Source organism: Kitasatospora sp. NPDC005856 (assembly GCF_040629945.1).
Taxonomy (GTDB): domain Bacteria; phylum Actinomycetota; class Actinomycetes; order Streptomycetales; family Streptomycetaceae; genus Kitasatospora.
The window spans coordinates 77,229-122,222 of sequence record NZ_JBEXWT010000019.1; the positions used below are offsets into that span (position 1 = coordinate 77,229).

A 44,994-nucleotide genomic window follows, 5' to 3' on the forward strand; every position below is an offset into this window, starting at 1 on the left:
ACCCCCCCCCCCCCCCCCGCGGGGGGCCCCCCCCCCCCCCCCCACGGCCGCACTGCTGTCACTGCCCGCCACGGCCGAGGCCGTCACGCCACCGCCGGCCGTCGCCGCGCACGTGGCGGTCGCGCCCTACCCGGCGGGCGTCGCGCTCACGCCGGACGGCGGCCACGCCTACGTGACCAGCCAGAGCAGCGGCGCCGTCAGCGTGCTGGACACCGCGAGCAACACCGTCTCCGGCGGCTTCACCGCCGGGACGGGCTCGTACGCCGTCGCCGTGTCGCCCGACGGGCACCGGGCCTACCTGACGCACCACCTGGACAACGCGGTCAGCGTCGTGGACACCGCGACCGGCACCGTCACCGCGAGCGTCCCGGTCGGTGCCCAGCCCTGGGGCCTCGCCCTCGCGCCGGACGGCTCCCGCGCCTACGTGAGCAACGCCGCCGCCAACACCGTGAGCGTGCTGGACACCACGACCGACACCGTGACCGCGACCGTGCCGGTCGGCGCCGAACCGCACGGGCTGGCCGTGACCGCGGACGGCACGCGGCTGTACGTCGCCGCCTCCGGGGACAAGGCCGTCACCGTGGTGGACACCGCGACCGGCACGGTGAGCGGCACCGTCGCGGTCGGCCACGGCGCCTTCGGGCTCGCGCTCAGCCCGGACGGCACCCGGCTGTGGGCCGCCGACGGCGACGACGGCACCGCCGCGGTGATCGACACCGCGGCCGGCACCCTCCTCGGCACCGTCGCGGTCGGCTCCGGGCCCTACGCCGTGACCCTCTCCCCGGACGGCGCGGCGGCCTACGTCTCCAACTACGCCGACAGCACCCTGAGCGTGGTGGACACCGCGAGCCGGACGGTCACCGCGACCGTCCCGGTCGGCGCCGCCCCGTACAGCCTGGCCCTGACCGCCGACGGGCGGCGCGGCTACCTCGCCGACTTCACCGGCGACGCCGTCGACGTGGTGAACTTCCCGCTGCCGCTGCCGGACGTCACCGCGATCAGCCCGAACGCGGGCTCCGGGGCGGGCGGCACCACGGTGACCATCACCGGCACCGACCTGGCCGGCGCCACCGCCGTCACCTTCGGCGCGGCCGGCGCCGCCACCTCGTTCAGCTGCACCAGGGCGAGCTGCACCGCGACCGCCCCGGCCACCACCGTGACCGGGCCGGTGGACGTCCGGGTCACCGGGCCCGGCGGCACCAGTGCGGCCGTCGCCGCCGACCACTTCACCTACACCGCCCCCGCCGCCCACCTGGGCGTCGCGCTCACCGCGACCCCGGTGACCGGGCTGTTCTCCAGCCGGGTCGACTACACCGTCACCCTCACCGGCCAGGGCCCCGACCCCGTCGCCACCGCCACCGTCGCCGCCGACCTGCCCGCCGGGCTGACGGCGACCTCCGGCGACTGCACCATCGCCGCCGGGAAGCTCGGCTGCGCGCTGACCGCGCCGCTGGCCAAGGGCGCGAGCACCACCCGGCACTTCTCCGTCCAGGTCGGCCTGTTCTCGCTGCTCCGCAGCTGGGACGTCACCGTGGCCCGCACCGCCGGAGCGCCCGCCGACCCGTCGCCCGCCACCAGCCGGGCCACCCGCAGCTGCTCCGCGGTCCTCGGGCTGCTGATCACCTGCAAGTAGCGCCCGTCCAACGCGCACGGGCAGCCGCGCCGGGCCCCGCCGAGACCCTTCGGCGGGGCCCGGCGCGTGAAACGGCCGCGCGAGGTGTCCGAAGGCGTACCGACTCGGTCCCCGGTCCTCGGTCCCCGGTCCGCCGCGCCATGGCCCTGCCGCCCGGCCCGTGGCCGGTGTCACCGCACGGCGAACGGCCGGGGCGGCGGCCACCGAATCCCCTCGGTGGCCGCCGCCCCGGCCGTCAGGACCGCTGCCCGGGAGCGATCGGCGCCCCGGCGGCGGATGCTCGGAGTCGATCGGCTCCGATCGGATCCGCTCAGAGCTTCTGCCAGGCCGGCTTGGCCGCGTAGGTGTCGCGGAAGTAGTCGGCGAGCTTGAGGCGGGAGGCGGCCGCCTCGTCCACCACCACGGTGGCGTGCGGGTGCAGCTGGAGCGCCGAGGCGGGGACGACCGCGGACAGCGGGCCCTCGACGGCGAGCGCGACGGCCTCGGCCTTGGCCTCGCCGGTGGCGAGCAGGACCAGGTGGCGGGCCTCCAGGATGGTGCCGATGCCCTGGGTGATGACGTGGTGCGGGACCTCGTCGATGCTGTCGAAGAAGCGGGCGTTGTCCACGCGGGTCTGCCGGGTGAGGGTCTTGATCCGGGTCCGGGAGGCGAGCGAGGAGCAGGGCTCGTTGAAGCCGATGTGGCCGTCCGTGCCGATGCCGAGCAGCTGGAGGTCGACGCCGCCGGCCTCGGCCAGGGCGCGGTCGTAGGCGATGGCCGCCGCGGCGATGTCGGAGGCGTTGCCGTCCGGGCCCAGGAAGGAGTCCTCGGTCAGGCCGAGCGGCTCCACGACCTCGCGCAGCACCACCGAACGGTAGGACTCCGGGTGGCCGGCGGGCAGGCCGACGTACTCGTCCAGCTGGCAGATGCGCGCCCTGGTGGCGTCCAGCCGGCCGTCGCGGACCCGCTCGGCCAGGGCCTGGTAGATCGGCAGCGGGGTCGAGCCGGTCGCCACGCCGAGCAGGGCGTCGGGCTTGTCGGTCAGCAGATCGGTGATCGCCGCGGCGATGAGGTCGCCGGCCGCACGGGCGTCAGGGACGATCACGATTTCCATACTGGGTCCACCGTTCTGAGGCGAGTCTGAGGTCTAGACCTCCGAGGTCTAGACCAGTTTGCCGTGAAGGGGCGCCCCAGGTCCACCCGGGTCCGGCCCCGGGCGGTCTTCGGCCCGCCGCCCCTTCCGCCTGGTGGGAACGGCGAGGGCCGGTCGTCGGGGCGGGATGCCCCGACGACCGGCCCGGTGTTCGTGCCGACTACTGCTTCCCGCCCCCGGGTCGTCCGGACGGCTGCCCGGTCGTACGGACGGTGTGGGGGTGGCGGGTGCGGCGCCTCGGCGGCTCCGCGATCAGAACGGGTTGGTACAGGTGGTGGCCTGCTGGGTGACGTCCAGCGCCGGGCCCGCGGTCGCGCAGATCACGCGGGGGCCGGTGGCGGTCACCCGCGGAGTGACCGCCTTGGCGGAGCCGAACTGCACGGTGGTCGCGGTGGCGACCGTCTCCCACGGGCTGCCCCAGGCGGCCTGGGTGCGGATCTCGACCCGAACCATCGTCAACTGGCCCGGGGCGGCGCTGACCTGGGCGACGCCCACGACGCCCCCGCCGTCGGCCTGGTGCGAGACGCAGGGCTGGTTGAGCACCGCGGCGCAGGCCGCGGCGTCGGTGCCGGACGTCGCCGTGGCCGCCATGGCCGGAGCCGCCGTCAGGCCGGCTATCCCTGCCGTCACCAGCGCCACAGCTGCGATCCGAGCGCGCATGATGCGAACCTCCTTGGAAATTAAGGGAATCTCACTCCTTGAGATGAGTCTTGCACACATTGTGGAATCGGCGCGTGTGCGTTGCGTCACACTCATGGTGACGGTTCAACTACATCCTGCAACCATTCGCCGCTCGTTCAGCACACGGACAACTCCCGTCCTGACGGACGATCAGTTCGTGCGGGCGGCTCACCCGTCCGGGTGGCGGGTTGCCTCCGGGGCGAATCGGACGGATACCATCGACCCGATCCCACGGAGGTGCCGCGTGGACACGGTCATCGTGCAACTTCCCTGCCCGGGGCCCGAGACGGCGCCCGGAAAGCCCCCCGGCCTGCTGCGGATGGGCCCGGGCGAGGCCGCGGTGTTCGGACGTGGGGAGCCCGGCCGACCGGTCCCCATCCCACTGCCCGACCAGGGCGTCTCCCGCCGGGCGGGAGAGGTGGTCGCGGCCGAGGACTACTGGCGGCTGTCCAACTTCAGTGCCTCGGCCACCTATGTGGTGGAGAACCTGGAGGGCGCGGGCGAGCACGTCAAGGTCGCGCCCGGCCGGCTCGGTGCGCCCGTCCCGTTCGAACTCTCCCGGGTGCTGCTGCCCGCCCTCGGCGAGCCCGCCGCCTTCAAGGTCTTCGCCCCGCAGCACGCCTACCTCGACGGCCGTCCCGACGGCACCGGCGGCGAACACACCGTCAGCCCGTTCGCCCTGGATCCGACCGCCAAGTACTTCCTGGTCCTGCTCGCGCTCTGCGAGCCCCGGCTGCGCTCGCCCTCCGCCGCGGCCGTCCCCGGGGTGGCCGAGGTGCTCGCCCGGCTGCGGGCCCTGCCGTCCTGCCGCTCACTGAGCCGCTCGGCGGTGAACTACCACATCGACTACCTGGTGGAGACCAAGCTGCGGCTGCGCGAGCCGTACGAGGAGGGCGCTGGCGGCGGCAAGCGCGAGGACCTGGTGGCGCTGGCGCTGAGGTTCGACCTCGTCCGGGAGGAGCACCTGGCCCTGCTCCCGCCCCGGCGTCCGGCCGCCCGGCCGTGACGCCCGGCGCTCCGCCCGGGCCGGAGTCCGAACCGCCCGGCGACGGCACCGGGCCGGACGGCCTGCCGTTCGAGGTCCCGGCGGGCTACCCGATCGCCGGCTACCGCCTCGGCGCCTTCCTCGGCGCGGGCGCCTGGGGCAGCGTGCACGCCGCCGAGGGCCCCGACGGCAGCCCGGCCGCCGTCAAGATCCTCGGCGCGGCCCGGTTCAGCCCCGGCCAGCGCCGGACCGTCGCCCGGATGGCCCGCAGCGAGCAGCGCTTCAGCCGCCGCGCCGACCACCCCCACCTGATCCGCACCCTCGCCGTGGTCACCGTCGAGGACCCGGACCACCCGGCGCTCGACGGCGCCGTCGCCCTGGTGATGGAACGCGCCGCCCGCAGCCTCCAGGACCTGCTGGCCGAGGTGCGCCCCGGTACGGCGGTGCCCGGAGCCGAGCGCATCCTGACCGGGGTCTGCGCCGGACTGACCCACATGCACCGGGCCGGCTGGGTGCACGGGGACCTGAAACCGGCCAATGTGCTGCTGATGCCCGACGGCACCGCGAAGATCGCCGACTTCGGTCTCACCGCCGAGCTGGAGGGCACCCACGCCTACGCCCCGCCGCTCGGCTCGCCCGACCACGTGCCGCCCGAGTGGTGGTCCGAGCGCACCGGCGCCCGCGGCGTCGCGGTGCGCCCCAGCGCCGACGTCTGGGCCTTCGGCGTGATCGCCCACCAGCTGCTCACCGGCGGCCTGCACCCCTTCCTCGGCACGACCGCCCGGGCCCGCTCGCTGGCCGCCCAGGCCTACGCGCGCGGTGCCGCGCCGCTGCGGCTGGACGAGGCGCTGCCGGTGCGCTGGCGGTCCGCGGTCACCGCCTGCCTCGCCGCCGGGCGGGAGGAGCGGACCCGTACCGAGCTGGCCGTGCTGGTCGCCCGGGCCACCGCCCCGCCGGCCCGGCGCCGCCGCGTCGCCGTCCGGGCCGGCGCGCGCCTGCTGGCCTGCGGGCTCGCCGTCCTCGCCCTGGCCGGTGGAGCGGAGCCGGGTGGGCCGGGCTCCGCCCACCGCGCGGTGCCCCCGCTGCCCGGCGCGATCCCGGCCGGCTCGGACGTCCCCCTGGCGTACCGGGGCGTGATCGAGACCGCGGCGCGGCGCTGCCCCGAGCCGGAGGTCACTCCGGTGCTGCTGGCCGCCATGCTGAAGGCCGAGAGCGGCTTCGACCCGAACGCCGCCCGCCCGGAGACCGGCGAGTACGGCATCGCGATGTGGACGCCCTCGGTCTTCGAGGCCTGGGGCAAGGCCGCGACCCACCCCGGCGCCAGGTCGTACTGGGACCCGGGCGACGCGATCGCCGCGATGGGCAACTACGCCTGCTGGCTCGACCAGCAGATGAAGCGCCACGGCTTCACCCGCGACCTGCCCGCCCTGGTCGCGGCGGCGTACCGCACCAGCGACAAGACCGTGGCGGGCGCCGGGGGTGTCCCGGAGCGGGTTCGGCAACATGTCGACAAAGTGCTTCAGTATCTTCGTGGCTACGGTGGGTCATCGGGCGAAACGGGATGAGTTGTGCCACATCCATACGTATCCCGGCGCGGGCACCCGGGTGACGGGCCCCCGGTCTGGGATCCTCGGCCGCATGATCACGAAGCTCCGCGCCGCTGTCGCGCAATGGACCGTCGTCGTCCCGGTGGTGTCGTTCCTCGTCCTCATCCTGACCTGGCACGAGGAACTGCCCGGCTGGGTGGTGGCCGTGGTCGCCTGCTTCCTGGTGGGCGCCGTGCTGTCCGCCGTGCACCACGCCGAGGTCATCGCGCACTGGTCGGGGGAGCCCTTCGGATCACTGGTCCTCGCGGTGGCGGTCACCGTGATCGAGGTCGCGCTGATCGTGACGCTGATGGCCGACGGCGGGGACAAGTCCTCCACGCTGGCCCGCGACACCGTCTTCGCCGCCGTGATGATCACCTGCAACGGCATCCTCGGGCTGTCCATCCTGGTCGCCGCCGTCAAGTACCGGACCGCCGTGTTCAACGCCGAGGGCACCGGCGCCGCGCTCGCCTGCATCGCCACCCTCGCGACCCTCAGCCTCGTGCTGCCGACCTTCACCACCAGCTCGCCCGGCCCGCAGTTCTCCACCACCCAGCTCACCTTCGCGGCCACCGCCTCGCTGGTGGTCTACGGGCTGTTCGTGGCCACCCAGACCGTCCGGCACCGGGACTACTTCCTGCCCGTCACCCCCGAGGGCCGGGTGCTGGACGAGGAGGAGCACGCCTCCCCGCCCACCCTCCGGGCCGCCGGGGTCAGCCTGCTGCTGCTCGCCGTCGCCCTGGTGGCGGTGGTGGGCCTGGCCAAGGGCGTGTCGCCGACCATCGAGAAGGCGGTGGACGACGCCGGACTCCCGCACGCCGTGGTCGGCGTCGTGATCGCCATGATGGTGCTGCTGCCGGAGACCATCGCGGCGCTGCGCGCGGCCGTCCGCAACCGCGTGCAGACCAGCCTCAACCTGGCCCTCGGCTCGGCGCTCGCCAGCATCGGCCTGACCATCCCGGCGGTCGCGATCGCCTCCAGCTGGCTCTCCGGCCCGCTCGTCCTCGGCCTCGGCGCGGCGCACATGGTGCTGCTGGCCCTGACGATCGTGCTGCTCACCCTCACGGTCATCCCGCGCCGGGCGACCCCGTTGCAGGGCGCGGTGCACCTGGCGGTGCTGGCGGGGTACGTGGTGCTGGCGTTGAACCCGTGACGGCCCGCCGTCCGTAGTCGAGGGTGGAAGCCCCTGGCCCGTCCCCCCGTGCGGCCAGGGGCTTCCGGTGTTCCCGGGGCCGGTCGGACGGGCCCGTGGGGCCGGCGGTGTCGAGACTCGTGGGACGGACGGTGAACCCGGGACGGGGTGGTGGCCGTGCTTCCGGGTGAGGGCCCTGGTCCGCCCCCGTGGCCAGGGCCCCTCGTCGAATCCGGTGCGACCGCCGGTGAGCCCCCGAGGTCGGTGAACCCCCGAGGGGGTGCGCGCCGTGGAACGACAGGGAGCCCCTGGTCCCGCAGCTGCTCGCGGGCCAGGGGCTCAGTGGCGCCGCGGCTCGGTCGCGGCGCGCTGCCCGGGACGCACCCGGGCGGGTGCCTCAGGAGCTGGTGCGGCGACGGCGGGCGTAGACCACCGCGCCCGCGCCGCCCAGCAGCAGCACGGTGCCGGCGCCGGCGTAGAGCAGGGTGCCGTCGCTACCGGTGGTGGCCAGCTTCTTGCCGTCCGACGCGGCGCCCGGGATCGGGGTGGGCACGCTGACCTTGTCGGGCATGATCAGCGGCTGCTCCGGGTTGACCGGGGTCTCGGTGGTCGGGACGTGCACCGGGACGGTGGCGGTCGGCGCGTTCGACGGGGCCGGGCTCGGGGCGCCGGTGGGCTGCTCGGTGGCCGGGGTGGTGGCCGAGGTGGTGGCCGGCGTGGTCGCCGGAGGCGTCACCGGGGCGGTCGCCGCCGGGGTGGTCGGGATGGCCGTCGGCGGCACCGGGGGCTTCGGCGTCTCGCTGGGCTTCGTGCTCGGGCTCGCGCTCGGCGAGGCCGGGGTCGTCGCGGGCGGGGTCGTCGCGGGCGGAGTCGCCGGGGTGGTGGCGGGCGTGGTGGCCGGGGCCGACGGGGTGTGCGAGGGCACCGTGGTGGGGCTCGCCGGCGGCGTCTTCACCGGGGTCGGCGGCACGGTCGGAGAGGGCTTGCCGGTCGGGGTCGGGCTCTGCCCGCCGCAGTCGACCTTGAACACCTTGTGCTTGGGGTTGTTGAGGTCCGGCTTCTTCGGCAGCTGGCCGTCCACCAGCTCGACCGACTGCCAGTAGAGCTTGTAGTGGCCGTCCGGCAGGTGGATGTCCTCGGTCCGCACGTGGCCGTGCGGGTCGACCGGGATGTCACCCCACGCGGCGAGCGTCTCGCCCTTGGGGCCGACGGTGGAGATCGCCCAGATCACGTCCTGGTTGGCGTCGAAGCCGAAGGAGTCCAGGTAGAAGGTGCAGACCTTGGGCTCGTTGCGCACGTCCTCCTGGCCGGTGGCGGCGTCGTGGATCTTGACGGTGCCGTTGTTGCCGGGGGCGCCGCCCTTGCCGCCCGAGACGGCGTGCGCGGCGGGGGCGAGCAGCATGAGTGCGGCGGCGGTCGGGACGGCGACCAGGGAGCGCGCGGCGGTGGAGCGCAGGTGCATCGGAGTTCCATCGGGTACGGCAGGCCGGGACGGGCCCGCGCGGTGGGCGGGAGCCTCTGGTCGGCGCTCGGCGGGAGCCGGTTTCGTGCGACGGGAGGGGCACAAAAGTTCCCGCAGTGGGAAACCTGACGCAAGGGAGGTTTGGCCGAATTGCATCGCTCCAGGCGATTGGTCCGACTAGTTCGCTATAACGATCTGATCACCCGCTTGTCATGGTTCCGCGTGCCATCGAGGCGTTCGGGCGGTCAACTCCGGGTCCCGGTCCGGCGGGTGAATCCGGACGTCCGCGGTGGCCGGTATTGACCGGTCCGCGGCGACGGCCTGCGTGTCGGGGCGGCGGGCGGGTGCCGGGGTTCTCTATCGTCCGTCCGGAACCGCCCAGTCCGAGGAATCCGTCGCGTGAACAGCCGATCCGACCCGTGGGAGAGTGCGATGCCCGGCCCAGAGCAGACCGTCCGGCCCGAGGAGACCGACAGGGGCGAGGAGGACGTCCAGGCCGCGGAGAGCGCCGACGTCATCGTGGTCGGCGCCGGACCGGCGGGCTCCACCGCCGCCGCCCACCTCGCCCGGACCGGCCTGGACGTCCTGCTGCTGGAGAAGTCCGCCTTCCCGCGCGAGAAGGTCTGCGGCGACGGCCTCACCCCGCGCGCCGTCAAGCAGCTGACCGACCTCGGCATCGACGTCTCCGAGGAGGCCGGCTGGCTGCACAACCGGGGCCTGCGACTGATCGCCGGGCACCGCTCGCTGGAGTTCGACTGGCCCGAGCTCTCCGCCTACCCCGGGTACGGACTGGTCCGGCGCCGCGCCGACTTCGACGAACTGCTCGCCCGCAAGGCCGCGTCGGCCGGCGCCCGGCTGGTCGAACGCGCCAATGTGACGGGCCCGCTGCTGGACGAGCGGACCGGCCGGATCACCGGTGTCACCGCCAAGTCGGGGGAGGAGCGCCGGCCGGTCGTCTACCGGGCCCCGGTCGTGGTCGCCGCCGACGGCAACTCCACCCGACTGTCGGTGGCGATGAAGCGCTACCGCCGTACCGACCGTGCGATGGGCGTCGCGTACCGGACGTACTTCACCACCCCGCGCCACGACGACCGCTACCTGGAGGCCTGGCTCGACCTGCGCGACCCCGACGACCGGGCCCGGCGCCTGCTGCCCGGCTACGCCTGGGTGTTCGGCATGGGCGACGGCACCGCCAACGTCGGCCTCGGGGTCCTGGACACCGCCAAGACCGAGGTGGACTGGCGGGAGCTGCTGCGCCGCTGGTGCGACGGCCTGCCCCCGGAGTACGGCTACACCCCCGAGGGGGTCACCGAGCCGATCCGCGGCGCCGCCCTGCCGATGGGCCTCAACCGCCGGCCCCACTACGCCGACGGCCTGCTGCTGGTCGGCGACGCGGGCGGCACGGTCAGCCCGGGCACCGGCGAGGGCATCGCCTACGCGATGGAGTCCGGCCGCTTCGCCGCCGAGACCATCGTCCAGGCCCTGGCCCGCCGCACCGACCGGGGCCGCGAACTCGCCCTGCGGGCCTACCCGCAGGCGCTGCGCTCCGCGTACGCCGGCTACTTCGCGCTCGGCCGCCTGGCCGCCGACCTGCTGGGCCGCCCGAAGCTGCTCGGCGCGGCCGGGGCCTCCGGGCTCGGCCACCCGGCGCTGCTGAAGGTGGCGTTCCGGCTGATGGTCAACCTGACCGAGCCGAACTCCAAGGACGCCCTCGACCGGCTGCTCCACCTGCTCGGGCGGGTCGCCCCGGGGAAGTGACCCGGCGACGCCGGACCGCCCATCCTCCCGGACGGGCGGTCCCGTCGTCCCGGCTTCGGCCGAATTCGCGACGTCGAACACGCAGTCGCACGGATCGTATTGACGAATGATCAGAAGATCCGATTGCCTGGTGTCGAACCAGCCACGGAGGGTGAGTACAGCGCCCCTCCGTGGCTCCCTCTTCGACTGCTGACCGTTCGACGGAGACACCCGTGCGCCTTCGCCTTCGCCTGCTCGTCGCGCCGCTCGCCGCGGCCGCCGCCCTCACCGCCGTGTGCACCCCCGCCGCCCTCGCGGCCCCGGCGGCCACCCCCTCCGACCAGTGCTCCGCCGCGTTCCGCCACGACGACGCCCGGCTCGGCCCCGCCGACCTTCCCACCACCGGCCCGGTCGGCCGCCAGCTCGCCGGCTACCAGCGCACCGGCGGCACGAGCGACCAGGCCTTCCTGGCCCAGTACTACGACCCGGCCGGCAACGGCGGCAAGGGCGGCTGGATATACCCGCCGGCCGACGGCTACGTCACCCTGCCCGACGGCAGCCCGATCGAGTTCGACCTCACGCTGTACCCGAACCAGAACATCGACCGCTACGGCAGCGAGTACGGCGCCTTCCTCGCCCCCGAGGGCCTGCCCTACGCCAACCGCGCGATCCCGCCGCAGAGCCTGGACGGCAACCCGCCCGCCGCCTGCAACTACCACGACTACAAGGTGGTCAAGGCCTTCACGGTGCACGCCGGCCCGATCGCGCCGTGGTTCAACCAGCCCGGCTGGGGCCTGCAGTACCAGCTCGACGGCACCCTGTTGCCCGGCGGCCCGGCCAGGCTGAACGTGCTCTGGCTGGTCGAGAACGGCTACCTGGCCCGGATCTGACCCCGGTCCGCGCTCCGCGGGTCCGCAGCGTCCGGGCCGTGGACCCGCGGGCGCCGCGGACCCGGCCGGGCACCGGGAAATTCGCTGGCGGGTTCGGCGAAGCGGGGAGTAGGAAGACGGAATGACCATCAGCGCTCCCGGCACCGACCGACGCGTCTTCCACCCCGCCGTCCTCGACCTCGGCGACGTCGTGCTGCGCCCGTGGGGGCGCGCCCTCGACGTGCCCGGCGGCATCGTGCCCGCCCTGGTCGCCGCCGCGGCGGACCCGGCCGTCCTGCGCTGGACCCCGCTCAGCGCCTCCGGCCCGGTCGATGCCGAGGCCTACCTCGACCGCTGCGAGACCCGCTGGGCCGAGGGCAGCGCCGCGCCCTTCGCCGTCATCGACGCCGTCGACGGCAGCCTGTGCGGCAACGTCTACCTGGGGTGGACCAACCGGGACGACGGCGTGGCCATGGTCGGCTACTGGCTGCTCCCTCCCGCCCGCGGCCGGGGCCTGGCCACCAGGGCCACCACCGCCGTCACCCGCTGGGCGGTGGAGCACGCCGACGTCCGCCGCATCGAGCTCTACCACGCCGTCGGCAACGAGGCCTCCTGCCGGGTCGCGGAGCGCGCCGGCTTCCCCTACGAGGGCACCCTGCGCGCCTCCTACACCTACGGCGGGGACCTCTACGTGGACGAGCACCTGCACGCCCGGCTGGCCTCCGACCCGTTCACGGAGTAGGGCCCGTCCGGCGAAGCTCCGCCGGACGGGCCCCGGGGCACGGCGGCGGCCTCAGCCCCAGACGGTCCCGCCGTGGACGCCGTACGCGGGGGCGGCGGACACGGCGAAGCGCTCCTCCTGCATGGCCGTCAGCCTGCGGACCACCAGGACGGCGAGGACCGCTGCCGCCACCGACAGCAGGTCGGAGGCGAGCAGCCAGCCGACGGCCTCCTGGTAGCCGTCCGCATACTTCGCCGAGGCCGAGTCGAGGTACCGGGAGCCGATCCGGCCGGTCACGTTGGAGGCCCAGAACGCGGCCCACCAGAGGGTGAGCAGCGTCTGCGGGAGCTGCGGGCGCACTCCCGAGGCGTCCGGCCGGGCGCTGGCCTGCCAGATGTCGCCCGCGATCTGCCGGGGGAACCAGAGCGCGACCACGGGGGTGAACCAGCTGCCGATCGCCCAGCCGCGCTTGAACCGGTGCCCGCGCGGGTCGAAGACCTCGGCGTTCACCCGGACCCGGTGGAACCAGGCGACGAACGCGATCGCGGACGCGGCGAGGGCCACCACCTGGAGGAGGCCGACGTTGTCGTAGAGCAGCGCCGTGTCCATCAGCGAGGACCCGTCGGACTCGGCGCCGGTGGCGAGCGCGCCGGCCTCCGCGTACAGCGAGGACACCGACGCCGAGCGAGGCGAGGGTCGTGGCGCCGCAGACGGCGAGCAGGACGGTGGCGGCGGTGGCGCCGGCTCTCGGCGAGCGGTACACGGCGGGCGAAGGCATCGGGGAACGGACTCCTGGACTGGACCAACGTGACGGAGCGCCACCCTAGGGCCAGTCGATCACCATGACCAGCCATTTGCCGCGGCGGGGCGGAGCCGGGCGGACCCCGTCCCACGAGCTGTCCCCGCCCCCTCTCCCCGCCCCTTCTCCCCGCCCCCTCTCCCTGCCTCGGACCGGCGGCGCGGGCCGGTGCGTCGCCGGTTCGCCCGGACGGATCCGGGGCGCAGGCTGCGCGCGTGGCGGAGGAGCGACCTAACCTGGATGGGGAGGGTTCGGTGTGTCGCCCGCGAACGGAAGCGGTGGTCATGACGGTGGTCTCGGCGGCTCTCTTCGGTACCGACTGGTGGCAGCCCACGCTCCCCGGCGGTGCCGAGTTGCTGCGCGAGTGCGCAGCCCGGGGCTGGACGGTGGTGCTGACCGGCCCCGGGCCGGCCGGGGCCCCGGCGCTCACCGTGGCCGATCCCGGGGGCGACCCGGTGCGGGCCGCGCTGGACCTGGTGGACGGCAGGCCCGGGCACGCCGTGGCCGTCGCCGGGAGCGTGCGCGAGGTGCGGGCCGCTCGGCGGGCCGGGGTGCCGTGCGTCGCCCTGACGGCCGGCCGCGACACCGGGCCGGAGCTGCGGGCGGCGGGCGCGGCCGAGGTCCACCGCGACGCCGCCGCCCTGTTGAGCGTCCTGGACGACAGCCTGCTCGCCCGCCCCCGGGCCTTCGGACCCGTCGGCGCCGGGACAGGCGGGGCCCGGAACGGTTAGTGCCGGCCCGTACCGGGCAACCGCCGGGTGCGAGCACGTCACCGGAGTGTCGGAGGTGACCGAGATGGACGGACCCGCGTTGAGCGGATGGGAGCGGCGGCTCCTCGAGGAGATCGAGTCCGATCTGCGCCAGGACACACGGCTCGACCGGAAGCTGAGCACGATGGGCGCCAGGGCGCCCGGTCGGGTCCGGCGGGTGTGCCGCGGGGTCTCGCGCAGGATCTCGGCGGGGGTGATGGTGACCGCCCTGATGATGACGGCGATCTGTCTCGGCGTGGGCGTACGGACCCCGGCCACCGCCGTACTGGTCGCGCTCGGTGTGGTCTGGGCGGCCACGGTGGCGGCCGCCGTCGCCGCCTCCGAGCTGCTGCGCCGCCGGCGCGAGGCCCGCGGCGGAGTCGAACCGATGGACCCGGCGGAGTACCGGGAACGCCGTGAGCGCCGCGAGCGGCGCCCCTGGGACCGTCCGGAGGCATGATCACGATGACCACCGACCTGTGGGAGTACCGCCCGGGCTCCCATCCCGCCGCCGACCTCACGCTGGTCGGGTACGAGGTGCACGCCACCGACGGCCCGGTCGGCCGGGTCGAACAGGACGCCGGGGACCACCTGCTGGTCGACGCCGAGCCCTGGGTGCCGGGCACCCGGGTGCTCGTCCCGACCGGACTGGTCGCCCGGCTCGACCACCTCGACCGCGCCGTCCACCTGGACTGCCCGCGCGCCCGGCTCAGCACCGCCCCGCCCGCGGCCGCGGCCGTCGACCTGACCGCACCGCACCCGGGCTGAGCGACCGCACCATGGGCTGGCCGTCCACCACGCTCACCGGCCGGACGATCGCGTTCCTGGTCGCGCCGTACGGAGCCGAGCAGGTCGAGCTGACCGACCCGTGGCAGGCGGTCGCCGAGTCCGGCGGCACCCCGCGGCTGCTGTCCACCGCCGAGGGGCGGGTCCGGACCGTCCGGCATCACGCCGAGGGCGACACCTTCGCCGTGGACGCCTTGGTCGCCGAGGCCGACCCGGCCGACTACGACGGGCTGGTCCTGCCCGGCGGCGTCGCCAACCCCGACCGGCTGCGCCTGGACCGCCCGGCGGTCGCCTTCGTGCGCGCCTGCTGCGCCGCCGGCCGTCCGGTCGCGGCGATCTGCCACGCGGCCTGGACGCTCATCGAGGCCGACGCCGTCCGCGGCCGCACCCTCACCTCCTGGCCCAGCCTGCGCACCGACCTCGTCAACGCCGGCGCGCACTGGGTGGACGAGCCGGTGCACGTCTGCCACGACGGCCCAGGGCCGCTCGTCACCAGCCGCAAGCCCGCCGACCTGCCGGTGTTCGACGACGCCTTCGTGACGGAGTTCGCCCACGCGGCGGCGAGCGGGAGGAGGTGAGCGCGCGGGCGGGAGCGAGCCGGTGGGGGATCACCGGCGGGCACGGGTGACCCGGTGGAGGCGGTGCGCACCTCGGCGGGCCGGGCCGGGCCGGGGCGGGTCGCGGCAGGCCGCCGGGCGGCCCGTCAGTCGCCCCGCAGGCGGACGAAGGTGGCGGTGGGCGGGCGGCCGGTGAGGGTGAGTTCGGCGCGCAGCGGGGAGGTCAGCGGGTGGACCGGGCCGTGGTCGGGGTCGGTGGTGGGCGGGCCGAGCAGGGGGCGGACGATCTCGGCGACCTCGCGGGACTGGACCGGGGTGAGCCGCGGGACGGTCAGGAACACCCGCCCGTCGTCGAGCTGGAGGATCAGCGCGTGCGGGTGGGCGGCCGGTCCGGTGACGGCCCGGACGGTGGCGTCGAGGGTGTCGCCGCGGCGGTACTTGACCCAGACCCGGCCCGCGCCGCGCGGCCGGTACGGGGCGGCGGCGGCCTTGCAGACCAGGCCCTCCACCCCGGTGTCGGCGAGCCGCTCCATCCACTCCAGCGCCTCCGCCCGGTCCGTGGTGGCCATGACCGGCTGGATCGGCGGCGGGACGTCGGCGAGGGCGGCGAGCAGCAGCCGGCGGCGGTCGGTGAGCGGCAGCCGGCGGACGTCGCGGCCGGGCAGCGCCAGCACGTCGAAGGCGATCAGGCCGAGCGCCACCTCGGGGGTGGCGGCGCGGGCCCGGCGGGTGCGCAGCAGCTCGTCGAAGGCGAACCGGCCGCCGCGCCAGGCGACCAGTTCGGCGTCCAGCACCAGCCCCTCCGGCAGCCGGGCGACGGCGGCGGCGATCGGCGGGAACTCGGGTGCGAGGTCCCGGCCGCTGCGGGACTGGAGGCAGGCGGGCCGCTCTCCCCGGGCGAAGGCGACGCAGCGGAAGCCGTCCAGTTTCAGCTCGTACTGGACGCCCCCGCCGCCCAGGCCGTCGGCGGGCGGGACGGCGGTCACGGCGGCCGGGCGCATCACCTCGACGGGCGGGTGCAGCACCTGGCGCGCCGGCGGCCGCGCCGCGGACGCCGAGGGCACCGCGGACGCCGGGGGCTCTCCGGACGCGGAGGGCGCGCCGGGCAGCGGCCGGGCCCGTCGCGGGTCCAGCAGCGGGGCGAGCAGGTCGCCGTGCGCGGCCAGTCGGTCGGGCACCTCGGCGAGGGTGAAGACCAGGTCCTGCTCGTCGCCGGCCCGTTCCAGCTCCTCCCAGGCCAGCGGGGTGGAGACGGTCGGCAGCGGCCGGGCCCGCAGGGTGTACGGCGCGGCGGTGGTCTTCTTGGCGTTGTTCTGCGACCAGTCGACCAGCACCCGGCCCCGGCGGCGGGCCTTGGCCATGGTGTGCACCACCAGCTCCGGGAGCTCGGCCTCCAGGGCGGCGGCCAGCGCCTTCGCGTACCCGGAGACCCGGGTGCTCGGCGTGGGCTCGATCGGGACGAGCAGGTGCAGGCCCTTGGAGCCGGAGGTCTTCACCCAGGCCGTCAGGCCGTCCGCCGCGAGCCGCTCGCGCAGCAGCAGCGCGACCGTGCGGCAGGTGAGCACGTCGGCGCCCTCGCCGGGGTCGAGGTCCAGCACCAGCCGGTCGGCGAGGGCGGGCGCGGCCGCGTGCCACTGCGGGACGTGCAGCTCCAGGCAGCCCAGGTTGGCGACCGCCAGCAGCGCCGCGCCGTCCTCCAGCACCACCTGCCGCAGTTCGCCGGTGTTGCTCGGCACGTCGACGGTGCGCACCCAGTCCGGGGTGCCGGGCGGCGGGTTCTTGGCGACGAACACCTCCGCCGCTACGCCGTCCGGGCAGCGCAGGAAGGACACCGGGCGGTCGCGCAGGTGCGGGAGCAGGGCGGTGTGCACGGCGGCGTAGTAGCGCAGCACCTCGCCCTTGGGCGTGCCGGTGCGCGGGTAGTACACCTTGTCGAGGTGGGAGAGCGCGAGGGTGCGCCCGTCCACGGTCATCTGCGGCACGGTCCGCCTCCGACGCCCGGGAAGCCTCCGATGCCTCCGGTGGGTGCCCCCGAGGCCAGTCTGCCCCGGTTCGGGGGCGACCGCCCCGAGGGCCGCTACCGGGACGGGCCGACCAGCGCGTGGGCGTCCGCGACCAGGCCCGCGATCCGGGCCCAGTCCGGCGCCGGTCCGTCCAGGCGGACGCCCAGCCACCCCCGGTGCCCCACGTACGGCGGGCGGAAGCAGCGCTCGGCGTCCTCCTCGATCAGCCGCTGCTGCGCTCCGCCGGGGGCCGCGCACCAGAAGGCGAGGCGGTCGTCGTGGTGGTGGTCCGCGAGCATCGCGCACATCCGGGCCCGGCGGCCGGAGCCCGCGAACCAGCCCGGCTCCCCGTGGCTGACCCGCTCCTCGACCTCCGGCAGCGCCAGGCACAGGGCGCGCAGCCGCTCCACCGGCGTGCGCACCGCGTCACCCCCGCGGTCGGGCGACCGGCCGGGGCGCGCCCGGGTACGTGCCGAAGTACCAGCGGTTGCCTTCCGGGTCGGCGGCGGCGAAGTCGCGCGAGCCGTAGTCGGTCTCGTGCAGCCCGGTGGTGATCCGGGCCCCGGCGGCCACCGCGCGGGCGTGCACGCCGTCCGGGTCGGCGGTGACCACGTACGCGGTGAAGCCGCCCGGCCGGCCCGGCCAGGGCTCGTCGCCCTCGGGCGTCTCCCGGTCGGATCCGAGCATCACGCCGCCGCCCTCGGGCCAGGCGAGTTCGGCGTGGGCGACGACGTCGCCCTCACCGTAGGCGACGACCTCCCGGAAGCCGAAGGCCTCCACCAGGAAGCGGATCAGGGCGCGGGCGTCGGTGGCGCGCAGGCTGGGCCAGACCTGCGGGGCGGGGGTCTCGGTGGCGTCCATGGCTCGCTCACTCCTCGGGAGACGCGGGTTGTCGTGCGGGTCGTTCGGTTTCCCACTCTGCGGCCGTACCCGGTGCCCCGCCATGGACGTTCCGGAACTCCGCCCGCCCCGGTCCCTCCGCCGCCGGCCGGGCGCCGGGCGCTGCCCCGGCCAGGGCTCGGGCCTCGCGGGCGGGCGCCGGGCCGGGGTCGCGGGCGGGGGCCGGGTTGCTTATGGTGAGGGCGCGGTCACACCGCTCCCGCTCCGACGGCGGGAGCCCGGGAGCGCCGCCGGGGGGATGCGGGGGGACCAGCGGGGGGAACCACCGACGAAGGAGTCCCCGTGACCACTGCCCGAGACATCATGCACACCGGTGCCCAGTGCATCGGCGCCCACCAGACGCTGGCCGAGGCCGCGAAGATGATGCGCGACAAGAACGTGGGCGCGCTGCCGATCTGCGGCGACGACCAGAAGCTGAAGGGCATCATCACCGACCGCGACATCGTGCTGCGATGTATCGCGGAGGGCAAGGACCCGGCCACCATGACGGCCATGGAGCTCTCCGGCCACCTGCACTGCGTGCGCGCCGAGGACAGCATGGAGGCGGTGCTGCGCAAGATGGAGCAGCACCAGATCCGGCGCATCCCGGTGATCGACGGGGAGCGGCTGGTGGGCATGATCAGCGAGGCCGACCTGGCGATGGGGCACCGGGACGGCCAGCGGCTGACCGATCAGCAGATCATCGAGTTCATGGACAGCGTCTACATGAAGCACTGACCGGCTGACACCCCGCGTGCCCCGCTCCCGCCCGCCCCGTGACCGGCCGGTCCCCCGTACCGGCCGGGCTCTCCGAGCGTGCCGGGCGGGGCACCGGTGCGTCTTGTACAAATGCGCATCTTCGACGGACGCGTACCTCGCGAAGGCGCACCTCGTGAAGGCGCATCTCGTGAAGGCGCACGCTTCGGCCCCGATCAGCCTCCGATGCCCAGGAGCGCGCTGGTCACCCGCCCGTGGACCCGGTCGGTGACCCGGCCGGCGGGCTCGATCAGGGCGGCGGCGGTGCGCCGGGAGGCGAGGAACGCGCTCGGCGAGCGGCCGACCATGGCACGGAAGTTCCGGTCGAGGTGGGACTGGTCGTAGTAGCCGCAGCACCTGGCCAGGTCGGCGCCGGTGGTGCGCGCCCCGGCGGTCCGGGCGCCGGCGGTCCGCCCCTCCTGGGCGGTCAGCACGTGGAGGGTGCGTTGGAGCCGCAGGATGCCGGCCGCCTGCTTGGGGGCCAGTCCGACCTGCTCGCGGAAGCGCAGCTCCAGCCTGCGGCGGCTCCAGCCGGTGCCCTCGACCAGGGCGCCGATCGGCACCAGCCCGTGCGAGTGCCGCAGTTGCCGCCAGACCCAGTGCACGGACGGATCCCAGTCCGGCCCGTACGCGAACAGCGCGCCGAAGTAGCCGTCCAGCATGGCGAACCGGGCCGGCCAGCTCGGTGCGTGGGCCAGCCGTTCGGTCAGCGCCCGCAGCCGCGGGCCCAGCACGTCCCCGGCCTCGGCCCAGTGCCCGCCGAGCTCCCCGGCCATCGGACCGAACGCCCGGAACGCGCCCTGCGGGGTGAGCGAGACGGCCAACCCGTGCAGCACGCCGGTGTGTTCGGCGATCGTCGCGGTGCGGCGCAGCCCGGCCGCGACCGAGCCGAAAGCGGTGGCGGGCGCGGGGGAGACGGCATCGGTGAGACTCATCGTGCCTTCGAAGGCGAGCGCCACCGTGACCACGTCCGTCGGCACCTCCAGCCGTCGCAACGGCTGCCGCAGGGCCACCCGGTAGCCGCGGTAGCCGAGGACGTGCGGGCGCAGCGGCACGGCGGGGGTGCCGAGCACCGTCCCGGGCGCGTCGGCGGTGAGGGTGCTGCGGGTCATCACAACTCCCGTGCTCGACCTGGCAGATGACAGGTGCCCCGACCATCGTAAGCGGCCCGGCTCCGGCGGGCGGTCGGTCTCAGGGGACGGATCCTTCTTTCCCGGCGGTGGGGATGCGGGCAGACCTGCGCGCACGGGAAAGCAGTACGAACGCATCGACGGGCGGCTGCGCGGCTTCATCGAGCGACAGCCGGTCTACTTCGTCGCCACCGCTCCGCCGGCGGCCGACGGGCACGTCAACCTGTCGCCCGAGGGCCGCGCCGGGACGCTCGCGGTGATCGACGAACTCACCCTCGCCTGCCTGGACTTCGGCGGCTCGCAGGCCGAGCGCGTCGCCCATCTGCGGGAGAACGGCCGGATCACCCTGATGTGGTGCGCCTTCGAGGGACCGCCGACCGTGGTGCGGGTGCACGGGCGCGGCGAGCCGGTCTTCCGGGCCGACCCGCGGTTCGCCGGACTGCTCCGCCACTTCGACCCGGCCGCAGACGGTTCCGGCCCGCGGGCGATCGTGCTGGCCGTGGCCGAGCGGGTCAGCGACTCCTGCGGGTACGCGGTGCCGTTCATGGACCACCGGGCCGACCGGGACCTGCACGCGCAGTACTTCGACCGCAAGGACGAGGAGGAGTTCGGCGCCTGCTGCGAGCGCAAGCCGCTGGTCGGCACCGGCATCGACGGCCTGCCGGTCCTCCCGCTGCCGCTCCCGCCCCGGCCGGCCGGGGTCGAGGTGTCGGGCTCCTGAGGTCTCCGGATCCGGACGCGACGAGGCCGCCGCACCCCGAAGTGGGGTGCGGCGGCCTCATGGCATGCGGTCCTACTTGGACAGACCGGCCTTGACGGAGCAGACGGGCCAGGCGCCCGGGCCCTGGGCGGCGAGGACCTTCTCGCCGATGGCGATCTGCTGCGCCTTGGTGGCCTGGTGGGCCTGCGGGGCGTAGGCGGTGCCACCGAAGGCGGCCCAGGTGCTGGAGGTGAACTGCAGGCCGCCGTAGAAGCCGTTGCCGGAGTTGATGGCCCAGTTGCCGGTCGCCTCGCAGGCGGCGACCTTGTCCCAGACCGAAGCCGGCGCGGCGGAGGCGCTGGTGGCCGTGACGAGGCCGGCCACCGGCAGGGCGGTGAGCGCCCCGGCCATCAGAGCCATCCGGACGCGGTTGCGGCGCTTCGGGGTGGCAGTGGTGGTGGCAGCGGCGGTCTCGTTACGGAAGGTCATGGAGTTCCTTTCGGAGGTTTCTGCGAGCACGCGGAACCAGGCCTTCGGAAGGCCGTCGGTTTCGGGGACACGTCACTCGCGTGGCCTGCACCGTCCTGTCCGGGGGCGGAGGGCCCGGCCGGAGCGGATCGCTCGGTGCAACGGGTTCGAAGTTACGGGGGTGGTCGTGGCGGTTTCAAGGATTCGAAGGTTTAGCCACGTCAGAGGGCTGTTACCAAGGGTAAAGATCAAGGAATTGGGGCGATTTCGCCTGATTTACCCCTATTTCCAAGATCAGAAAGCCTCTGGAAGTGGCCCGCACCACTCCGGAACCGCCCCGGAACCGCTGTGAGGCCGCCCACACGGTCGACAGCGTGTGACGGTCGGCCAGCCGCCGGTGCCGGATCCGAAGCCCCGGCCGCCGCCCCGGGTGGCCCGGGCCACAGCCCTCACCCGGAGTGCCCCCGATCGTCACTCCCGGTGGCGGGCATAGCCTCACCCCATGAGCAACGAGAGCGATGCGGCGGACACGGCGGACGCGGGAGAGGCGGCCGACGGCACGGGTGGGGCGACGGACGCCGGTACGGAAGGGGCCGCCGCGGCCGGGGTGCCGACCGGCCCCCCGGAGCACGAGGCGGCGGCCGCACCCGCGGGCTTCGAGCTGGGCACCGACGGCCCCACCGTGATCCTGGCCGGCCTGGACGGCTCCGACTCCTCCTGGCGGGCGACCGCCTACGCCGCCGGACTGGCCCGCCGGCAGGGCGCCGTCCTCGCGGTGGCGTACATCCAGCCGATCCTCGGCGCCGCGACCGCCCTGGCCGGGGCCGCGGTGGAGGAGACCACCCAGGAGATCGCCGAGGAACTGCTGGCCGCGCTGCGCGAGGCCGAGCACCGGGTGCGCGAGGTGTGGAAGGTGGAGTGGCGCTTCCTGACCATGCGCGGCGACCCGTACACCGGCCTCGCCAAGCTCGCGGACGAGCTGCGCGCCGACGCCGTGGTGGTCGGGGTCTCCGAGCAGGCGGGGCACAAGGTGATCGGTTCGGTGGCCGTCCGGCTGGTGAAGGCCGGCCGCTGGCCGGTCACCGTCGTGCCGTAGTCGTCGCAGCGTAGCCGGGCCCGTAGTAGGTGCCCGTGTCCGTAGCCGGCTACGGCTACGGCGCCGGTGCCGCCAGCCGGGCAGGCGCCCGAGGGGTGCCGGGAGGCGGCCGGTAGTGTGCGTGACCATGACGGACACGCGGGGCACGCACCCCTCCGAGCCCGCCCACCCGACCGGCAACGACCTGCACCTCGACCTCCCCGCCACCGGGGGCCGGCGCGCCGCGCTGATGGCGGCGCTGCGCGAGGCGATCCGCAGCGGCAGACTCGCTCCCGGCACCCGGCTGCCGCCCTACCGCGCCCTCGCCGCAGACCTCGGCCTGGCCCGCAACACCGCCGCCGAGGCCTATGCCGAACTCGTCGCCGAGGGCTGGCTCACCGCCCGTCAGGGCTCCGGCACCGCCGTCGCCGAACGGGCCGAACCCGTCCCGCGCACCCGGGTCCGCCGGCCCGTCCGCCGCCCCGGTCCCGCCCACGACCTGCGGCAGGGCCAGCCCGACGCCGCCTCCTTCCCGCGCACCGCCTGGCTCGCCGCCGCTCGCCGGGCCCTCACCAACGCCCCCAACGAGGCCTTCGGGCCCGGCGATCCCCAGGGCCGGCGCGAACTGCGCACCGTCCTCGCCGACTACCTCGCCCGCGCCCGGGGGGTGCGCACCGACCCGGACCGGATCGTGGTCTGCTCCGGCTTCGCCCACGCCCTGCGGCTGCTCTTCGACGGCGCCGCCCCCGTCCTGCCGCCCGCCGAGCACGGCGCGCTGGCCGTCGAGGCGTACGGGCTGGGTTTCCACCGCGGGCTGCTGGCCGCCGCGGGCGTCGCCACCGTTCCGCTGCCGATCGACGAACAGGGCGCCAGGACGGGCGAGTTGGCGCGACACCCGGAGGTCCGGACGGCCCTGCTCACCCCCGCCCACCAGTTCCCGACCGGCGGCCCGTTGCACCCGGCCCGCCGCGCGGCCGTGGTCGACTGGGCGCGCGGGCGCGGCGGGCTGATCCTGGAGGACGACTACGACGGGGAGTTCCGGTACGACCGCCAGCCGGTCGGCGCCCTCCAGGGGCTCGACCCCGAACGGGTGGTCTACCTCGGCAGCGCCAGCAAGAGCCTGACCCCCGCGCTGCGGCTCGGCTGGATGGTGCTTCCCGACCACCTGGTGGACCGGGCACTCGCCGCCAAGGGGGAACGCGAGGGCTGGGCCAGCGCCCTGGACCAGCTCACCCTCGCCGAGTTCATCGACTCCGGCGGCTACGACCGGCACGTGCGCCGGATGCGCCGCCGCTACCGGGAGCGACGTGACGGGCTGGTGGCCGCGCTCGCCGCCCGCGCTCCGCACATCGAGGTCTCCGGCATCGCGGCCGGCCTGCACGCGGTGCTGCGGCTGGAGCCGGGCACCGAGCGTTCGGTGCTCAAGGCCGCCGCCTACCGGGGCCTGGCCGTCGAGGGGCTCGCGGACTACCGGCACCCGGCGGTCGGCGAGGAGGCGATGCCCGCCGTCGACGGTCTGGTGGTCGGCTACGCCACGCCGCCGGACCACGCCTACCCGGCGGCGCTCGGCGTGCTCTGCGACATCCTGCCGCCGTGCGGATGAAGGGGGCGGGGGGAGAGCCGGCGAAGCATAGGCCCCCGGGCGGGCGCGTGGGGGCGGAACGCGGGCGGCCGGTGCGCGGTGTCCGCTCGCCGCTCCTGCGTCGGTACGGACCGGGGCCGAGGAAGGCAACCCCGGCGGAGGCGACGCCTACGCTTCTCCGTCATGCGCAGAACACATCCGAGTCGCGTCGCGCTCGCCGCGTGTCCGGCCCTCGTGGCCGGTCTGCTCCTCTCCGTCGCCCCCGCCGCCCGGGCCGACAGCCAGCTGCCGCTCACGGTCGTCTCCGACAAGCAGACGACCGTGCGGGGCGGCGAGTTCACACTCTCCCTGACGCTCACCAACCCGTACGACACTCCGATCCAGTTCGTCTACCAGAGCATCCAGGAGACCTACGGCACGAGTCTGGAGACCGGGCTCAAGTTCACCGCGACCGCGTGCGGCACCCAGACCAACGGGTGCAGTGACAACGTCCACGGCGGCATCGCCCGCTACAACGTTCCGCTCGCCCCGGGGGCCAGCAGCGCCTTCACGGTGACGTACGCGATCGCCCCCGATTCGGCGTGCGGCCCGACCACCCGGATCGACTTCTACTCCTACCTGTACTACGAGTACAACAGCGGTGAGGCCAACAACTCGGGCATCGTCGGAGTCCCGGGTACCCAGGTCGCCTGCGCCTGACCGGCCTGACCGGCCTGACCCGCTGACCCGCCGACGCCCGAGCGTTCCCGGTGCGGACCCGCACCGCGCATCCCCCGTACACCCGTCAGGCCGCCGGCTTCCCCCGTGTCGGCGCCTGACGGGCCCTTCGCGTTCCCGGAGCGGTTCGCGCTCCCTGTGGCCGGCACCCGGACTCCGCCCGCGCCGACGCCGCGACGGTGTGCCGGGTTGACGCCCCGCGACGGCCTCCGGGCCGCTCGGCAGGCCCGGGCCCGGGCTGGAAAGCCCTTGGTGGCAAGGGGGCCGCAGGGGCGAACGGATGTTCCCGGAGTTTATGGGGCGGTGGGGGCGGACCGGGCGAGATTCACCCTATCGGGGGGTAGTCGGCTTCCGTGCGGGCCCGGTCGGGGTTCGGTGATCTAGGGTTCCGGATGGGCCGCCCGGAGACGGTGGCCGAACTTCGCGTATTGCGCCAACGCCCCCACCAGTAAGCGGATCTGATGATCCGTCATGGCATGCGCCAGGATTGTGCCGTTATGCCCCTGGACGCGTGACCCGATCACAGGAATGGAGAGCCCTGCCGATGACCGTGGACACGAGCCCGGAGGCAGTGCAGGCCAAGCAGCAGAGCCTTGCGACGGCCGCTGCCCGGAACCTTGCCACCACGACCAAGTCCGCACCGCAGATGCAGGAGATCACCTCCCGCTGGCTGCTCAAGGTGCTTCCCTGGGTCCAGGCGGCCGGTGGCGCCTACCGCGTCAACCGTCGGCTCACCTACGCCGTCGGCAACGGGGTGGTGGAGTTCATCAAGACCGGCTCCCAGGTCCGGGTGATCCCGGCGGAGCTGGGCGAGCTGGCGCTGCTGCGCGGCTACGAGGACGAGGACGTCCTCGCTGCCCTGGCCGACCGCTGCCAGCAGCGGGACTTCGGCCCCGGTGAGGTGCTCGCCACCCAGGGGGAGGCCGCCGACAAGATCTTCCTGATCGCGCACGGCAAGGTCAACAAGATCGGCACCGGCAAGTACGGCGACGAGACCGTCGTCGGCGTGGCCGGCGACGGCGACCGCTTCGGCGAGGACGCGCTGCTGAACCCGGACGCCACCTGGGAGTTCACCGCGAAGACCGCCACCGCCGGTGTCGCCCTGACGCTGAGCCGGGCGGAGTTCGCCGCCATCCGGGACAACGCGCCCAGCCTCCAGGAGCACCTCCGGGCCTTCCTGGCCCTGCCGCTCCAGGCGCAGAACGAGCGCGGCGAGGCCGAGATCGCCATGTCGGCCGGCCACCACGGCGAGTTCGAGCTGCCCGGCGCCTTCGTGGACTACGAGCTCAAGCCCCGTGAGTACGAGCTGAGCGTCGCGCAGACCGTCCTGAAGGTCCACACCCGCGTCGCGGACCTGTACAACCAGCCGATGAACCAGACCGAGCATCAGCTGAGGCTGACGATCGAGGCCCTGCGCGAGCGGCAGGAGCACGAGATCGTCAACAACCCGGAGTTCGGGCTGCTCAACAACGCCGACTTCGACCAGCGCATCCAGACCCACTCCGGCCCGCCCACCCCGGACGACCTGGACGAGCTGCTCAACCGTCGCCGTGACCCCGACTACCTGCTCGCCCACCCGCGGACCATCGCCGCGATCGGCCGGGAGTTCAACGCCCGTGGGCTGTACCCCACCCACGTCGACCTCGGCGGGCAGCAGGTGCCGGCCTGGCGCGGCGTGCCGATCCTGCCGTGCAACAAGATCCCGATCACCAAGGAGAACACGAGCTCGATCCTGGTGATCCGTACCGGTGAGGACAACCAGGGCGTCATCGGCCTGCACCAGACCGGCATTCCGGACGAGTACCAGCCGTCGCTCTCGGTCCGCTTCATGGGCATCGACGAGAAGGCGATCATCTCGTACCTGGTCAGTGCCTACTACTCGGCCGCCATCCTGGTGCCGGACGCGGTCGGCGTGCTGGAGAACGTGGAGATCGCGCACCGCCGCAGCTGAGCGCGGAGAACAACGAGCGCGGGCCGTAACCGGCCGACTCGAAGATCGTTTGAACTGATGGCGGACGGCCCGCCCGCGAAGGCGGGCCGTCCGCCTGACCACGTCTGATCACTTCTGGTCGTGCTCGATGGACCTTCTGCCAGAAATGCGACTGTATTCGATCTTTCTTCCTATTCCAGCCGTTCTGCCCATTCCTTCGAGGCCGGTCGGCCCGAGCCCGTTCCGTCCTCCCCGGACGACCCGAGAGGTGTGTGGAGCCCATGCCCCAGCGTCGGCAGATCCGCCGGATACCGCCCGGCGGCGGGGGCGCGGCGCCCGGGCGACGGGCACGGCTGATCGGCGCGGCGGCCAGCGTGGTCGCGATCTGCGCACTGGTCGGCGGAGCGACCGCCTCCGGCGCCGGAAGCCCCGGCGGGTACCCGCACGGCCCGGTGGTGGACACCTGCGTCTGCAACGAGACCGACGTGTCGATGTCGGTACGGCCGGGCGGCCAGGTGACCGTCGGCGTGGACGTGGACGTCCAGGTCGGGGTCACCGTCGCGCCGAGCGCCGGTCCGGGGTACCACGGGCCCTGGCCGCCGCGCCGGCACCACCCCTGCCACACCCACAAGCCCACCGCGAAGCCGACTGGGAAGCCGACCGTCAAGCCGACCTCGCCGCCCTTCTCCCTGCCGCCCGTGACCTCGCTTCCCGTCCCCTCCCTGCCCTTCCCGTCGATGTCCTTCTCCTCGCCCTCGCGTCCGGCGGGGCTGCGGAGCGAGTCCGGTCGGCCGGTCGAGGGGCAGGTCGGGTTGGGGCAGGTCGTGCCCGGGCAGGTCGGGCCGGGCCACGACGGTGACGACCACGACGACGACGGAGACGAGGACGACTGGTACGGGGACGACTGGTACGGGGACGACTGGTACGGGGACGACTGGTACGGGGACGACTGGTACGGGGACCACGGCTGGCACCACCACCACCACCCGCACCCCTGCCCCAGCCCGACGCCCACTCCAACGCCCACTCCCACCCCGACGCCGACGCGCACGCCGACGCGGACGCCGTCTCCGAGCCCCACCCCGACTCCGACGCCTACGCCGAGTCCCACACCCACCGCGACGCCCACGCCGAGCCCGAGTCCCACACCCACCGCGACGCCCACGCCGAGCCCGACTCCGACCCCCACGCCGACTGCGACCCCCAGCTCCACACCGTCGCCGAGCCCTACGCCGTCGCCGTCGCCGAGTCCCACCCCGACCTCGAGTCCCAGTCCGAGCCCAAGTCCGAGCCCGAGCCCGAGCCCGAGTCCCACCTCGACTCCGACTTCGACTCCGAGCCCAACCCCCACCCCGTCACCGACCCCGTCGGCCCCCACCCCGACGCCCGCTTCACCCGCGCCCCCGGCGTCGCCCGCCCCCGCACCGCCGCCCGCACCGCCGCCCGCTCCGGCGCCGGCTCCGCCCGCCCCGGCCCCAGCGGTTCCCGTGCCGGCGGCCCCGAGCCCGGCTGCGCCCAGTCCTCCGGCCTCCAGCCCCGTGGCCTCGCCGAGCGCGGCGCGTCCGAGCCCGCTCTGGCCGACCCCGTCGGCGCGACCGGTGTTCCGCGTCCAGGCGACGAAGCCCATGCCGCTGGCCCGGCACCACCAGGGCGTCTCGATGACCACCACGATGTTGCTGATCATGGTCCCCGCCGTGATCGCGGCGGCGGCCCTGCGGCCGGGCCATGGTGGCCGAGGACGCGGTGGCCGCGCGAACAAGTCCTGACCGGCTCCTGACGGGCCCGCCGACCGGTTCCCTCCCGGTTCCTTCCCGGCGGCGGGCCCTGCCCCGGAGCCCGGGGCCGCCCGCCCGACCTTTTCCGTTCCGTCACAAGCCAAGCCAGAGAGAGGAGTTCCCATGTCCGAGTGGGTGGCGTTGATCATCGCCATGGCGTCGGCCTGTGCCGTCGTCGTGGCGGTGGTGGTGCTGAGGCAGCGCCGACCGATCGAGGAGAGCACCGACGAGACCCCGGACGTCATCGAGTACATCACGATGATGATCGGGGTGGTCTACGCGATCGTCCTCGGTCTCGCCATCGCGGGTGTCTGGGAGGCGCGCGGCGCCGCACAGGACGACCTGTTCCGCGAGGCGCAGTCGCTGCGCGAGGTGAGCGACCGCGCGGTGATCTACCCGGTGGAGTTCCGGGACCAGGTCCGGGCCGACGTGGACGCCTACGTCGCGTACGTGGTGAACACCGAGTGGGACTACATGAAGGAGAACGGGGCGATCACCGAGCAGGGCGACCAGCTGCTCCAGAAGCTCCAGAACGACGTCGCCACCCGGGCGCCCGCCTCCGACCTGGAGTCGCAGTCCTACCAGCCGATCATGGACCGGATCAGCCAGGCCTCGGAGGCCCGCAACTCGCGTGGACAGAACGCCGGGCCGACGATGCCCGGGGTGGTCTGGCTCGGCCTGATCGGCGGTGCGGTGGTGACCGTCGGCATGCTGTTCGCGCTGCAGATCCGGCGCACGCCGCGGGAGTTGACCCTGGCGCTCTGCTTCAGCGTGCTGATCGCCTTCCTGCTGTTCATGATCTGGGACTTCGACAATCCGTTCTCCCGGAGCGTGTCGGTGACCACCCAGCCGTTCGAGGACCTCTTCCCCTCGCTGAATCTCGGGGGCTGAGCGGGCGGGCTCCGCTCGGGAGTTCCGCCCGGGCGCTCCACTTGGCGTCGGCTCGGGATCCGGGCAGGTGATCTTCGGATAATCTTGCCCGGATCGTCGGGGTCGGCCCCGGCGGAGAGAACGAGGGGATCGTCAGCAGTGTCCGACCCGACGCCGGATCTCGGTGCCCACTTCCCGCCGGCCCGGCCGGAGCGTGCCTGGTTGTGGCTGCCGACCTCGGAGCGGCTCCGGCGGAAGAAGCAGCGCCGGATCTGGGAGGAGTACCGGAAGCGCTACCGGACGGAGGAGCACGTCAAGGCCGAGCGACGCAAGCACCTCCGGAGGGAGGGTGCGGACTGCTGCCTCGACGGCTGCTGCGAGTTCGCCGATCCCTGCCTGATCGTCCTGATCCCGGTGATGATGGTCTCCGGCGTCCGGTTCGCCCTCACCGGCGCGCGGGGACAGCGGCCGGCCGACCCGTCGGCCCCCGCCCCGCGTGGCTTCGCGGCCGGGGCGCTCTACGGCGCGGTGCGCTACTACCGCACCGAGGTCAGCCCTCGCCGTCCGGCCTGCTGCCCGTACACGCCGTCCTGCTCGACCTACGCCGTGCAGGCGCTGCACCGGCACGGCGCGCTGCGCGGGGCCCGGCTGACGGCCGGACGGCTGCTGCGCTGCCGCCCGGGCGCGGGCGGGACGGACCCGGTGCCGCCGCGCTGAGCCGCGGACACCCCACCCGCGGACGGCCCATCCACGGTCGACAGGGCCACGGTCGACGGAACCGCGAACGACGGAACCACGAACGACGGAACCACGAACGACGGAGCCACGAACGGCCCGCACGGAGTTCCGCGCGGGCCGTCACTCATGGACGACGGGGCGTCAGCGAAGGCTGCTGTCCATCGCGTTGAGCATCGTGCCGGAGGCGTCGTCGTTCTCCAGGGAGAAGGCGAACAGCCCGCCCAGGCCCTTGCTCTTGGCGTAGGCCCCGCGCGCCTGGACGGCCTGCGGGGTGTCGCCGGTCCAGAAGTTGGTGCCGTCGTAGACCCAGCTGCTCTCGGTGACCGGGTCCCAGTGGGTCTGCGCCGCGGTCGGGTTGAGCTCCTTCCAGGCGGCCAGGCCGGCCTCCTGGCTCAGCGGCTTCTTCGCCGTCGGGCCGGTCGCGCTCTGGTACAGGCCGAAGTTGGAGCCGGCCGGGACGCCGGTCCAGCCGCGCCAGTAGAACGGGATGCCCAGCACGATCTTGTTCGCCGGGAAGCCGCCGGGGATGCCGTACTCGGGCAGGCCGGTGGTGTACGCGGCGAGCGTGGTGTCCACGTTGTACTTGCGGGTGCCCGGGGTGATCGGCGTGGTCGGGTCGGCCGGGCTGTCGTGCAGCGGGTCCTGGTGGTTGGTCGGGCCGGTGGCGTCCCACGCGCCGTGCATGTCGTAGGACATCACGTCGGCGTAGTCCAGGTAGGCGCCGATCTTGCCGGTCTCCAGCTGGGCGATCTTGTCCTGGCCGCTGGGCAGCGCGGCGCTCAGCAGGTACCGCTTGCCCTGGGCCGCGCCGAGGGTGTCCAGCTGGGTGCGGAACTCCTTGAGCAGCAGGGTGAAGTTCTGCTTGTCGGCCGCGGAGTAGTGGTTGCCGGTGTGGCCGCCGGCCGAGCCCGGGTACTCCCAGTCGAGGTCGATGCCGTCGAAGAGACCCGCGGCCGAGGCCGGACCGCCGGAGGCGTCACCGGCCACGCCGGTCGGCAGGTTCCCCTTGAGGAACATGTCGACGCACGAGGAGACGAAGGCCTTCCGGGAGGAGTCGGTGGCCGCCGCGTCGGAGAAGTACTTGGAGTAGGTCCAGCCGCCGATCGAGATGGTGAAGCGCAGGTTCGGGTACTTGGCCTTCAGCTGCCGGAGCTGGTTGAAGTTGCCCTTGAGCGGCTGCTCCCAGGTGTCGCCGGTGCCGTCCACGCTGGTGCCGGCGTTGTAGTCGGCCTGGTAGTCGGCGTAGGCGTCGCCCGCGCCGTCACCGGCGTTCGGGTTGGACTCGTTGGCCGAGTCGGAGGCCTTCACCGCCTGGAAGCAGGTGAACCTGGTGGGGTCGATGTTGGCGAACGCGTAGTGGATGACGTCCAGCTTGGCCGCCGCGCCACTGGTGTCGACGTTCTTCGCGTTGTACGCGTTCTCGTAGACGCCCCACTGGTCGAAGTAGGCCGAGCGGACCGGCTGTTGGGCGGGAGCGGCCGCGGTCGTGGTGCTCACCGGCGCGGACTGGGCGGAGGCGTGGCTGCCGGAGTAGCCCTGGACGCTGAAGGTGTGGCTCCGGCCCGGCAGCAGCGAGCTGACCGTGACGGAGGTGCCCATCGAGGTGGCGACGAGCTGGCCGTTGGACCACACCTTGTAGGCGACCGCGCCGTCTCCGCTGGTGAGGGTGGAGGGCTGCCAGGTGAGCACCACCGCGTTGGACGTCGTCCGGGTGACCGCGAAGCCGGTCGGGGTGGTGACCTTGCCGTCCCCGGCCGGGCCGCTCGCGGTGGCCGTCGGGGTCGGCGTGGTGGTCGTGGGGGTGCCCGTCGGGCTGTTGGTCGCCGTCGGGCTGTTGGTGGCGGTGGGGCTGCCGGTGGCGGTGGGGCTCGCGGTCGCCGTCGGGCTGGCCGTGGCGGTCGGACTGGCGGTGGCCGTGGGGCTGGCGGTCGTGGTGGGGCCGGCCGGACCGGTCAGCGTGAGGTCGTCCGCGTAGTACGCGCCGGTGCCGTACCAGCCGTGGGTGAAGACGGTGACGGAGCTCGTGGTGGCACCGGTGGTGAAGGTGGTGCTCAGTTGGTTCCAGCCGGTCCCGCCCGGGGTCCAGGCCGAGGAGTTGACGCCGGTACCGGTGGCGCCCAGGTAGACGTAGCTGCCCTGGACCCAGCCGGCCAGGGTGTACGTGGTGTTCGGCTGGACGGCGACGGTCTGCTGGCACTGCGCGGTGTCGGAGGCCGAGGCGGCGCCGCTGAGGGCGCGGCTCCCGCCGTGCACCGGGGTGGTGACGACCGACCCGTTGGAGCAGGTCCAGCCGGCCAGGGTGCCGGTCTCGAAGTCGCTGTTGGTCAGCAGGTTGACCGGGGCGGCCGAGGCGGAGCCGAAGGTCAGGGCGATGGCGGCGCCGCTGGTGGTCAGGGTGGCGGCCAGGGCCAGTGCGGTGGCCCTTCTGCGGTGGGCGGCCCGGCGCCCGGCGCGTTCCCCGGCGGGGTGGGCGGGCCGTGCGGGCATGACGCGGTCGTGCATGCGGTGGGTCCTCCGGATGTGTGGGGGTTCCGGCGGTGCGGTGGCCCGGACGGGCCGAGGGAGCCGGCCCGGGCGCGGTGGGGGCGCGCGGGCTGGTGACACGTGCTGACGAGCGGTGCGCGGACACGACGGGCGGCCGACCCGTGCACGTCACGACTGAACAGATTGGACTGGACCAATATTCGCCGTCAAGGGTGTCCGCCCGCTGGACTGCTTCAGGGTCGCTCGACCGCCTCCGCCCGCTCGACCGCCTCCGCCCGCTGGACCGCCTCCGCCCGCTCGACCACCTCCGCCCGCTGGACCGCCTCCGCCCGGGGGCGGCGGCCGGACCGGTGGCGGCCCGGTAGGTTGGCCGGTACGAGCAGGCCCGTCGAACGGAGGACGCGCGATGGACAGCCAGGACTGGGACGACCGCTACGCCGCGAGCGAGCTGGTGTGGGGCGTGACGCCCAACCGGTGGGTGGTCCGCGAACTGACCGGCCACACCCCCGGCCACGCCCTCGACCTGGCCGCCGGAGAGGGCCGCAACGCCATCTGGCTGGCCGCCCAGGGCTGGGAGGTCACCGGACTGGACTTCTCCGCCGTCGCCCTGGAGCGCGCCGAGCGGCTCACCGCCGAACTGCCCGACGAGGTCGCCGACCGGCTCACCTGGCGCCACGGCGACGCCCGCTCCCTCGAAGCCCCGGCCGCCGGCTACGACCTCGTCCTGGTCGCCTACTTGCAGATCCCGGCCCCGGACCGCCGGGCCGCGCTGCGCCGCGCCGCCGACGCGCTCGCCCCCGGCGGCACCCTGCTGGTCATCGGGCACGACCTGAGCAACCTCACCGAGGGCGTGGGCGGCCCGCAGGACCCGGCCGTGCTCTTCACCCCCGAGGACGTCCTGGCCGACCTCGCCGACCGTGGGCTGCGCTCCGTCCGCGCCGAGCGGGTGCACCGTACGGTCGGTGGCGAGCCCGGGCACAAGGGCGGTGAGCCCGGCGCGGGCGGACGGGTCGCGGTGGACGCGCTGGTGCGGCTGGAGCGCGGCGCCGGGTGACGCGCGGCCCGCGGGCCGGCCGGCAGCACCTGCCGGTCGGCGAGGCCTGATCCGCCTGGCGGCGGACGACAGCTGGCGTGACGTCAACTAGCTTGTGCGGCATGAGGACTCGTATGCTCCCGGCGGCCTTGGCGGCCGCCGCGCTGCTGCTGGCCGGATGCAGTGGTTCGGGCCCGGGCTCCGGCTCCGCCGACGAGGAGCGGTCGGGGCCCGGGCCGACCGGCGCGGCGCCCACCGGGCCGCCATCGACTGGTGCGGCACCGACCGGTGGGCCACCGGCCGGCGCGCCCTCCGCCGACGCTCCCTCGGCCGGTGCCGAGCGCCGCGCCGACGGCGCCCAACTGCTCTACCGCGCCGGGGGCGGCCACAGCGCGCAGAACCCGGCCTTCGCCCCGGACGGCCGCTCCCTCCTGCTGACCGAGTTCAGCGGAGGCTACAACAGGGGCGCCGCCGCCCTCGGCATCCTGCCGCTGGACGGCGGCGCCCCGCGCAAGGTGCTGGAGGACCCCGACCGGGCGGCCGTCAACCTCCCGGGCACCAGCTGGAATGCCGCCGCCGATGCCTTCGCGTTCGCCACCGACCGGGAGTCCGGGCACGACGAGATCTGGCTGATGCGGCCGGGCGGCGCCCCCGAGCGGGTGACCAGGCACGCCGACGGCGGAGGCTACAGTGAGCCGAGCTTCTCCCCGGACGGCGAGTGGATCGTCTTCCAGCAGAGCTGGGAGCCGGAGCACGCCGCCGCGCAGGGCGACGCGGCGGAACAGGACTCGCTCTGGAAGGTCCGCCGCAGCGGCGGCACTCCCGTCCTGCTGGTGGACGGCCGGGGCACCGGCACCGACAACCGGCAGCCGAACTGGTCCCCGACGGGTGACCGGATCGTCTTCCAGCGCCGGGGCGCGGGCCGTGAGGACTGGTCGCTGTGGACGGTGGACGCCGACGGGGGCAGGCTGCGGCAGGTCATCGGGGCGCCGGGCGAGCACGCCGACCCGAGCTGGTCCCCGGACGGCCGCTACCTGGTCTTCTCCTCCACCCTGGGCGACCTGCCGCAGGCCCAGGTCTTCGTGCTGGAGGCGGCCGGCGGCACTCCCGTCCGGGTGACCCGCGACGACGGCGCCTACGACGGCGCGCCGAGCTGGTCCCCGGACGGGCAGTGGATCGCCTTCGAGTCCGCCCCGGGCGGGGAGTCCGCTCCCGCCGCCCTCTGGCGCATTCCGGCGCCCCGCCGGGCCGAGGCTAGCCGACGCTGATCGTCACCACCGAGTACTGCGCGACGGTCAGTGGCACGCTGAGCGTCCCGCCGGTGACGGTGTACGGGACGGCCTTGGGCGCCGGGTCGGTGCCGTCCGGGCTGGCGACGGTGACGGCGGAGACGCTCGCCCCGGCGGGCAGGGCCCAGGAGAGCGTGCAGTTGGCGGGCGTGCTGCGGAAAGCGGCCGGGGTGTCGCCGAAGTTGGTGAAGTTCACCAGGTGGACGACGGTGTCGGCGCCGAGCCGCCGGGCGTCCAGGAAGATCCGGCGGTCCCCGGCCAGGGTGACCTCCGGCGGGGCGGACTGCCGGACGGCGGTCAGCAGTTGGTCGGCCGAGGCCTGGTCGGTCTTGGTGAGGTAGCTCAGCCCGGGCAGCGCCTTGACGTACCAACAGCTGCCGCTGCCGTAGGAGTTCGTCTTCGTGGCGGGCAACGGGTCGGCCCTGCGCAGGCCGAGGACGTCGGCGAGTGCGAACTCGGTGCGCTGGCCGCCCAGTTCGTCGAGCGCGGTGGGTGCCGGGCCGGTGATCACGATCGTCCCGCCGGCCGCGACGAAGCCGCGCAGCAGCGCCGCCTCGGCGTCCGAGACCGCCTGGAGGTTGGGCAGCAGCAGGACCTTGAACCGGGCCAGGTCGTCGGCGGTCAGGCCGGGGCTGGGCACGGTGTCGAACGGGACGTGGGCGTAGACCAGCGCCTTGACGGTGCCCCGGAAATCGCCGAGCCAGGAGAGCGAGGCGCAGCTCATCGAGGGATCGTCGCCGCCCCACCAGTCGGTGATCCCGGCCGGGGCCGTGGCGTTGACGTACATCCCGTTGCCCTCGCCGGGGCCCACGTAGTCCCGGGACGGCGCGGAGTGGTAGACGCCGACCCGCGCGATCGACACCGGGTCGTAGAGCTTCGTCTGGTTGGTGCGCACGAAGCGGTACATCCGGGTGCGCATCGCGGCGTCCACGGTGTCGTTCTTGAACGGGGTCTTCACCTCGTACGGGTTGCAGCCGGCCGCGATCAGTTGGGACATCACCAGCGAGGCGTCGTCGGCCTGCCAGCCGTAGGAGAACGCCCAGGCCGGCTTGGTGCCGCTGGCGGCGCGGGCGTACTTGTACATGGAGATCAGGCAGACCCAGTCGGAGGCGGTGGCGTGCCGCATGCCGTCGTAGTTGCCGAGGATGTCCACCTCCCAGACCTGGCTGACGGCGCCGGGGGCCTGGCGCAGGTAGCCGCCGTCCAGGCCGATCGAGGTGGCGTAGCGGTAGTCCATCGAGACGGTCTCGACGAAGGTGACCAGGTCGGGGTTGACCGAGCGGCCCGCGTCGGCGATGTCCAGCTGGAACCGGAGCAGGTTGCGGTGGCGCCACTCGACGTAGCGGCGGAAGACCGGGTCGGCGAAGTTCGCGGCCTTGGGCAGGGCGAGGCCGGTGTCGGCCTTGAACGCGGCCGCGCCCCAGGTGGAGGCGTCGCACCAGGAGAGCACGCCGTCGAAGTAGATCGGGACGTCCGGCCAGATGCCGTCCACGCCGGTCGCGGCCACGCCCTTGATCCGGTTGAGGTAGTAGTCCCGCCAGGGCGAGTTGGGGCTGAGCCAGACGCTCTCGTCGCCCGGGTCGACCCACACCACCACGCTGCCGTAGAACACGTTGGGCTTGCCGGCGAGGTCGCGCTGGACCCAGTTCTTGCCCTGGTCGTTCTTGTAGAAGGAGCGGCCCTTCTCGCCGCCGGGGGAGATCAGTTCCAGCGACGGGTAGTACATGACGACCTTGAGGCCGGCCGCGTGGGCCAGGCCGGTGAACGTCTTCACCTCGGCCATGTGGGCGGCGAACTGGGCGTCGGTGAGCCAGTCGGAGAGCAGGGTGTCCAGCTCGATGACGCTGACCTCCTGGGCCTTGAGGGCGTCCACGGCGCTCTGCATGTCGGCGGGCTCGTTGAAGGTGCCGTCGCCGATGCGGGCGTAGCGGGCCCAGTCCGGCCAGGTCTGCGCGGCGGTGGCGCGCAGTCCGGCGGCCCGGGTGGACGAGGGCCAGAGGCCGTCGTACTGCGCGGTGCCGTAGTCGGTGTCCGGTGCCGTGGCGGCCCAGGCCGCGCCGCCGGGCAGCAGCCGGACGGTGGCCAGCGCGCCGCCGGCGCCGAGGCCGGCCCGGAGCAGCCGGCGGCGGCCGAGCCGGGATCCCTCCGGCTGCGGCGGTGTCGCGTGCTGTTCGGTTCCTTCGTGCTGCTCGGGCATGGTGGTCCCCCCAGCGAGAGCGGGCCGGCGAGCGTCGGCACGGCCCGGAACGGTCGTGAGCACTGTGCACCGCACTGCGAGTCGTGAACACTGCGGTCGGTGCACGGTCGGTGCACGGTCGGGGCGCCGTCGCCGTCGAGGCGCCGCCTCGGGGCCGACCCTAGACCGTGTGCCACCCGGGTCGGCCGGTCCCGGTCCACGGCTACGCCAGACGTCTGACCGCCGGTTCCCTCAGTGTGCGGACCGTTGTCGGGGTGAGTCCCGGGGCGATACGGGGTACAGGTGCTCGCAGGACACCGTCGATGATCATAAATTCTCTACAGTGCTGTAGATTCGCGGCACGGGCGGTGGCAGAACGAGGAGGACGCGATGAGCGTTTCGCTGGCCAAGGGGCAGAAGATCAGCCTGGAGAAGCCGGGGGGTGGGCAACTGAGCCTCGTCCGGATGGGCCTCGGCTGGAAGGCGGCGGAGCGCAAGGGCTTCCTCGCCAAGCTGCTCGCCGCCGGCCGGGAGATCGACCTGGACGCCTCGGCGGTGCTGTTCGCCCAGGGGCGGCCGGTGGACGTGGTGTTCTTCCAGCACCTCAACAGCAACGACGGTTCGGTCCGGCACAGCGGGGACAACCTGGTCGGCGGCGCGGGCGACGCGACCGACGACGAGTCGATCACGGTCGACCTGGCTGCCGTCGCCGCCGAGGTCGACCAGATCCTCTTCACCGTCAACTCCTTCACCGGGCAGACCTTCCAGGAGGTCGAGGCGGCCTTCTGCCGGCTCGTGGACGAGACCACCGGCGTCGAGCTGGCGCGCTACACGCTCACCGGCGGCGGCCCGTACACCGCGCAGGTCATGGCCAAGGTGCAGCGCACGGCGACCGGCTGGCAGATGGCCGCGATCGGTCAGCCGGCCAGTGGACGGACCTTCCAGGACCTGATGCCGGAGCTGGTCAAGCACCTCTGACGATCCGTGGCGGGTTCCGGCGTTCCGGCGTTCCGGCGCTCCCGCGCCTCGGGGTCCCGGCGTCAGTCGATGTCGCGGCGCCGGAACCCGGCCAGGGCCAGGACGATCAGGGCGGCCGCGACCAGGGTGAGCACGGCCGGCGGCGTCCAGTCCATCGCGGCCGCCGGGAGCCGGGGCACCTGGCCGTACGGGGAGAGTCGCTCCAGCCCCGCGGGGAGGTCCAGCAGCGGGCCCAGGTAGCCGATTACGAACGCGTACCCGGGCACCAGCCAGGCCAGCGGCGTGGCCCGGGGCAGCCAGCCGTACACCGCGGCGGCGAAACCCACCGTCACCCACTGGGCGGGCGCGAAGGCCAGCGCCGCGCCGGTCAGCCGCAGGAACGCGCCTCCGTCACCGCTGGAGATCGCCCCGGCCAGGCCGAAGCCCACGCCCGCCGCGAGCAGGACGGCGGTGGAGCCCAGCAGGGCCGCCGCCAGGTGCCCGCCGAGCCAGGCGGACCGTGACACGCCGGTGGCCAGCACCGGCACCGCCCGTCCGGCGCTCTCCTCGACGCGCGGGCGCAGTGTGGCCAGCACCGCGTGGACGCCACCGACCACGGCGACCACCAGCATGGTCAGCGCGGCGTAGGAGTCGGCGAGGGTGTGTCCGCCGAGCCGGTCCAGCGCCTCCCGGATCCGGTCGACGTTGCCCAGCATCGAGTCGGCGTCGCCGAGCAGCGAGCCGTACATCGCACCGACCAGCAGCAGGGCGACCGCGAAGCCGCCGAGCAGGCCGCGGTGCAGGCGCAGCGCGAGGCCGAACGGGGTGCCCAGCGCCGGGCTGCCGCCGGCCGGGCCGGGGCGGGCGGCGCGCAGGCCGGCGCCGTGGTCCCGTCGGCTGCTGAGCGCGAACCCGGCGGTGGCGGTCGCCGCGGTCAGGGCGAGCGCGGGCAGCAGCGGCCACCAGCGGTCGTCGACGAAGGGGTAGCTGCGCTGCAGCCAGCCGATCGGGGAGGCCCAGGAGAGCGCGCCCGAGCCGGCGTCCCCGGCGGCGCGCAGCGCGTAGGCGCCGCCGAGCACGGCGAGGGCGAGTCCGGAGGCGGTCCGGGCGTGTGCGCTGAGCTGGACGGTGACGGCGGCCACCGCGGCGAAAAGCAGTCCGGCCAGGGCGGTCGCGGCACCGAACAGCGCCGATCCGGCCGCGGTGAGGCCGGGGATGCCGAGGGCGGGCAGGCCGGCCGCGAGCAGCACGCCGAGCGCGAGGTCGGCGACGGCGGCGGTGGCCAGGGCGGCGGCGAGCGGGGCGTGCCGGCCGACGGCGGCGGAGCGGAGCAGTTCGGCGCGGCCGCTCTCCTCCTCGGCCCGGGTGTGCCGGGTGACGGTCAGGATGCTCAGCAGCCCGGCCAGGACGGCCAGCAGGCCGAGCAGCCGGTGGCCGAGCATGGCGCCCCAGGTGTAGTCGGCCAGGTAGCGGGCCGGCCCGCTCATCGCGAGGATCGCCGGGCCGGCCGAGCCCTGGGCGATGGCGGCGCGGTCGGCGGCGGTCGGGTAGACGGTGTGGACGCTGTCGGCGCTGGCCAGGGTGGTCAGCCAGAGGCCGAGCACCCAGGCGGACAGCCGCAGCCGGTCGCGGCGCAGGGCGAAGCGGAGCAGTGCGGCGGTGCCGGCCAGGTTGGTGCGGGCCGCCGGGCGGCGGGGTGCGGCGGCGCGGCCGGTGGCCGGTGCGGCGGAGGTGGCGGTCATCGCAGGGCCTCGCCGTCGAGGCGGTGCCCGTTGGCGGCCAGCTCGTCACCGTAGTGGCGCAGCATGAGCTCCTCCAGCGTGGGCGGGTGGCTGAGCAGGGCGCGCAGTCCGGCCGCGCTCAGGAGCCTTACGGCGGCGTCGAGTTGGGCGCCGTCCACGGAGAAGCGGACCAGGTCGCCCTCGGTGTGCAGGCCGTGCACGCCGGTCATCGCGTCCAGTCCGGCGACCGGGCGCAGGGTCCGGGCCTCGACGGTGGTGCGGGTGAGGTGGCGCAGCTCGGTGAGGGTGCCGCTCTGCACGACCCTGCCGTGCCGGATGATGCTGACCCGGTCGCCCAGCTTCTCCACCTCGTCCAGGATGTGGCTGGAGAGCAGGACGGTGCGGCCCTCCTGCTTGGCCTGGCGCACGACGTCCTGGAAGACCACCTCCATCAGGGGGTCGAGGCCGGAGGTCGGCTCGTCGAGCAGCAGCAGCTCGGCGTCGGAGGCGAGTGCGGCGACGATGGCGACCTTCTGCCGGTTGCCCTTGGAGTAGCTGCGGCCCTTCTTGGTCGGGTCGAGGTCGAAGCGCTCGATCAGCTCGTCGCGGCGGCGGCGGTCGAGCCGGCCGCGCAGCCGGGAGAGCAGGTCGATGGCCTCGCCGCCGGTGAGGTTGGGCCAGAGCTCGACGTCGCCGGGCACGTAGGCGAGGCGGCGGTGCAGCTCGACGGCGTCGTGCCACGGGTCCTTGCCGAGCATCCGGGCGCTGCCGCCGTCGGCGCGCAGCAGGCCGAGCAGGACGCGGATGGTCGTGGACTTCCCGGATCCGTTGGGCCCGAGGAAGCCGTGGACCTCGCCGGTCTCGACGGTCAGGTCGAGGCCGTCCAGGGCGGTGGTCCGGCCGAAGGTCTTGCGCAGGCCGGACAGGGTGATGGCCTTGGTCATGCTTGTGAAGCTACCGTAGTTTCAGAAAAGCGTGAATATTGGGAAGCGTCAAAGTTCGACCACGGGCGAGTGATCATCGGAAAGGGGCACCGGGTGGTGCGGGGAACGAAGGGGCCGGAGAAGCCCGAGGAGGAGCGCGACGACACGGCGGTGTCGGACTTCGTCGAGCGCTTCGCCGCGGAGCTGGTGGTCGCGGGCATGGGCCGGATGCCGTCCCGGATCTTCTCCTGCCTGATGGCCGAGGAGAGCGGGGTGCTCACCTCCGCCGAACTCTCCGAACGGCTGCGGATCAGCCCGGCGGCCGTCTCCGGGGCGATGCGCTACCTCATCCAGGTCGGCCTGGTCGCCAAGGAGCGCGAGCCCGGTTCCCGGCGGGACCGCTACCGGGTGCTCGACGACGTCTGGTTCGAGTCGCTGACCCGGCGTGACGAGATCATGATGCGCTGGATCCGGGTGCTGCGGGACGGCGAGTCCACCGTCGGTGCCGGCACGGTGGCGGGGGAGCGGCTGGCGGAGAGCGCCGCCTTCTTCGAGTTCATGATCGACGAGCTGCACGGGATGCTCGGCCGCTGGCGCGAGCACCGGGCGGGCCAGGCGCGGTAGCGGCCCGGCCCGGGCGGTGCGTCGATGGCGCCTCGAGGGCCGGACGACGCCGGGAGGGCGTCACGGGCGGGGGCGCCTCAGGTCGGGAGCTCGTCACAAGCCGGGTCCCGTACGAGTGGTGGGGCGCGGTTCCCGGGAAGGGAACCGCGCCCCTGAGGTCACTTCGTCGGGGCCGCCGACGGTGAGAACGCGGGGCCGGGGGTGGTGCTGGGCGCCGCGCCCGGGGTCTGCGTCGAGGTCGGGGCGGGGGTGGGGCAGCCCGGGAGGGGCGTCGCCGTCGGGGTGCCGGTCGGCGTGGCGGTCGGGGACGGCGAGCCCGTCGGGGTCGGCGTGCCCGTGGCGGTGGCCGTCGGGTCCGGGCAGGTGGTGGGCGTACCGGTCGGGGTGCCCGTGGGCGTGCCGGTCGGGGTCGCCGTCGGGGAGGTGCCGCCGCTCGGCGTGGTCGTCGGCGTCGCGGAGGGCGAGGTCGAACCGCCGGGCGTGGGCGTGGTGGTGGGGCTCGGAGTCGTCGTCGGCTGAGCGCTCGGGAACTGGTCCGGAGTCGGCGTGACGGGAGCGGTGGGCTGAGGCTCTGCGGTGGGCGGCGTCGTGGTCGGGCCACCGCCGCCCGGGAGGGTCGGGGCGCCCGGCTGGGACGGCGTGGGCGGCGCGACGGGCGGAACCGGGGACCCGGGGCGGTTCGGGACGGTGGTCACCGTACCGCTGCCGTAGTGCGCCATCCAGTTGCGCACCGTCCGCAGGTACTCGCCCGAGTTGTTGTAGCTGAGCACCGCCCGGTCGAGCTGCGCCGGGTCGGCGAGGTCGCGGCCGCCCGCGCAGAGGTAACGGCCGGCGGTCTCGGTGGCGTCGAAGACGTTGTTCGGGTCGGCCTTGCCGTCGCCGTCGGCGTCCGCGCCCCAGGAGGCCCAGGTGGAGGGGATGAACTGCATCGGCCCGACGGCGCGGTCCCAGCGGGAGTCGCCGTCGTAGCGGCCGCCGTCGGTGTCGGCTATCGCGGCGAAGCCGTTGCCGTCCAGCGCGGGGCCGAGGATCGGCGTCAGGGTCGTGCCCGCGGCGTCCACCCGGCCGCCGTTGGCCTGGCCGGACTCGACCTGGCCGATCGCGGCGAGCAGCTGCCAGGGCAGGTGGCAGCCCGGCGAGCGCTGCGCCAGCGAGGCCTCGGCCCGGTGGTAGGCGGCGAGGACGGTGGCGGGCAGCGCGGGCCCGGTGGCCGCGAACGGGCCGGCCGAGGGCAGGCCGGGCAGCGTGCCGGGAGGTTGCGGGAGCTGGACGGTGCCGCCACCGTCGGCCGGGACGCCGGTGCCGAAGGTGCCGGGGAGGTCCGTCGAGGAGCCGCCGCCGGGAAGCGGGCGGCCGACGCCCGGGCCGTCCGCGCCGTTCGCCGCGACGGCGTCGGCGACCGCGACCGGGGCGAGCCCGATGCCCGTCACCTGGGAGCCCGTCAGCGCGGCCAGCGCGACGAAGGCCGCCGCCGTGCCCGTGAGCCGCTTGCCGATCCGGAGCTTCCGCCCGCCCTTGGCCTTGCCGATCCGCACCGTCATCCGCTACCCCTCCCCGTCGCCGCCCGGACCCTCCCGGAACGGTTGAGCCGTCGTCATCGTGCCCGCCCAGCTGTGGACCGGGCCCGCCGCCGGGACGATTAGTATCACGACGATCTGACAGGGACAGGGTGACCGGGAGGCGGACCGGAGTCCTCCGAGGGGTTAACTCGGCACCTCAGCGGGGGTGCGGCCGGGTGCCGCGCCGCTTCGCGGCCTCCCCCGTCTGCCGCCTCCCCAGTCGCCGTCCGGCACCAACTCAGTTCTCGGTGAGCGAAGTTGACCGAGAGGTCAACTGTGGGGGAGGGCGCTCCCCGGCGCCGAACCGGCGGTTCGGAGCACGGGGGTGGTGCGTGCGCGGTGTTTCGGGCTCCCCGGCGCCGCCCGTCGTCCACCGTCCTGACCTGCCGGAACGTCGGCGGCCGGGGTCGGCGCCCACTATCAGTCCGGGCGCCGGGGCGCCAGGGCGCGGCCCCGACTACGCCCTGGACGGGTGACGTTCTGGTGAAAATGGGCATGCCAGGAATCACCGCCCTGCATGCTGTGCCGCGTGATGATGCGGATGGAGGTCCAGACCGTGAGCGCCAACCTGCCGGAGACCCTCGCCGAGGGGGCGGTCGTCCTGCCGGCTCCCCCTCGGGTGGTGGACGACCTGGCCCGTGACCTGACCCAGGCCGCCGCGGCTGTCCGGGCGGTGTCGCGCACCCGCCGCTCCGGCGGGGACGTCGCGGTCGCCGCGTACACCGCGGTGGTGTGCACCGGGCGGTCGGCCGCCACCGCCCTGGAGGAGGCCGCCGCCTGGTGCCGGCAGGCCCCCGAGGCCGAGGTCCACTCGCTGGCCTGGGCGCGGGTGCCGGGCCACCGGGAGGACGTCCACGAGTACCGCGTCACCCTGGCCGTCAGCTTCGCCGACGGAGAGACCGGCGAGCACCTCGGTGACACGCACCACGCCCGCCGCTGACGCCGTATCATCGCCCCCGTGATCGAGAGGGGTATGAACGACATGGTGAACAGCCCGACCACCGACGCGGACGGGACGGCCGCGGGGGAGCACGCCGACGGCCCACGGGAGCTCCCGCGGGCCGCGGCCGTCGCGGTCACCGTGCTCGTCGCGGTCTGCGGCGCCGCGGTGCTGCTGGCGGTGTTCCACTGGCTGGGCTGGTCCGTGCCGTGGATCGGCTGGATCGTCGCCAAGGCCGGGATCAAGCTCGCCGTCGGGGGCTTCGCCGGGCTGGCCGTCGGTTTCTCCTGGCTCCGGGCCAGGCTCCGGGCGCGGACCGGGAACTGACCGCAAGGGCGGTCAGCCCGCCTGCGGAGACGGGCAGGTGAGGTCGCGAGCGGGCGCCCTGTCCTCGAGCAGGTAGCGCTCGACCACCCCGCTGACACAGGTGTCGGACGTGGGGTACTGGCCGTGGTCGCCGTTCCCGGTGACGGTGACCAGCCTGGAGCCGCGCAGCGCGCGATGGGCGCCGAGCGCCGCCTCGTAGTACGTCGCCGGATCGTGCACCGAGTTGAGCATCAGCGTGGTCGGCAGGTGGGCGCCGGTCACCTTGACCTCGGGCGCCGGGGCGACCGGCCACGTGGCGCAGACCGCGCTGAAGGCGAGCGTCCGGGCGCCGGCCAGCGGCCAGCGGGCGGTGTTCTCGGCGCCGCGCTCGGTCCAGACGTCCAGATCCCTGGTCCACGGGGTGTCGTTGCAGGTCACCGCGAAGTACTCGGCGAGGAACTGCGGGTCGAGGTAACCGGCGAAGGCCTTCGCGGCCGCCGCCCTGGTCGCCGGGTCGACGCCCTGCCAGTTGTCGACGACGGCCAGGATCCGGGCCAGATCCGGGAAACCGGACGCCCGGTAGATCGCCGACATGGCGAGGCTGTCCAGCGAGTTCGGGCCGATCGTCACCGAGCCCTCGACGATCGGGGAGTCGTGCAGCGCGGCGCGCCGCTGCTCCCAGTGCGCCCGCACCTGCTCCGGCGTCGAGCCCCAGTGGTAGGTGGCGTCCCGGGCCGCGAGCCAGGGCACGAAGTCCTCGTCGAAGCGGCGCTGGAAGCTCATCGGCTGGCCCAGCTCGAACGTCTCCCAGGTGCCGTCGAAGCCGATGTTGCTGTCCAGCACCATCCGTTCGACCCGGCGCGGGAAGAGCGTCGCGTAGTAGGCGCCGATCATCGAGGCGTAGGAAGGGCCGTAGTAGCTGAGCCTGCGCTCGCCGAGCAGGCCGCGGAAGAGGTCGATGTCGTGGGCGGTCTGCTCGGTGGTCAGGTAGGGGAGCAGATCGCCGCTTCGCTCCTGGCAGCTGGCGGCCAGCTTCCTGGAGTTGGCGATGACGCGGTCGATCGCGGCAGGTGACTGGTCGCGGTAGTCGCCGGCCAGGAACTCCTGGAACTCCTCCTGGGTCTGGCAGACCGCCTTGGTGCTCTCGCCGACCCCGCGCTGGTCGAAGCCGACGATGTCGTACGCGGCGGCGACCGCCGGGGCTCCGGCGGCGAGCTTGGCCGGGCGCAGCAGGCCGGTGCCGCCGGGGCCGCCGGCCGCCATCAGCAGGGTGCCCTTGCGCGAGGCCGGGTCGATGGCGCGGTGCCGGGAGACGGCGATGGTCAGATCCGCCCCGACGCCGGCGTGGTGCCAGTCGCGCGGGGCGGTCATGGTGGCGCAGTCCAGGGCGGGCTGCCTGGCGCAGGGCTGCCAGTTCAGGGTCTGGTGGGTGTAGCGGGCGGGCACCGGGTCGGCGCTTGTAGACCCGAAGCTGTGCTCCCATGGGTCGTTACGTCCTTTCCCTCGCTACCGGACTCAGGCCTGCTCGGA

General features: G+C 74.4%; 40 protein-coding genes and 2 pseudogenes. 26 read left to right on the plus strand and 16 right to left on the minus strand.

Annotated elements, in window-relative coordinates; genetic code table 11:
- Positions 1–112 precede the first annotated feature (112 nt).
- Complete coding sequence (locus tag ABZ449_RS14470) at positions 113–1,633, plus strand: YncE family protein (RefSeq protein ID WP_360345333.1); 1,521 nt, start codon at positions 113–115, stop codon at positions 1,631–1,633.
- A gap of 310 nt (positions 1,634–1,943) precedes the next feature.
- Here the strand turns inward: ABZ449_RS14470 and nagB are convergent, their stop codons facing one another.
- Both nagB and ABZ449_RS14480 read right to left on the minus strand, forming a co-directional pair.
- Positions 1,944–2,726 (minus strand): glucosamine-6-phosphate deaminase, encoded by a 783-nt coding sequence (gene nagB, locus ABZ449_RS14475; RefSeq protein WP_360345335.1) that lies wholly within the window; start codon positions 2,724–2,726, stop codon positions 1,944–1,946.
- A gap of 291 nt (positions 2,727–3,017) precedes the next feature.
- Positions 3,018–3,425, minus strand: coding sequence for a hypothetical protein (locus tag ABZ449_RS14480; RefSeq protein ID WP_360345337.1), 408 nt, complete (start codon positions 3,423–3,425; stop codon positions 3,018–3,020).
- A gap of 265 nt (positions 3,426–3,690) precedes the next feature.
- Here ABZ449_RS14480 and ABZ449_RS14485 point away from each other — a divergent pair, with 265 nt between their 5' ends.
- The 3 genes from ABZ449_RS14485 (at position 3,691) to ABZ449_RS14495 (ending at position 7,170) form a co-directional block, all read left to right on the plus strand.
- Positions 3,691–4,452, plus strand: a complete 762-nt coding sequence (locus tag ABZ449_RS14485; RefSeq protein ID WP_360345339.1) for a serine/threonine protein kinase — start codon at positions 3,691–3,693, stop codon at positions 4,450–4,452.
- Positions 4,449–5,996, plus strand: coding sequence for a serine/threonine-protein kinase (locus ABZ449_RS14490; RefSeq protein WP_360345341.1), 1,548 nt, complete (start codon positions 4,449–4,451; stop codon positions 5,994–5,996). The genes ABZ449_RS14485 and ABZ449_RS14490 overlap by 4 nt, the downstream gene beginning before the upstream one ends.
- 73 nt (positions 5,997–6,069) lie before the next feature.
- Positions 6,070–7,170 (plus strand): ionic transporter y4hA, encoded by a 1,101-nt coding sequence (locus ABZ449_RS14495; protein WP_360345343.1) that lies wholly within the window; start codon positions 6,070–6,072, stop codon positions 7,168–7,170.
- A 376-nt stretch (positions 7,171–7,546) separates the two neighbouring features.
- On the opposite strand, the gene ABZ449_RS14500 is transcribed toward ABZ449_RS14495, so the two are convergent.
- Positions 7,547–8,611 (minus strand): LPXTG cell wall anchor domain-containing protein, encoded by a 1,065-nt coding sequence (locus tag ABZ449_RS14500; RefSeq protein WP_360345345.1) that lies wholly within the window; start codon positions 8,609–8,611, stop codon positions 7,547–7,549.
- 399 nt (positions 8,612–9,010) lie between these two features.
- Here ABZ449_RS14500 and ABZ449_RS14505 point away from each other — a divergent pair, with 399 nt between their 5' ends.
- The 3 genes from ABZ449_RS14505 (at position 9,011) to ABZ449_RS14515 (ending at position 11,959) form a co-directional block, all read left to right on the plus strand.
- Positions 9,011–10,369 (plus strand): geranylgeranyl reductase family protein, encoded by a 1,359-nt coding sequence (locus ABZ449_RS14505; protein WP_360345347.1) that lies wholly within the window; start codon positions 9,011–9,013, stop codon positions 10,367–10,369.
- 212 nt (positions 10,370–10,581) lie between these two features.
- Positions 10,582–11,238, plus strand: coding sequence for a TNT domain-containing protein (locus ABZ449_RS14510; protein WP_360345349.1), 657 nt, complete (start codon positions 10,582–10,584; stop codon positions 11,236–11,238).
- A 121-nt stretch (positions 11,239–11,359) separates the two neighbouring features.
- On the plus strand, positions 11,360–11,959 hold the full coding sequence (locus ABZ449_RS14515) for a GNAT family protein (RefSeq protein ID WP_360345351.1): 600 nt from the start codon (positions 11,360–11,362) through the stop codon (positions 11,957–11,959).
- A 51-nt stretch (positions 11,960–12,010) separates the two neighbouring features.
- Here the strand turns inward: ABZ449_RS14515 and ABZ449_RS14520 are convergent, their stop codons facing one another.
- Positions 12,011–12,613 carry a DUF4328 domain-containing protein gene (locus ABZ449_RS14520; protein WP_360345353.1) on the minus strand — a complete coding sequence of 201 codons (603 nt, stop codon included), beginning with the start codon at positions 12,611–12,613 and terminating at the stop codon, positions 12,011–12,013.
- 408 nt (positions 12,614–13,021) lie between these two features.
- Here ABZ449_RS14520 and ABZ449_RS14525 point away from each other — a divergent pair, with 408 nt between their 5' ends.
- The 4 genes from ABZ449_RS14525 to ABZ449_RS14540 all read left to right on the plus strand — a co-directional run bounded on the left by ABZ449_RS14525 (position 13,022) and on the right by ABZ449_RS14540 (position 14,850).
- Positions 13,022–13,468: a hypothetical protein gene (locus ABZ449_RS14525; RefSeq protein ID WP_360345355.1), complete on the plus strand. Its 447-nt coding sequence runs from the start codon at positions 13,022–13,024 to the stop codon at positions 13,466–13,468.
- 64 nt (positions 13,469–13,532) lie between these two features.
- A complete protein-coding gene (locus ABZ449_RS14530; RefSeq protein WP_360345357.1) occupies positions 13,533–13,946 on the plus strand; it encodes a hypothetical protein in 414 nt (137 codons plus the stop codon).
- Positions 13,943–14,254 carry a PRC-barrel domain containing protein gene (locus ABZ449_RS14535; RefSeq protein ID WP_360345359.1) on the plus strand — a complete coding sequence of 104 codons (312 nt, stop codon included), beginning with the start codon at positions 13,943–13,945 and terminating at the stop codon, positions 14,252–14,254. Before ABZ449_RS14530 ends, ABZ449_RS14535 begins: the two co-directional genes overlap by 4 nt.
- A gap of 11 nt (positions 14,255–14,265) precedes the next feature.
- Positions 14,266–14,850, plus strand: coding sequence for a type 1 glutamine amidotransferase domain-containing protein (locus ABZ449_RS14540; RefSeq protein WP_360345361.1), 585 nt, complete (start codon positions 14,266–14,268; stop codon positions 14,848–14,850).
- A 125-nt stretch (positions 14,851–14,975) separates the two neighbouring features.
- Here the strand turns inward: ABZ449_RS14540 and ABZ449_RS14545 are convergent, their stop codons facing one another.
- The 4 genes and pseudogenes from ABZ449_RS14545 to ABZ449_RS14560 form a co-directional block, all read right to left on the minus strand.
- Complete coding sequence (locus tag ABZ449_RS14545; RefSeq protein WP_360345412.1) at positions 14,976–15,830, minus strand: DNA ligase; 855 nt, start codon at positions 15,828–15,830, stop codon at positions 14,976–14,978.
- A gap of 102 nt (positions 15,831–15,932) precedes the next feature.
- Positions 15,933–16,802, minus strand: a pseudogene (gene ligD / locus ABZ449_RS14550) (non-homologous end-joining DNA ligase); the annotation flags it as partial.
- A 104-nt stretch (positions 16,803–16,906) separates the two neighbouring features.
- The gene (locus tag ABZ449_RS14555; RefSeq protein WP_360345363.1) at positions 16,907–17,254 is read right to left on the minus strand and encodes an MmcQ/YjbR family DNA-binding protein; all 348 of its coding nucleotides are present in this window, start codon (positions 17,252–17,254) and stop codon (positions 16,907–16,909) included.
- 4 nt (positions 17,255–17,258) lie between these two features.
- A complete protein-coding gene (locus tag ABZ449_RS14560) occupies positions 17,259–17,693 on the minus strand; it encodes a VOC family protein (RefSeq protein WP_360345365.1) in 435 nt (144 codons plus the stop codon).
- A 321-nt stretch (positions 17,694–18,014) separates the two neighbouring features.
- Between ABZ449_RS14560 and ABZ449_RS14565 the strand changes: the two genes are divergently transcribed.
- Positions 18,015–18,449 (plus strand): CBS domain-containing protein, encoded by a 435-nt coding sequence (locus ABZ449_RS14565; protein ID WP_360345367.1) that lies wholly within the window; start codon positions 18,015–18,017, stop codon positions 18,447–18,449.
- A 194-nt stretch (positions 18,450–18,643) separates the two neighbouring features.
- On the opposite strand, the gene ABZ449_RS14570 is transcribed toward ABZ449_RS14565, so the two are convergent.
- Entirely contained in the window at positions 18,644–19,579 is a 936-nt protein-coding gene (locus ABZ449_RS14570; protein ID WP_360345369.1) for a helix-turn-helix domain-containing protein, read from the minus strand.
- 154 nt (positions 19,580–19,733) lie between these two features.
- On the opposite strand from ABZ449_RS14570, the gene ABZ449_RS14575 reads away from it, so the two are divergent.
- Entirely contained in the window at positions 19,734–20,318 is a 585-nt protein-coding gene (locus ABZ449_RS14575) for a pyridoxamine 5'-phosphate oxidase family protein (RefSeq protein ID WP_360345414.1), read from the plus strand.
- Between the two features lie 75 nt (positions 20,319–20,393).
- Here the strand turns inward: ABZ449_RS14575 and ABZ449_RS14580 are convergent.
- Positions 20,394–20,786, minus strand: a pseudogene (locus tag ABZ449_RS14580) (transglycosylase family protein); the annotation flags it as partial.
- 586 nt (positions 20,787–21,372) lie between these two features.
- Here ABZ449_RS14580 and ABZ449_RS14585 point away from each other — a divergent pair.
- The 7 genes from ABZ449_RS14585 to yidD all read left to right on the plus strand — a co-directional run bounded on the left by ABZ449_RS14585 (position 21,373) and on the right by yidD (position 29,431).
- The gene (locus ABZ449_RS14585; RefSeq protein WP_360345416.1) at positions 21,373–21,861 is read left to right on the plus strand and encodes a universal stress protein; all 489 of its coding nucleotides are present in this window, start codon (positions 21,373–21,375) and stop codon (positions 21,859–21,861) included.
- A 127-nt stretch (positions 21,862–21,988) separates the two neighbouring features.
- Positions 21,989–23,443, plus strand: coding sequence for a PLP-dependent aminotransferase family protein (locus tag ABZ449_RS14590; RefSeq protein ID WP_360345371.1), 1,455 nt, complete (start codon positions 21,989–21,991; stop codon positions 23,441–23,443).
- Between the two features lie 162 nt (positions 23,444–23,605).
- Positions 23,606–24,121 carry a hypothetical protein gene (locus tag ABZ449_RS14595; RefSeq protein WP_360345373.1) on the plus strand — a complete coding sequence of 172 codons (516 nt, stop codon included), beginning with the start codon at positions 23,606–23,608 and terminating at the stop codon, positions 24,119–24,121.
- Between the two features lie 562 nt (positions 24,122–24,683).
- Positions 24,684–26,090, plus strand: a complete 1,407-nt coding sequence (locus tag ABZ449_RS14600) for a family 2B encapsulin nanocompartment shell protein (protein ID WP_360345375.1) — start codon at positions 24,684–24,686, stop codon at positions 26,088–26,090.
- Between the two features lie 1,517 nt (positions 26,091–27,607).
- Entirely contained in the window at positions 27,608–27,835 is a 228-nt protein-coding gene (locus ABZ449_RS14605) for a hypothetical protein (protein WP_360345377.1), read from the plus strand.
- Between the two features lie 132 nt (positions 27,836–27,967).
- Positions 27,968–28,735 carry a hypothetical protein gene (locus ABZ449_RS14610; protein WP_360345379.1) on the plus strand — a complete coding sequence of 256 codons (768 nt, stop codon included), beginning with the start codon at positions 27,968–27,970 and terminating at the stop codon, positions 28,733–28,735.
- Positions 28,736–28,873: 138 nt separating this feature from the next.
- Complete coding sequence (gene yidD / locus ABZ449_RS14615; RefSeq protein ID WP_360345381.1) at positions 28,874–29,431, plus strand: membrane protein insertion efficiency factor YidD; 558 nt, start codon at positions 28,874–28,876, stop codon at positions 29,429–29,431.
- Positions 29,432–29,593: 162 nt separating this feature from the next.
- On the opposite strand, the gene ABZ449_RS14620 is transcribed toward yidD, so the two are convergent.
- The gene (locus ABZ449_RS14620) at positions 29,594–31,954 is read right to left on the minus strand and encodes a glycosyl hydrolase family 18 protein (protein ID WP_360345383.1); all 2,361 of its coding nucleotides are present in this window, start codon (positions 31,952–31,954) and stop codon (positions 29,594–29,596) included.
- Between the two features lie 388 nt (positions 31,955–32,342).
- Between ABZ449_RS14620 and ABZ449_RS14625 the strand changes: the two genes are divergently transcribed.
- Entirely contained in the window at positions 32,343–32,990 is a 648-nt protein-coding gene (locus tag ABZ449_RS14625; protein ID WP_360345385.1) for a methyltransferase domain-containing protein, read from the plus strand.
- A gap of 101 nt (positions 32,991–33,091) precedes the next feature.
- Positions 33,092–34,237, plus strand: a complete 1,146-nt coding sequence (locus tag ABZ449_RS14630; RefSeq protein ID WP_360345387.1) for a hypothetical protein — start codon at positions 33,092–33,094, stop codon at positions 34,235–34,237.
- Here the strand turns inward: ABZ449_RS14630 and ABZ449_RS14635 are convergent.
- Positions 34,224–36,455 (minus strand): hypothetical protein, encoded by a 2,232-nt coding sequence (locus ABZ449_RS14635; RefSeq protein ID WP_360345389.1) that lies wholly within the window; start codon positions 36,453–36,455, stop codon positions 34,224–34,226. The two genes, ABZ449_RS14630 and ABZ449_RS14635, sit on opposite strands and share 14 nt — an antisense overlap.
- A 369-nt stretch (positions 36,456–36,824) precedes the next feature.
- On the opposite strand from ABZ449_RS14635, the gene ABZ449_RS14640 reads away from it, so the two are divergent.
- Entirely contained in the window at positions 36,825–37,412 is a 588-nt protein-coding gene (locus ABZ449_RS14640; RefSeq protein ID WP_360345390.1) for a TerD family protein, read from the plus strand.
- A 62-nt stretch (positions 37,413–37,474) separates the two neighbouring features.
- Here the strand turns inward: ABZ449_RS14640 and ABZ449_RS14645 are convergent, their stop codons facing one another.
- On the minus strand, positions 37,475–39,133 hold the full coding sequence (locus ABZ449_RS14645) for an ABC transporter permease (protein WP_360345392.1): 1,659 nt from the start codon (positions 39,131–39,133) through the stop codon (positions 37,475–37,477).
- On the minus strand, positions 39,130–40,056 hold the full coding sequence (locus tag ABZ449_RS14650) for an ABC transporter ATP-binding protein (protein WP_360345394.1): 927 nt from the start codon (positions 40,054–40,056) through the stop codon (positions 39,130–39,132). Before ABZ449_RS14650 ends, ABZ449_RS14645 begins: the two co-directional genes overlap by 4 nt.
- A gap of 93 nt (positions 40,057–40,149) precedes the next feature.
- Between ABZ449_RS14650 and ABZ449_RS14655 the strand changes: the two genes are divergently transcribed.
- Positions 40,150–40,659 carry a MarR family transcriptional regulator gene (locus ABZ449_RS14655; RefSeq protein WP_360345396.1) on the plus strand — a complete coding sequence of 170 codons (510 nt, stop codon included), beginning with the start codon at positions 40,150–40,152 and terminating at the stop codon, positions 40,657–40,659.
- A 158-nt stretch (positions 40,660–40,817) separates the two neighbouring features.
- Here the strand turns inward: ABZ449_RS14655 and ABZ449_RS14660 are convergent, their stop codons facing one another.
- Positions 40,818–42,200: a lytic transglycosylase domain-containing protein gene (locus ABZ449_RS14660; RefSeq protein ID WP_360345398.1), complete on the minus strand. Its 1,383-nt coding sequence runs from the start codon at positions 42,198–42,200 to the stop codon at positions 40,818–40,820.
- A gap of 547 nt (positions 42,201–42,747) precedes the next feature.
- Between ABZ449_RS14660 and ABZ449_RS14665 the strand changes: the two genes are divergently transcribed.
- Complete coding sequence (locus ABZ449_RS14665; protein ID WP_360345400.1) at positions 42,748–43,158, plus strand: hypothetical protein; 411 nt, start codon at positions 42,748–42,750, stop codon at positions 43,156–43,158.
- An 18-nt stretch (positions 43,159–43,176) separates the two neighbouring features.
- Complete coding sequence (locus tag ABZ449_RS14670; protein WP_360345402.1) at positions 43,177–43,485, plus strand: hypothetical protein; 309 nt, start codon at positions 43,177–43,179, stop codon at positions 43,483–43,485.
- A 12-nt stretch (positions 43,486–43,497) separates the two neighbouring features.
- Here the strand turns inward: ABZ449_RS14670 and ABZ449_RS14675 are convergent, their stop codons facing one another.
- A complete protein-coding gene (locus tag ABZ449_RS14675; RefSeq protein ID WP_360345404.1) occupies positions 43,498–44,910 on the minus strand; it encodes an alpha/beta hydrolase in 1,413 nt (470 codons plus the stop codon).
- Positions 44,911–44,994: the final 84 nt, after the last annotated feature.

Excerpts from the sequence above, each read along its gene's own strand:
- ABZ449_RS14650 (WP_360345394.1), bottom strand. The coding sequence starts at position 40,056 with ATGACCAAGGCCATCACCCTGTCCGGCCTGCGCAAGACCTTCGGCCGG.
- ABZ449_RS14625 (WP_360345385.1), top strand. The coding sequence starts at position 32,343 with ATGGACAGCCAGGACTGGGACGACCGCTACGCCGCGAGCGAGCTGGTG.
- ABZ449_RS14515 (WP_360345351.1), top strand. The coding sequence starts at position 11,360 with ATGACCATCAGCGCTCCCGGCACCGACCGACGCGTCTTCCACCCCGCC.
- nagB (WP_360345335.1), bottom strand. The coding sequence starts at position 2,726 with ATGGAAATCGTGATCGTCCCTGACGCCCGTGCGGCCGGCGACCTCATC.
- ABZ449_RS14610 (WP_360345379.1), top strand. The coding sequence starts at position 27,968 with ATGTCCGAGTGGGTGGCGTTGATCATCGCCATGGCGTCGGCCTGTGCC.
- ABZ449_RS14620 (WP_360345383.1), bottom strand. The coding sequence starts at position 31,954 with ATGCACGACCGCGTCATGCCCGCACGGCCCGCCCACCCCGCCGGGGAA.
- ABZ449_RS14540 (WP_360345361.1), top strand. The coding sequence starts at position 14,266 with ATGGGCTGGCCGTCCACCACGCTCACCGGCCGGACGATCGCGTTCCTG.
- ABZ449_RS14500 (WP_360345345.1), bottom strand. The coding sequence starts at position 8,611 with ATGCACCTGCGCTCCACCGCCGCGCGCTCCCTGGTCGCCGTCCCGACC.
- ABZ449_RS14600 (WP_360345375.1), top strand. The coding sequence starts at position 24,684 with ATGACCGTGGACACGAGCCCGGAGGCAGTGCAGGCCAAGCAGCAGAGC.
- ABZ449_RS14535 (WP_360345359.1), top strand. The coding sequence starts at position 13,943 with ATGATCACGATGACCACCGACCTGTGGGAGTACCGCCCGGGCTCCCAT.
- ABZ449_RS14595 (WP_360345373.1), top strand. The coding sequence starts at position 23,606 with ATGCGCAGAACACATCCGAGTCGCGTCGCGCTCGCCGCGTGTCCGGCC.
- ABZ449_RS14640 (WP_360345390.1), top strand. The coding sequence starts at position 36,825 with ATGAGCGTTTCGCTGGCCAAGGGGCAGAAGATCAGCCTGGAGAAGCCG.
- ABZ449_RS14590 (WP_360345371.1), top strand. The coding sequence starts at position 21,989 with ATGACGGACACGCGGGGCACGCACCCCTCCGAGCCCGCCCACCCGACC.
- ABZ449_RS14635 (WP_360345389.1), bottom strand. The coding sequence starts at position 36,455 with ATGCCCGAGCAGCACGAAGGAACCGAACAGCACGCGACACCGCCGCAG.
- ABZ449_RS14645 (WP_360345392.1), bottom strand. The coding sequence starts at position 39,133 with ATGACCGCCACCTCCGCCGCACCGGCCACCGGCCGCGCCGCCGCACCC.
- ABZ449_RS14570 (WP_360345369.1), bottom strand. The coding sequence starts at position 19,579 with ATGACCCGCAGCACCCTCACCGCCGACGCGCCCGGGACGGTGCTCGGC.
- ABZ449_RS14630 (WP_360345387.1), top strand. The coding sequence starts at position 33,092 with ATGAGGACTCGTATGCTCCCGGCGGCCTTGGCGGCCGCCGCGCTGCTG.
- ABZ449_RS14530 (WP_360345357.1), top strand. The coding sequence starts at position 13,533 with ATGGACGGACCCGCGTTGAGCGGATGGGAGCGGCGGCTCCTCGAGGAG.
- ABZ449_RS14480 (WP_360345337.1), bottom strand. The coding sequence starts at position 3,425 with ATGCGCGCTCGGATCGCAGCTGTGGCGCTGGTGACGGCAGGGATAGCC.
- ABZ449_RS14525 (WP_360345355.1), top strand. The coding sequence starts at position 13,022 with ATGACGGTGGTCTCGGCGGCTCTCTTCGGTACCGACTGGTGGCAGCCC.
- ABZ449_RS14495 (WP_360345343.1), top strand. The coding sequence starts at position 6,070 with ATGATCACGAAGCTCCGCGCCGCTGTCGCGCAATGGACCGTCGTCGTC.
- ABZ449_RS14560 (WP_360345365.1), bottom strand. The coding sequence starts at position 17,693 with ATGGACGCCACCGAGACCCCCGCCCCGCAGGTCTGGCCCAGCCTGCGC.
- ABZ449_RS14545 (WP_360345412.1), bottom strand. The coding sequence starts at position 15,830 with ATGCGCCCGGCCGCCGTGACCGCCGTCCCGCCCGCCGACGGCCTGGGC.
- ABZ449_RS14660 (WP_360345398.1), bottom strand. The coding sequence starts at position 42,200 with ATGACGGTGCGGATCGGCAAGGCCAAGGGCGGGCGGAAGCTCCGGATC.